This is a genomic window from Neobacillus vireti, from assembly GCF_036962465.1.
Classification (GTDB): Bacteria; Bacillota; Bacilli; order Bacillales; family Cytobacillaceae; genus Neobacillus; species Neobacillus vireti_B.
Window position 1 is genome coordinate 1 of sequence record NZ_JBALNF010000062.1, and the last position, 57,016, is coordinate 57,016.

The window sequence follows — 57,016 nt, forward strand, 5'->3', positions numbered from 1 at the left end:
TAACCTTTAACACAGCCATTTCTATAAAAATAGCCGTGATGTTTATAAATAAGTCAACAATGGATATATATATTGAAGTAAGCGAAATTGTGAGGTGGATCGTCATGGAGAAGTTTAGAATTGAAAAGGACACGCTCGGAGAAATCCGAGTCCCTGAAGAAAAGTATTGGGGAGCGCAAACCCAGCGAAGCAAGGAAAATTTTAAAATTAGTGAAGAAAAAATGCCGCTTGAAGTGGTCTATGGTTTGGTCTTAATTAAAAAAGCAGCTGCAGTTGTGAATTGTCAATTAGGGAAGCTGAGCGAAGTCAAAATGAACGCTATCGTAAAGGTATGTAATGACATAAATAACGGTGGTTATGAACAACATTTCCCATTACTAGTCTGGCAAACAGGAAGTGGAACGCAATCCAATATGAATGTTAATGAAGTGATTGCAAATCGGGCAAACCATTGGCTCGCCGAAAAGGGGAGTAAGGAAACGGTTCACCCAAATGATGATGTCAATATGTCTCAAAGCTCAAACGATACGTTCCCAACTGCTATGCATATTTCCGCCTATATCAAAATTACGGAATCACTATTACCAGCGATTGAAGAACTGAAAAAAACATTTCAGGAAAAAGAGAGAGCTTTTGCTGACATTGTAAAGATCGGCCGAACCCATTTGCAGGATGCAACACCGCTTACACTCGGCCAAGAAATTAGCGGCTGGAGGGCAATGCTGGATAAAAATGAACAAATGATTAAAGAATCAAGCCAGCATTTATTGAATTTAGCGATAGGGGGAACCGCGGTAGGGACAGGAATTAACGCCCACCCACAATTCGGACAGATGGCGGCAGAGGAACTCAGAAAGATAACGGGTTATTCCTTCAAATCGTCAGATAATAAATTTCATGCCCTGACAAGTCATGACGAAATTGTTTTTGTGCACGGAGCTTTAAAAGCATTAGCCGCCGATTTAATGAAAATTGCCAATGATGTCCGTTGGCTCGCGAGCGGTCCGCGCAGTGGTATAGGTGAGATTAATATTCCCGCAAATGAACCAGGAAGTTCGATAATGCCAGGGAAGGTAAATCCCACACAAAGTGAGGCCTTGACGATGGCTGCCTGTCAGATTTTTGGAAATGATGCTGCTATAAGTTTTGCAGCCAGCCAAGGCAATTTCGAGTTGAATGTCTTTAAACCAGTCATCATTCATAACCTCATTCAATCGATACGACTTCTTGGTGATGGGATTCGTTCCTTTAATAAAAACTGTGCAACAGGAATAGAAGTAAATTTAGAAAGAATTAAAAACAACCTGGAAAGGTCGTTAATGTTAGTTACAGCACTTAATCCACATATCGGTTATGAAAAAGCGGCAGAAATCGCTAAGCTTGCATTTAAGGAAAATAGCACATTAAAAGAAGCAGCCCTTAAAAGTGGGTATGTAACGGAAGAACAATTTGCTGACTGGATTCAGCCTGAAAAGATGGTGTAATTGAAAAGTGAAAGCCCCCTCCGTAAAAGGAGGGGGCTAAGCCATATTATTAATTTGTCCAATAAAGTTTGTTAAAGATTAGCGTTGGAATCCGCCGCCAAGTTGAGATTCTGCCATAGCTACAAGACGCTTTGTAATTTCTCCTCCGACAGAACCGTTTGCACGTGAAGTAGTGTCTGCACCAAGATTTACACCGAATTCTTGAGCGATTTCATACTTCATTTGGTTAAGAGCTTGTTCTACGCCTGGTACTAAAAGGTTGTTAGAGTTGTTGTTACTTGCCATAGTTGAATAACACTCCTCTTATTAATTTTGGGGTCAGTATGGAATTGAACCATAATATTGCCACCTGGCCTAACCCATATTATCAAATGTTTTGATAAAGAATATTAGTAATTGGAGATGGTTGGATGATCCGGAGTTGCACCGGATATACCCTAGTTGGCTTCATCCATCGCTGTAATTGTTGCTTTGTAATCTTTATTATGATTAATTTTTAAAGTTCTATTCAAAAAAATGATTAGAAATTTATTCCATTACATACGAAGTTTAAGTTAACACAAACTAACAATATCTTATAAATAAAAGGGTGAAATATATTGGCGATATGCCCAGTTTGTAATGGTTTAAGAGAAGTTTATTTAATGTGTACGAATTGCGGGGAACCAATGTTAGAGAGCGGGCGTCTCATTGATTTTTTTGATGATTACAGTCCCTATATGGAAATTGATTTAATGAAACTCGAGGATGGTTTTCCTGATACGAATTCAGGCCAAAAGTGTCCACATTTATACAGATGCCCTGGCTGCCATAGTGATGAAGTGATTTTTATAAAAGAGTGACCCCGTTACCTAGATAACGGGGCCGGTTCTCTATATCATTTATCTTTCATTTACTGTTCTAATACGTGATTCAGATTCAGTATCAAAGAAATGCGCCTTATTTAAGTCAAAAGCAAGTTCAATCGAATCTCCTGGCTGAACTTCTGCACGTGAATCTAAACGGGCAACGAAATCCTGTCCGCCAATACTAGAATAAACCATCATTTCTGCACCCGTTAACTCAGCAACATCAACATTCGCTTTAATTTTTGTTCCAGCTGATGCTTCGATAAAGACAGGTTCATCATGGATATCTTCTGGACGTACACCAAGGATGATTTCTTTGCCAACATAACCTTGTTCACGAAGAAACTTCATTTTTCCTTCTGGAACTGCAATTGAAGTATTGCCAATCACGAATTTTCCATCTTGTAGTTTACCATTAAAGAAGTTCATAGCAGGTGAACCGATAAAGCCGCCAACAAAGACATTTTCCGGCTTTTCATAAACTTCTTTAGGTGAACCGACCTGCTGAATGACGCCGTCCTTCATAACAACTAACCGTGTTGCCATTGTCATCGCTTCTGTTTGGTCGTGGGTAACGTAAATAGTAGTAGTATCAAGACGGCGGTGCAGTTTGGCAATCTCAGCACGCATCGCAACACGAAGCTTAGCATCTAAGTTTGATAATGGCTCGTCCATTAAGAAAACTTTTGCATCACGAACAATCGCACGGCCGAGGGCAACACGCTGACGCTGACCGCCTGATAGTGCTTTTGGTTTACGAGTTAAGTAAGCTTCTAAACCAAGGATTTTTGCTGCTTCATTAACGCGGCGGTCGATTTCATCTTTTGGGAATTTACGTAATTTTAATCCGAAAGCCATGTTATCATACACAGTCATGTGTGGGTAAAGAGCGTAGTTTTGGAAAACCATCGCGATATCACGATCTTTAGGAGCAACATCGTTTACTCTTTTTCCATCAATGTAAAAGTCACCTTTTGAAATATCTTCAAGACCTGCAATCATTCGAAGTGTTGTAGATTTACCGCAGCCTGATGGACCTACGAACACGATAAATTCCTTATCTTCGATATGCAAGTTGAAGTCCTGTACAGCAGTAACTTTATTATCGTAAATTTTATAAATATGATCTAATTTTAATTCAGCCATTTATATTACCTCCCTGAATAAGTTGTACCTTTAGTTTACAGGGAATGAAAACATTTACATATAGACAGGTTGCACAAAAAGTGAAAACGCTTTTTTGGGCATATTGTCATTTCTGCTGTTCATAAAGCAGGCAAGCTAGGAAGACAGTAAACGCTCCATAAAAATCCTTAAGACCGATCCCGGATTTTTCGATAAATTTATCAATTCGATACTGTAATGTATTTCGATGGATATATAATTTTTTTGCTGTCATACTGGCATTCAAATTGTTTTCAAGAAAGACTTTGATCGTGGAAAACACCTCATGATCTTCTTTGAATAGCTCAACGATTTCTTGGCTAACCTTACTTTTTAATTCGAGCGGCAAGTGAAAAGCTAAATAAGCAGGAAAAACCCGTTCAAAAGTAAAAATATTCGACTGACCCATCCTTGAAACGGCAAAAGAAAAATACTCCTTCTCTTGAAGAAACTTACTTGGTAACTGCACGGTTAAACTACTTGGTTTACCGATGTAAAAAGAAATTTTTACATAAAAGTCGCTTTCCAGTGTTTCAGACATGGAAAGAATCTCTTCCTCAGTGAGGGTCATGGTATTCTTCTCTTCAATTACAATCCCTCTGCTTCCGCTTTCCCAAATAATCATTATATCTTCAGTGAAAAAACCTTTTAAAGCGGATTCTACTTCAGGTTGGTTGGTTTCAGCTCCATTTATATTGAACTGGATAATTCTAAGAGTATTTCCTGCTACGTGGTTTGGTAGCGGACCATTTGAATATAGAAAATCATGCCATACTTTTACAGTCGGATGGAGGATCGAGTTCTGGAATTCCTCTAAAGAATAAAGTGTTTTAAGGAGGCTTACCTCTCGATCATTGAGCTCAGTTTTAGGAATCCCAATCCATTCCTTTTCTGCTTCACTGCAGAAATATAGATATCGATCTGATGGGTTTTCGGGCTTGCTGGGAAAAAGGATGGAATTTTGGTAGAGTGACATTATTTTTTTTATCATATATGATTTCCCCGTTTTTAGAGATTTTCAGGCTTTAGGCAATATTATACCAATAGTATCGCAAAGCATAAAAGATAAATGGCTGTACCTAACTTGATAATTAGATACAGCCACTTTGGATTTATTCAATTTCAGCTGGTGGTTCTTCTTTAGGAAGATCATGTGCCTCCTCAATATTCGCCGCATCTTGGCGGGCATGGACTGAACCGCCGGACAATCCTTCATTGATCATACGGTCTACATCTACGAAAGCCTTATCTCTGCCTTCAAAGGCAGATGCCTTAGTAGAGAGATTATCTTTATTCATGTGAGTCACCCTTTCCTCTGATACAAATGAACCAGCTGACTTTTCTATTCTGGCCGCGGACTTAATCTCTTCATAAGTAGAGCTGATGAACTTATTGTGCGGAAAAAAGTAAGGTTTCATGCATTTTTACGCTATTCATAAACATGATAAAGCATTAACTCATGAATCTGGCTCGTTACTATTTCAAGGTCCTCCTGTTCAGGTGCCTCGCCCATCCATTCTATTGCTCCTGTTTGGTGATAGGTTCCCGTATATCTTTTTTTCTTATAATAAAAGGAAATGCTCCAGCCCGGAATATTTTGATTAGAAAAAAGTGGTTTATATTGAAAGTGTATAAGCATGAGACATCTTCTCCTCCAAAAGAATACTATACGTATAGCTTACCTTGTCAGTAGGAATATGGAAATCTTTTCTTTCGGCTTAAGAGGATTCTTCAATGAGTTGAAGAAATAAGCGGCATAGGTTTTCAATTTTCTCTTTCTCAATCTCTTCTTCATCAAAGCTCATGGGTTTTGAATTTACTTCGTAAATATAATATCTTCCTGTTTTACTTAATCCTGCGTCAATGCTAAACTCACCGAAGTATCCAAAATATTCGGATAGCAGTTGACCGACACTAGGAATTATCGTCTGAAAAAATTCATCATGCTCTTTTGATTTCAACAGCTGATAGGGAACGAGCCTTCCCCCTGATGGGATATGAGTTGTGATTTCTTGTTCCTGAGAAAGGCGAATCCCTACTCCTGAAAGTGTGTAATCATCGTGATTTGCATGCGCTAAAATTCGAAAATCAAAACGTTTGCCTTCATACTCTGCGGATCGAATTTCTTCCTGAGCTATATATCGTTTTTTTAGTAGTTCTTCGTTCCATTCCTCCCAAAAGTGAGTAAAAGATGAGTAGGTTTCATGTTTAAGAATACCATCCAGTTGTATTCCTGAAGGGCCGTCCATTCGAATACGCACAATACCTTTTCCCTTTGAAGATTGAGTGGGTTTTAAATAAATGCCTCCGAATCCCATGAGAAAGTCTAATAATTCGTTATGCCCCTGTACAAGGATGGTGTTTGGCAAATAATCCTGGAGGATGTGATCACCTTTTAATAGTTGATACAGTTCATATTTGTCAATAAAACAAGGATTAAAAAAAGGTATTTTCTTTTCCTTTAAACGCGAAAATAACCATTGGCTTTTTTCTTCCTGTTCTGAAGTACGAAATGGGATACGGTTATAGACTAAATCCGGGAAGGGGAAGGACTTTTTTTTCCAACGGTTTTCCTCAGTTGAATAAAAATAACCGTATATATAATCATCTTTCACATCTTCGGGTGTAAATACAAAGCTTTGACTTTTAAGTGAAATAAGCTTTTTTTGGATGTTAATAAATAGAGGACCATTTCCAGCAATGGTCCCTTCTGATTTCCTTGCTGTCAAGATACCAATCAATGGTGTGCCATCGGTTTTCATTTAAACATTTCCTCTGGGTGTAATAAGGATTGCTCAGTTAGAAAAACGGCAAACGCAATGGATAATTTCCGGGTTAATAAATCAAATTCCTTTAATTCCGGATGACTAAAGATTGACCTTCCTGGTTTCGAATTAGCTTCAAACAGCCAAACATCACCGTTTCGGTCAATTCCTAAATCAAAACCAATCTCACCAATAATACCCTCAATAGTATGATCGAGTGCTTTACTTAGTAGAAGAGCGGCCTTACTTAGTTTTTCACTGAAATTTTTAGCTTCTTCGTTAGGAAAAATTTCACCAACTGTTTTTATTTCCCCACCGCTTCGTGCATGGGTGGTGACGCTGCCTTGCCCAGCAATTTTTCCAGCGATGGCTGTTATCTGCCATTCACCATGTTCGTCTTTATTTGTATGGACGCGGAAATCAACTGGGCGTTGCTCAATCCTAAGCAGATGAATCCCTTGCTGGACTATCATTCTATCGAGTGATTGAGTTGCAAACACCGATTGGAATAATCGTTCCAAGCTGGAGTATTTTCGTAAACGATTAGTCCCTGTTTCGTCTTGATACCGGCAATAATAATCGTTCGTGTGTTTGTCGAAGATAATTTGATGAACACCATGACCTAGACTGCCATTCTTGGGCTTGATAACAACATGACCAAACTTGGAAAGCATGTTTTCAATTGAGGAAAAGGATGTAAACGGATAGGTCTCAGGTAAATAGGCGGTAACAGATGAGTCTTGCAGCAGTCTTTCATAAATATCAAGTTTATTAAAGAATCCAGGGTTGTACCATGGAATCAGATATTCTTTTTGGAGGCGGTTCCTCACTTTAATTAATTTTGGATTTTCCTCACTTTTTCGATTCGGCAGGCGGTCATAGACCACATTGGGGAAAGGGACTTCAACTGTTTGCCAAGCATTATCATGAAAGAAATATCCTTCGATCGTTCCCTGCTCCCAATTAATATGCTGCTCCCCAAAAACAAAGGCGTGCGCACCGACAGATCGATTGACAGAAAGCAGTTTCGCAAAAAATAAAGTCCGTTCACCAATTGGCTGTTCTGGGTAAGAAGTAAAACCAGCAGTAAAGATTCCAACTAATGGACCTATATAAAGAACCTCATCCTCTAGAAAAGCATGTAAAGGAACTCTAGAATAAGGATACTGGATCGTCTCTTGGATTTTCCTGCTGATGACAATTCGGTCATCTTTGTCCGGATGGGGATAAAATTCAACTTCCATTGATTTTGAGCCAAAAGCGATTCTTTTAATTTTTTTACCCTGAAGCAGCTTTGGAGGACAAAAGACAATTAACTGATCATTTTGTGCTACTTCAATGAGATAATGTTTTCTCATAATAGACCTTCCTTTCCGTTTGATCATTCTCTGTAAGGTATTTTCCGTAAAGGAGCGGTTTGGTGTAAAGGGATTCTTGTAATTCTGGGTTTGTCGATAAAAGTACTTTTCTACCTGGTTTAGAGTTAATATCAAGGATCCAAATTGATCCGTCTTTGGCAATGCCGATATCAATCCCAATTTCAAATAGAGGCATAAACGCATGTTCCAGAGGAGAAGGGAGACTGGTAAGAATATAATTTAGCTCCTGCTGTATATATTCAGCTTTAGCAGGCGGAAGGGAAATAAGCCAGTCTTTAAAATTGATTACATTCCCTCCGGCAGCTAAGTTTGATAGAATTCCGCCTGTCGTTCCTATCCGAATTCCCCGCCCTTGTTCTCCCCATACTCCCTGTTCATTTTTTTGCAAGAGAATCCGGATATCAAATGGCTTGTGGTCTTTATTTGAAAGTTCTAAATACGGCTGCAATAAATAATCTCGCTGTTTTAATAGAAGCTTAAGCCATTGACTAAGCTTTGCTTCATTTGGAAAGATTCGGGAAATGATTCTTTTTTGTTTTTCTGTCTTAACATGTATTGTTTTATCATTTTTCTTTAAATAGTAAATACCGTATCCTTGGGAACCATTAATCGGTTTTAAAATAATTTTTTTCTTTAGGGCAAGTTCCGTTAAGATACTTTCAACATCTGGAACAGCTTGTGTTGAAGGTAAATAGGATGCTAGCTTAGTGGTTTTTAAAGTTTGATATAGTTCCCATTTATTCGGTAATCCATAGCCTAAAAAGGTAATATCCTTGCGGCTTTTTAGCCATGTGACAATGGACAGGCATTGTTTAGAATGTTCATCTTCTCCGTAAAAACAGCGGTCATAGATAATAGTGGGGATTGGGATAGTGCATTCCAACCAAGAAGCTGTATCTGAATCAAACTTCACCCCTTTAACTTGGAGGTCATGGGGATTAATATCGGACGGAATAAACCTGAAAACCTCCATCTCCAATGACTCCGCACGGTTAGCCAATTCATTTATATATGCATTTTCACTTTCCCTATTTAGTGTCATAATGCCAAATGTTAACATTTTATATTTCCTCCTTTATAACGGCTGTATCAAATGCAAGAATGGTACAGAACTGGATAATTGCCTTGGCAGAGGGTCTGATTTTTGTTAAACCATCCTCAAAGTTTTTGGATGGCTTAGAATTCACTTCGATTAACCATGGTTTTCCATCTTGATCAACCCCAATGTCGATCCCAAGTTCTCCAATTATGCCTTGTGAATTGCGGTTTAAAATCGAGGCAGTCTCTAGTGCCAATTCTTTCATTTGGGCTAGTACTTCTAAAGATTTGTTATCGCTTATGCACGTTCTTAATGCATTTAGAGGTCGTGTAAGTGTGCCGCCTCTTGCTAAATTTGAGACAAACTCTTGATTAGCGGCAATCCTGGCTACAGTTGAAGTTACCCTCCAATCGTTATCCGAATTTTGATGGCAAAGAACTCTGAAATCCATCAAAGATGACTGATAAGACAACAATGGAATACCTTGTTGAATAATATAAATCCGCTCGTGGATAAATGGCTTGATTCGTTGATATAGTTCATCTAAAGAAAAAGGTCCCCCTTGGTTAGCTGCCAAGGTTTTTAACGAGGTTTCAAACGTGTAAAGAGAATCTGGGGCACGGGTTACTTTAAAGATATTTCGGCCTTGGCTTCCATGGATAGGTTTTAGAAATAGGGTGTGATGTTTTTGTGCCAGGTCGTAAAAATGATCTTTCGAAAATAGTTTTGTTTCAGGTAGAAAAGAGTCTAGATTCTTTTCGCTTTTTAGGTGTTCGTAAACTTCCCACTTTGAAAGAAAGCGGTCATTAAAAAAGGGTATCAATAATTTCGTAACTTTTTCTCGAAAATGTTTAAAGTCCTTTTTATACTCCCGTGCTCTAGAATGAATCCGGTTATAAATAACATCCGGGACAGGCAGCTGTGCAGCTGTCCATGTTCCAGCATGGCAATAATATCCTTGACTTAAGAACTGTTTATAGGAAAAAACGTAGAAGAATCCACCATTCTCACTAAATCCTTGTTGAAGTTCCTCACAAAACAAATGAATGGAGCGAAATTTTGTTCCCGTGTTTTTATTTTCAATTGAATCTGTCAATAAAGCTGCCACAGGCCCGAGCTTTAAGGTTTGATACTCAGGGAGAACCATTGCTTGAAATTTAATGGGGTGAATGGGGAGATAAAAGGATTCCATAAAACCTTCGGAAAAATATATCATATAATCTGGTAAGTCTTCGATTTGAATAATGGCAGGAATGGTTTTTCTGCCGATCGAGATGTTTAGCTCACTATGCTGATTTAGTTGTAGCTGCTTGCACAATTGCGCAGACATTTGGATAACATTCTTATCTTTGTCTGTTAATTTTTTCGGTACAATTAGGATCGAGGTTAATGAAAATGACATACTCACTCCTCATTTTCTTGGATATTGGGCATAAGTTGATATAAGTAACTTATGTAAAGGCTTGAGAAATGGTGATTTGAACATTCTCGCAATAAATAGAATAGTTTGTTATAGTTGTGAAGATGTTTATACAAAAAGGAGTGGCTTAAAATGGCAGTTAATTTATATGATTCAGCCTACGCATTAGAAACAGCAATTCGTCAAAGTAATGAGTATATACAATTACAGCAGGCTTATAGCGAAGTAAATTCAGACCCTCAAGCAAAACAAATGTTTGATCAGTTTAGACAAATGCAGATGAATTTGCAGCAAAAACAAATGATGGGCCAAAATATTTCTGAGAAGGAAATCCAGCAGGCTCAATCAACGGTTGGTCTTGTTCAACAGAATCCAAAAATAGCCCGTCTAATGGAAGCAGAACAGCGAATGAGCATGGTAATTGGCGAATTAAACAAAGTTATTATGAAGCCATTGGAAGATTTATACGGAAACCTTTAAATGAATTAAAAGCCTTCGGTCGCAAAACCGAAGGCTTTCTCTTTTTGTTCTATATACCCCCAAAAAATCATAAAAGTGTTATAAAGGTAATTTCACCAAGAACAGGGGGCAACATAATGATTTATCGCTTGCTTGCGCTAAATATTGATGGCACGCTACTCCAATCGAATGGAAAAATTCATAAATCAACAAGGGAAGCAATTGAATATGTTCAGCAAAAAGGGATCAATGTAACATTGGTTACATCAAGAAGCTTCCCCTCAGCTAAGAAAGTGGCGAAGGCGTTAAAAATAACAGCACCCCTTGTTACCCACCAAGGGGCATTTATTGCCAGTTCAGTGGAGAAACCTGTATATGTTAAAAGAATTGATGAAGACATCACGTATGATGCGATTCGTTTTTTAGAAGCATTGCCCTGTCAAATCAGGCTAGTCCATGAGCAATTTTCATTAGCTAATAAATTAAAGCTGAATAATCAGTTACTGGCTAAAACTGTGTTTACTTCAGGAGATCCCGTTTTCTATTCCCAGCAATTTGTATCTTCTTTAAGCGAGTATTTACATGACCAGCCAGTAACATCTCCTAAAATAGAGGTGTACTTTGAAGATGAGCGAGACCTTACCGATGCCGTTCAGGCATTAAGAAAAATGTTTACAGAGATTGATGTGATACAACTGGATTCATTGAGGTTAGATATTGTTCCTGCCGGTGTTTCTAAGCTAACTGGATTATCATACCTAGGCAGCCAACTGGGGATTAAGCGAAGTGAAATGGTTTATATTGGTGATGGACTTGATGATATCCCATTAATTGCAGCAGCAGGGCTAGGGGTTGCGATGTGGAATGCCGATTTTGAGGTAAAAAAGGCTTCCGATTGGGTAACTAGATCGAAAAATGAGCATGGTGTCGCCTACATGGTAAAAGAACACTTCCGCAAGCAGCAGCCAATTGAATTTTTAAGAAAAATGAAGATCATTAAAAATTAAAATATCAGAGATATCATAGCAATTGCTTGATATCTCTGTTTTTTGTAAGAGCTTTTGAAAATTGTCCCGCTCTTGCGCATAGGAGTTCAAGGCGCTTCCGCTTTTCCATTTGACCTTGTTTTCTTGATTTTGTACACTTAAGAGAGTTTAGAAATGTCGAGCATGAGCAGCAGAAGAAGGATTCTTGTGCTTTTTATATGAAAGGTGATTAACTTTGCGAATTTCGATTATTGGGATAGAGGATGAAAGATTTAATAGGCAAATGCAGCTTATTGCTAATTTGTTTTTTGAGGAATCCGAGATTTTTATGGGGATTCAAAGCGATGCAGATGTTGAAATAAAGTTTACACTAAAGGTCCAAGATCTTGTAACTGTAGAAGCTGAATTAAAGGATCAAAATGGAAAAGTGCTGGTCACTAATTATCAGAAAGAAATTATTTTATTAGATACCGAAAAGGAACAGTTTAAACAAATTAAGAATGCAGTAGCCCATGTTTATTTAACATTACTTCAGGACTGGACAGGCATAACGCAAAAGTGGGGGATTTTAACAGGGGTTAGACCTACAAAATTACTGCATCGGAAAGTGCAGAAAGGCATACCGCAAAAAGAGGCTCATCAGCAATTAAAAGAGGATTACTTAATTAGTGATGAGAAGATTGAGTTGATGCAGCAAATTGTTGATCGCCAGCTTGCTGTTGTTCCTGACCTATATTCGCTGCAAAAGGAAGTCAGCATTTATATTGGTATCCCGTTTTGTCCAACCAAATGCGCTTATTGCACATTTCCTGCTTATGCTATTAATGGCAGGCAAGGTTCTGTCAACTCTTTCTTGGGAGGCCTTCATTATGAAATGCAAAAAGTTGGTGCTTGGCTAAAGGAAAAAGACGTTCGAATCACAACAGTTTACTATGGTGGAGGCACTCCCACTAGTATTACAGCGGAAGAGATGGATATGCTTTACGAAGAAATGTACACTTCATTTCCTGATGTTGAAAACATTCGTGAAATTACGGTAGAGGCGGGGCGCCCTGATACGATTACACCTGAAAAATTAGACATCTTAAAAAAGTGGAATATTGACCGGATTAGCATAAATCCACAATCGTATACTCAAGAGACCTTAAAGGCGATCGGAAGACATCACACTGTTACTGAAACAATTGAAAAATACCATTTGGCCCGTCAAATGGGCATGAATAATATTAATATGGATTTAATTATTGGTCTACCGGGTGAGGGGTTGGATGAGTTTACCCATTCCTTAGCAGAAACAGAAAAATTAATGCCGGAGTCGCTAACCGTTCATACGCTTTCATTTAAGAGAGCTTCAGAAATGACGAAAAATAAAGACAAGTATAAGGTTGCTCCGCGTCAAGAAGTAGAAAAAATGATGGAGCTTGCTGAGAATTGGACTAAAGCTCATAGCTATGTACCTTATTACTTATACCGTCAAAAGAATATCCTAGGAAATCTGGAGAATGTCGGGTATTCATTCCCTAATCAAGAAAGTATCTATAATATTATGATTATGGAGGAGCAGCAAACCATTATAGGACTTGGCTGTGGTGCTGCAAGTAAATTTATTAATCCAGTAACAGGGAAGATCACTCATTTTGCCAATCCGAAGGACCCTAAATCGTATAATGACAACTTTGAAAAATACACGCAAGATAAACTTACAATTCTAGAAGAATTATTCTCAGAAGAAGGTTCCCCTGCTTAAATCTAAGCGGGGATTTTTTACATTAGGAATATAAAGTTTGACTAAGAGTACTGCCCGCACCTGGCCATCCTTAAGAAAATTCAATATATTTTGAATGCTTGTTTTTATTGTTCACAATACCATATATAATGGAATTGAATGAATAAAATGGGAGGAGATTTGGAATGTCTATTAATTTTGTAACGGATAAGGTAAATTTACGAGTGAATGGCCGTGTTGCCACGATTGAATTAAATCGGCCGGAGGCATTAAATGCGATGGACATTGACGTTATAAAGGGTCTGGTATGCAAGCTGAAGGAGATTAGTGAGTCGGATGAAATCGATATTTTGGTCCTAACAGGAAAAGGAAAAGCCTTTTCAGCCGGCGGCGATATTAAAACGATGCTGTCCAATATGAATGAGGCGGATTTTTTTCCAGTGATGGATTACATTAGCGAATTAATTATTACTTTATACAGCCTGCCAAAACTAACGATTAGTGCTGTTTCCGGTGCAGCCGCAGGTTTAGGATTTAGTTTGGCGCTAGCGACAGATTATATTATTGCAGATGAAACTAGTAAGCTAGCGATGAATTTTATAGGCATTGGCTTAATACCTGATGGCGGAGCACACTTCTTTTTAGAAAAAAGATTAGGAGAAACCATGGCTAAGCAGGTCATTTGGGACGGGAAAATGTTAAGTGCCGACGAAGCATATAAAATGGGATTAATCCAAGAAGTAGCAGAAGGCAGCCTTCAGGAAACGTTGGAGGAAAGGGTACAAGATTGGTTGAGCCGCCCGGTTCAGGCCATGATTAAAACCAAAAAAATAATGGCTGAAAAGAATCGTCCCCAATTACTTAAAGTACTGGAGTTAGAGAAATACGGCCAGCAAAAAATGCGTGAAACACTTGACCACCGTGAAGGGATCCGGGCTTTTCTCGAAAAAAGGAAACCGAAATTTATGGGGAAATAAAGCAAACAAAGAAGCCCGCGGGCTTCTTTGTTTGCTTATGAATGAAATAATAAAAGCTTGCCGCTAGGTGATGTTAATCGATGTGTCTTTTCTAGTAATTGTTTTTCTTGTAATAGTTGTTCACCTTGTTTCTTTGCAGCCTCATCATTTTCAGCTTGAAGACTTTCTTCTAATAATTTTTCCCCATTTGCCTCGAAAGCTGTTAATATATATGTTTTCATCGACAATCCTCCTTATCCATGTTATTAGGAGCCGGCGATTACAATTGGAGCCGTTTCCATTTTAATTTTATTTTCACACAATTCTTTAAATTTTTCAAAAAATTATTTGAAACCAAATTATGGTATATTCGTATTAGGGAGTGAAAGGGGTGTGTACTATGGTGCTCAAACTTGATCATATTACCAAAAGGTTTGGTCAATTTACGGCTGTAAATGATTTGTCGTTGACCATCCCGGAAAAGGAGATGTTTGGTTTCTTAGGGGCAAATGGGGCAGGCAAAACGACAACATTCCGAATGATATTGGGCCTGTTGGATAGTTCGTCCGGCAGTATTACTTGGGACAATCAACCAATTAATTATTCTACCAGCCACCTGGTTGGGTACTTGCCTGAGGAAAGAGGCTTATATCCAAAGTTAAAAGTGCGAGATCAAATTGTCTATTTAGCTAGATTAAGAGGAATGCAAAAGACGGAGGCATTAGCGGAATTAAAATCGTGGTTAAAACGTTTTAAAATTCCAGACTATGAAAATAAGAAGGTTGAAGAGCTATCAAAAGGAAATCAGCAGAAAATCCAATTTATAGCAGCAGTTGTCCATAAGCCTAAATTATTAATCTTAGATGAGCCGTTCAGCGGACTTGACCCAGTTAATGTGGAGATGCTAAAGGAAGCAGTTTTATCCTTAAAAGAAAATGGAGCAACGATCGTGTTCTCAAGTCATCGGATGGAGCATGTAGAGGAGATGTGTGAACACCTATGTATCTTACAAAAGGGCAGTCCGGTCGTAAGTGGTTCTTTAAAAGATATCAAACGTGAATTTGGCAAAAAGAATCTAGTGATCCATGCAGATTTTTCGTTAGACTTCTTGAAGAGTTTCCCTGGGGTGGTGAAAGCCAAAGTCACAATGGAAGGCATTTCTCTGCAAATTGTTGGGGAGGAAGTTGCAGAAAAAATCCTTAAATACATTGTCGATAAAGGGTTTATTCGCAAATTTGCGCTAGAAGAGCCTTCATTAAATGATATTTTTATTGAGAAAGTAGGTAATTCTTATGAATAGTTTCTGGATTATCTTATTTCATACATACCTAAACAAGCTCAAAACAAAATCGTTTATTGTCACTACGTTATTAACCGTTGTAATTGTATTAGCGATAACGAACATTAATAATATCATCGATTTATTTGATAAAAATGGCGGAAAGGAAAAGGTTGCTGTCATCGACCAATCCAGCCAGCTTTTTAAGCCATATAAACAGCAAATAAAAAGTGCTAATAAAAATATTCAACTGACTTTATATAAGGGCAGTGAAGAGCAGGCGGAAAGATTAGTTGAAAAAGGTGATTTTGCAGGGGTTATTCAACTTCATCTAAACGAGCAAAAGCTGCCTGAAGCTACCTTTAAAGCCATGAGTATCGCTGATTCGACTTTATATACTGATCTTCAAACAGGATTGCAGCAACTTAAAACAATGATTGCAGCCTCTCAGATTAATTTAGCACCCGATCAGCTGCAAAAACTTTATGAACCCGTCTCGTTTAAAAAATTGGCACTTGAGAAAAATGCAAAAACGGAGGAGGAGTTAAATCAGGCAAGAGGATTAGTTTATGTCTTGTTATTCGTTATCTATTTTGCGGTGATCATGTATGCCAACATGATTGCGATGGAAGTTGCAACCGAGAAGTCTTCACGTGTGATGGAGATTTTAATTTCAAGTGTTTCCCCGATTAAACAAATGTTTGCTAAAATAGTGGGAATTGGATTATTAAGCCTAACCCAATTAGCTATTTTTTTAGTGGTTGGTTATTATTCATTTATGAGAAATATGGAATCAGTAAAGGATGGTTTTTTCGGGGTATACGGATTTGGAGAAATACCAACTGGGACCATTGTGTATGCAGTTATTTTCTTTATTCTTGGTTATTTTCTATATGCCACACTGGCAGCCTTTTTGGGGTCGCTTGTCAGCCGGATTGAAGATGTACAGCAGATGATTACTCCGATGACCTTAATGGTTGTTGCTGGATTTATGATTGCCATGTTTGGACTTGGTAAGCCTGACGCCCCATTTATTACTGTTACATCCTATATTCCTTTCTTTACCCCGATGATCATGTTTTTACGTGTCGGTATGCTTACAATCCCGGTCTGGGAGGCGGTCATAGGAATCATAATCCTTATTGCGACCATATCGATACTTGCGGTTTTTGGTGCACGCGTGTACCGAGGTGGTGTGTTAATGTATGGAAAGTCTAACTCCTATAAAGATATTAAAAAGGCATTACAACTAACAAAAAACGAATAAGGTTACAAGAGCTTTACCAATTGGTAAGGCTTTTTTTTCAATCAAATGAAAAGAACTTACCCTTTTGTTATTTAGAACATGCATTCGCATTTTGAGGTTAAAGGTGCTACAATGGAGAAAAGATGGTGAAAGGAATATTTTATGAAAAAGATATCGTTTATCCATGCAGCCGACCTGCATTTAGACAGTCCAATGATTGGTTTAAAGCATTTGCCGGAAAATATCTTTAATCGAGTAAAAGAGAGTACATTTACGGCACTGAAAAAACTAACCATAACTGCGATTGAGCAGCATGTTGATTTTGTCATAATTGCAGGTGATATATTTGATGGTGAGGATCGCAGTTTACGTGCACAGGCTCGTTTTCGTAAGGAAATGCTTAAACTTAACGATGAAAAAATCCCGGTCTATATCGTTCATGGTAATCATGACCATTTAAACGGCTCTTGGGTTCACCTTGACATGCCAGAAAATGTTCATGTTTTTGGAAGCAAGGTTGAGAAAATGGAGTTATTGACAAAAAGCGGTGCCATTGTCCATCTATACGGATTTAGTTATGCAACAAGACATATTTTTGAACGAAAAATTGATGAGTACAACAAAATCGAGAGTGCAGATTACCATATTGGGATTCTTCATGGAAACGAGAGTTCCGGGACAGACCACGATAATTACGCGCCATTTACAGTAAAGGATCTTGTTCAGAAAAATTTTGATTATTGGGCACTTGGACACATTCATAAACGTTCTGAATTGTCTTTGAATCCTCCTATTATTTATCCTGGTAATATTCAAGGAAGAAATAAAAAGGAATCAGGAAGTAAAGGTTTCTATCATGTTACTTTTACAGATGGGGATGCAGCACTGGACTATATTGAAGCTTCCGATATTATTTGGGAGGAATTAACCGTAAATGCCGAGACAGCCGTTAGTTTTGACGATCTCTTTTATTTATGCCAAATAGCGATAAATGAAATAAGGAGAGAGCGTAACGGAACACTACTAACCCTTAGGTTGAAAAATACACAGCTTGCAGATATGCGTGAACAGAAAAGTATCGATAATGAATTGCTTGAACTTCTCTTAGAAGATGAAAGTGAAGAAGAGTCCTTTGTTTGGGTAGCCGATTTGAAATTCGATGAAAAATTGCCTTTCGATAAAGAACAGATGAGAACGGAAGCCAATTTTTATGGTGAATTATTTGAGGTCATTGACCATTTTGATCAAACCGAGCAAGCATTAGCATTACTTTATGAACATCCATTAGCAAGAAAATACTTATCGCATTTAGAAACGGCAGAGAAAGATGAATTACTTAGAAAAACAGAAAAATTAGTAATTGAATTACTTTATAAGGATTAATTAAGGAGACGCGGCATGAAAATTCTAGAAATATACATTTATGGATATGGCCAATTAGAAAACGTAATCATTAAGTCTCTTTCAGATTATCAAGTTTTTTATGGTGAGAATGAAGCAGGGAAGTCCACCTTGATGGCTTTTATTCATGGCATTTTATTCGGTTTCCCTGCCAAGCAGTCGTCCGAGCTGCGCTATGAACCAAAACATAGTCCTAAGTACGGTGGAAAGCTTAGAATTTATCATGAAGAGCAAGGATTTGCTGTGATCGAACGTGTAAAGGGGAAAGCCGCAGGGGATGTAAAGGTAATGATGGATAATGGAACTGCCGGCGGTGAGGAGCTCCTGAAACAATTGTTGGGTAACTTTGATAAAAGCTTGTTCCAGGCCGTTTTCTCCTTTAATTTACAGGGGCTTCAGAACATTCACCAAATGAAGGGAGAAGAAATTGGTAAGTTTTTGTTTTCAGCGGGGACATTGGGCACTGAGCAGTTGGCCAAAGCAGAAAACTTATTGCAAAAAGAACTAGACGTACGTTTTAAGCCATCAGGTAAGAAACCAATTTTAAATGAAAAATTACAGGAACTTCATGAATTAAAAGGTCAATTAAAAAAGGCTGCATCGAGGAATAACGAATATGAGGAACTTCAACGAAAAAAAGAGGCATTGCATCAAGAGATCGATTTAAGAAATGCTGCGATTGAAGAAACTGGCGAAAAAATTATTAAACTTAAAGAATGGAAGAGAATTGAATCCGTTGTAAAGGAAGAAATTTGGATTGAAAATGAGCTAAAGGAATTAGGAACTATCGACTTCCCAGCTCGCGGGATTGAAAGACTGGAAAAAATAAATCAGCTGATTCATCCCGTTAAAGCTGAAATTACCAGTATCACGACTAGAGTAGAAGGTTTACAGGAAGAGTTAACTAGTATCGGCCCTGATCTTGAATTTTTAGAAAACGAGCCCTCCATTTTAAGTTTACTTGACCAGGTTCCTATTATTGAACAATTAACGATAGAGAAAAAGCAATCTGAACAGAAACTCTCAGATTTTGAAGAAAAGCTTTCGATAACAAGAGAAAAACTTCATTTGCCCCTATCTGAGGATGAAATCCTCATGATTAATACAAATATTTACATGAAAAACCAAGTAGAAATGGTTACTCGTAAAAAACAAAAGTTAGAAGAAGTAAAGGAAGAGTTAGATCGTCAATATCAAGAGGAAAAAAAGGCGCTTGATCAAATAGAAAAAGAGGTTCGTTTCGCTGAGAGTAAGATATTGCCCCAAAAAGAGAGAGTTCAAATTGAGGAGCAGATAAGTCAGAGGAATGATAAACAGAGCTTAGAATGGGAATTAAAATCAATACAAGAAAAAATAGAATACTACCAACATGAAAATGAGCGAAGTCAAGCAGCAAAAAAAAAGCTGCAAAGTGACCGGAAACTTCAGATGCTTCTTTTTGCATCAATTTTATTGGGAGTATTTTTATATGGGCTAGTTACAATGCAATGGTTCCTATTGGCTATTGGTTTATTAGGGTGTATCGGTCTTGTTCTTTTTTTGATAAAAGGGGCAAAACAGACGAATGAAGACAGCATACGACAAAAGATTGCTGAATTAAAAGAAAAGGAAAAAGCCTTGCAACAAAAGCTTCAAGCATCCGAATTTCTCAATGCTAAATCACTCGAAAGCCAATTACTAGTTGATAATCAAAAGCGACAGGAACTGCAATTGCTAAAAATAAAGCTAAAGCAGCAACAATCCCTATTTGAAAAGGTCATCTCTAAATTCGAGGAGTGGGAATTAGCAACAGAACAAAATAAAGAAAAACTCCTTTTTATTAGTAAAGAGTTAAATATTCCTGAATATATTGCCGTCAGTTTTTTAGCAGAAGCATTTGCTTATATTGAACAGTATAAAACGATTTGCAGAGATAAAAATCAGTTTGCACTAAGGATAAACGAAATTAATCATCAACAATCTTTAGTAGAGGAAGGCTTAAGGTCGATAGAGGAGCGCTTTTTACGAGAAAAGGGTCATGATTTACACACTTCAGCTTTTCTATTACGAAACAAACTCAAGGAAGAACATGAAAAGCAAATCATGAGCATAGAGAGAGCAAAGAAGCTCGCAGAACTTAAAGCGGATTTAACTCAAAAAGTTCAAGAACTAGAGCTTTTACAAATAGAACATCATAAATTCTTACTTGCTGCAAAGGTAGATTCAGAACAGCAATTTTACTTATTGGGGGAAAAGGCAAAAAAACACGAGCAACTGCTTGAGAGACGACGCTCTCTCCACAACCAACTCCAATATTCTCTCCTCTCAGAAGTGGAGAAGAAAGGCTTTTTGTCCATATATGACTGTGAGGGATTAATAAAGCAATGGGAGGTCGACATACAGCAATTACAAGAAAAGCTGAAAAAGGATCGAGAGGAAATGGCTGCCATAAACTATGAAATTCAAGTTCTCGAAGAGGGTGGGGTATACACTGACATTCTCCATCAATTTAAACAAAAGAACTATGAATTGGAAGAGGCAGCTAAAGAATGGTCTGTCTATCGATTGGCGCAAGCGGTACTGGCGGAAACTATTGATAAATATAAAAACGTGCATTTGCCAAGAATGCTTGTAAAGGCAGAGGAGTACATGTCTTTTTTAACAGATGGAAGCTACAATAGAATCCATTTGCAAAAGTCAGGAACAGGTTTTCTTGTTGAACGGGATGACCACACTGTCTTTGAAGCAAATGAGTTAAGTCAAGCGACAACTGAACAGTTATATGTTTCGATTCGATTGGCTTTGGCTACAACACTTTATGATAAATATCAGTTTCCTATTATCATCGATGATAGTTTCGTTAATTTTGATGCCAAAAGAACACAAAAGGTGATTGAACTTCTTCGTGGATTGAAACAAAATCAGGTGCTATTTTTTACTTGTCATGAGCATTTATTATCTCATTTCCAAAAGGAAAATGTTCTTCGTTTGGAAAAAGGTGCTGTTCAGACTACTTAATAGAGTACTAGCTGGATATGGTATACTCTAATTATCGGAAGGGAGAGTGAAGAGGTTGAGCAAGGGTATATTACAGTATGATGTAGGGGAACAAGTTGAATTATACCTCCTAATAAAGAGTTCGACAAAGGGAATTGCCAGTAATGGTAAACCATTTTTGACATTAATTCTGCAAGACCAAAGCGGGGAAATCGAGGCGAAGCTTTGGGATGCTGGGGCAGATGATGAAAAGAATTATGCAGCACAGACAATTGTAAAAATACTTGGAGAACTTCAAAACTACCGTGGGAAAAGTCAGTTAAAAATCCGTCAAATTCGAAAAACCGGCCCTTCTGATGGTGTAAGGCTGGATGATTTTCTTCTAACTGCACCTGTTAGTCAGGAAGAAATGATGAGTAAGTTGACCCAATATATATTTGAAATGAAAAATCCGAATATCCAAAGGGTCACCCGACATTTAATAAAAAAGCATCAAAAGGCCTTCTTGGAATATCCTGCAGCAACGAAAAATCATCATGAATTTGTTTCTGGTCTTGCCTATCACGTCGTCAGTATGCTGGACTTGGCCAAAGCAATAGCATCTTTATATCCGAGCCTTGATAAGGATTTACTCTATGCAGGAGTTATTTTGCATGATATGGGTAAGGTTATGGAATTATCAGGACCGATTTCAACCACCTATACAATTGAAGGGAATTTACTCGGACATATTACCATTATGATCACCGAAATTGGTAAAGCAGCTGAGGAGCTAGGCATTACTGGAGAAGAAATATTAATCCTCCAGCACCTGGTTTTAAGCCATCATGGCAAAGCAGAGTGGGGAAGTCCAAAACCTCCTTTGATAAAGGAAGCGGAAATCCTTCATTATATTGATAATCTTGATGCAAAAATGAATATGCTCGACAGGGCTCTAGAAAGAGTCAAGCCAGGGGAGTATACGGAGCGAATATTTGCCTTAGATAACCGCGCTTTTTATAAGCCGGTGTTCCATAAGTAAACCTAAAAAATAACCCAATTTGGGTTATTTTTTTTGGAAAAATGAATATTTTAGGTTTAGGCGAAATATGTTGTAGTAAAAGAAACCTAAAGTGGACAAACATTAGTGAAGGGAGCAGGAGACTTTGACAATACCTATTTGGATCTATGCAGTAGTGGCAGGAATAGTAATTAGCGCCCTAATGGCGATTAAAACGGGGCGGGACGAGCGGCAAGTAGAAATGGAAAGTATCGAGCGTGAAGGAGAAATTTATATTAAACGACTCGAGCGTGAAAAGGAAAAACGTGAGGAATTGAGAGCACCCGGTGAATAAATGACTGGAAGAAAGACTGGATATAAACGAAAGACAATATAAAAAGCGGAAACCCTGATATGGGCTTCCGCTTTCTTATGTTAGTAACTCACCGTATCTTCGCTTTTTTATTGCGCAGGAGTAGCTGTTGTTGGATTTAGAGCATCTTTTAAGTCTTTGTCATTTACTTTTACATCAGCTGCTTTTAACTCGCTCTGCATTGCTTTGTTAATATCATCACTTGTTAGTTTAGATGATTTGACCTGATATTCAATATCTTTCTTCATTTCATCATAAGACTTCTTCTCTTTTTTCTCAGTAACTTGAATGATATGATAACCAAATTGCGTTTTAACTGGTGCACTAATTTCATTTACCTTAAGTGCGTATGCACCTTTAATGAAATCAGCATCGTATTGGTCTTTATTCGTATTATTGATCGTACCTAGATCACCGCCGTTTTGAGCAGAAGCAGTATCAGTTGAATATTTTTTTGCAAGATCCTCAAACTTTGCACCGCCATCAAGCTGTTTCTTAACGTCAAGTGCAGTTTTCTCATCTTTAACAAGAATATGGCGAACCTTAATGTCAGGCTGGTAAGAAGCATAATAATCCTTTAATTCTTTGTCTGTTACCTTAACATTTTTCATTGCAGCCTTTTCTTGTAGCATACCAAGCTTCATGGTTTTCTTTAGGTCAGCTTCGTTTTTATAACCGTACTGGGCAAGAGTCGCATCAAAATTGGTACCTAGCTGTTCCTTTAAGTCGCTCACCTTTGCATTTAACTCTTTATCCGTAACTTTGTACTTTTTAGATAGCACCTTTTCATATACCAGTTGTTGAAGGGCTTGCTGACCGTATTTGTCCTTCATTGTATTGTATAATTCTTCTTGAGTAACATTCCCAGCTTTACTTTCTGCCACTTTTTCTGAACTAGTTTGATTACATGCACCTAATGCAAGTACACTTCCAGCCATTGTAAGGGCTAATATCCATTTTTTCATGCTGAAATCTCTCCTAAATAGTTAAATTAGTTAAATTCTGTGAAAAGGTTTGTCCACAATGTTTACTATAACATAAATGGGTACGGCTGCAAAAATAAAAGTGTAAGTGTTTATCGAAATTTCAAACAAAATAAGCTTCTTGGACTTTTCCATAAAAAATGAGCTAAGTGCCTAAACGAAATGAAACCTTCATGAATAGTATATCTTAGTAAATGAAAAAGGAGGTTTTATGATGAGTGGAGGATATGGCGGAGGATTTGCTCTAATTGTAGTCCTTTTCATCCTATTGATTATTGTTGGGGCTTCTTGGGTTTATTAATTTAAGCAAATGACAATGAGGGGAGGCTAAATTATGTCTGGTGGAGCAGGTTACGGTGGAGGCTTTGCATTAGTTGTAGTTCTTTTCATCCTATTGATTATCATTGGAGCTTCTTGGATTTACTAATTAAGAAGTAACAAAAAATAAAAAGCGATGAGAATTACCTCATCGCTTCGCTTTTTTATTCTAACCTTTATGATTACATATCCAAATTGCTTTGATGGATTATGTATAGAGGATTTCTAAATATGAAGAAATCAATAAAATGGTAATGAGCACATTAATGGTACGGAATACCTTATGCTGATTCTCTTCCGGTATCTCTTTTTGGATACAAAGGGAATTAGTCATTTTATTTACATAAAATAAAATAAAAATGGCGAAGACAATAAAAATGGAGATCATCATTGATTCCCTCCCAGATGGTTTACTTATGTTTTTTCAGCGATAGATGTTTTCCAAAATATCCCTGGTGAAGCGTTAATTGTTCGCTTCCACTTTTTTATACAATATCAAAAAATATAAAAAAAAGATAGTAAAAAAGAATGGAAGTTTTCTAGAACATGATGGAGTCGAAATATTTGCAATTATTTTTTTGATTATAGGACAAAAAGGTTTACCCATCCCTTTAAAAGGTGAATAATGAACATAGGTAAGAAAGGTAATGATAAGAGGTGTTAAAGTATGAATGAACAGGATCTTCTATTGCACAGGATTAATCTTCTTGAATTTCATCAAAGGTTGTTAATTAAATTACTAAGCCATCCCAATAAAGGCTTTTATCGGTTAATCATTGAAAACGGGCTTTCGGAACGGGAAGTTAACAATTTCTACCGGTTGTGTGAGGAATTAACCGTGAAACTGGCAGAACAAAAAGCGGAAGGCTTCGTTCATTTCCATCCGCTTCTTAATCAATTATCAGCTGCGCTCCCTGCTCATTTAAAAATGGAAGAGGTCGTGAAGGCCTGCTTGCAGCAAAGATTGTTCGAGCCTCTTTTTATGGAGTTACGAAACTATCTATAAGATAGGGCATATTAAACCAAGTTCTGTTCCGTATTTTTTATTTTTTTCAATGTGCCGTTTTCTTCAACAAACTCACTTTCAATATTATGGAAAGAACGTTCAAAGATTTCCATAAAATCTTCGCCATAAATATTACGGACAATGGCCATCATTTCAATTATATCTGGGAATTTTCCATATAAATCTCGAAGTGGCAACGCCCCTGAATAAACTGCATTCCCTTTTGGCTGATAGGTTTCCATTGATTGAAGCAGGATCTCTTCGCCTTTGTCTGTTAGTTGAATATAGGTATTTCGCTTGTCATTTTCCTTTTTTGAAAATTTCAGCAATCCTCGTTCTTCTAACTTTTTTGAAAAATTAAAAGCTGTTGAGACATGCATGACCCCGAATTTTGCCACGTCTGAGATGGAAGCTCCATTCAAATGATAAGCGATCCAGAGAATATGGTGTTCATTAATATTTAAATCATAGGGTTTTATCCATTGCTGCCAATCCTTTTCAATTGATTTCCATAGCGCTTTACTTAATTGAGTAATACGCTGACTAAAAATCATTGCTTCCTTTAACGAATATTGTTTCTCAGTCATCCCCATTTTCACCTACTTTTAATTTCTCTTTTTATCATTATGCCAATAAAATAAAAATTAATAAAGTATAAATTCACAAAATTTTTAGAAATTGTACAATTTTTATCTTGATTTTATGTTTTTTTACTAATATCTATCTTAAATGAAATTTGAAAAGGTAGTTTAGACTATTTATTATTATCAGAAATTTCATCTTCTAATTCTTGAATGGTATCCTTCATTTCACTTATTTCTTTTTGAATCCGCTCCTGTTGAGGGCTTACTTCATCTTCCCATTGTGCAATGGCCATTTTAACTTCGGCTAAAAAAGTGGAAATTTGTGCGCGTCCTTCTTTTGATGCGTGTACGGCAGAGTTCTTTAGCTCCAATAAGTTTTTCTTTATGGCTTGTAATTGATTTAGGACGGTCTGCGTATTCTTCTTCATATTCCCCCGGGTTACTTTGCCTGAATTTGGCGCAGTTAGTAATATACTAACTCCGGCAGCAAGACCTCCTGTCATAAATCCGTATAGAAATGTTTTAACTTTCATTTTACGTATTTCCTCCAAATTGGCTATTTTAAAAAAATTATTCTTTAAGAGTAATTCCCTCTACCTTTTCCCCCTAAACAAGTCCTTCATAGGAATGGACGATAACTCATATAAATAGTTACAACTATTGTTCGAAGGAGATTCTAGAAGGAGGAACAAAGGGATGAAGACTGCAGCAGTAATTCTTTTTATTCTAAGTGCGATCCTGCTCTTAGGCACATTTAAATATTTAGTTGAATTAAAAAGACCGGGTGTATATCCACCAAAACAAGTCTTAAAAAAAAGAGCAGCCGGGCTGGCCGGATTTGCCTGTATTTGTTTGTTAATTGCGTTGTCTCTGTCATATTTTCTCTAGAAGTAATTTAAGAAAAGAACCCGAGAGGGTTCTTTTCTTAACAATCCCGTAGATTACTTCTGAATCACGGAAGCTGATGTTAATTTAGTTCTCTTAACAATCGATTGAGCTACTGGATACAAAATAACCATAACGACCGTGTTTAGAACAGTTGCAGGTAATACAGCGGCTACGAATAAGGCTGTAAATGGGGCAGGTAGGCTTGCGATAAAGAAGGCTGCACCTAAAAATACGCTTCCTGATACCAATGTACCGATTGCCGTTAAGGCCCCCACACAAATAATCGAATTCCGGTATTTGTTTAAGGCTAAAAATAAACCGAAAAAGACTAATGCAGTAACCGGCTTCTCAATGATATTGGGAATTGTACCGCCAGGAAAACTTGTTGTAATACCAGACAATACACCCGTTACAATCGCGAGCAGCATGACACTTTTTATCTCCGGAATAAGAATAATTCCTAAAAACATCATAGCAAGCATCATATCCGGCTTAATACTAAGGAATGCTGGCATTACTGTATGCAATACGACCCCTATTCCCGCTAAAAGTGCTAAAACGACAAGATTCTTTGTATTCATTTCTCATCTCTCCTCTGCTATCCTAAGCTATTTGTTTCTCCTGCAGTGCACTCATTGCCTGCAGCGAGAAACTTACAACCATTATACCATATTACGATAATATTTTTAAAGAAATAATTTTCAGAAAACTTACGTTTAACCCTTGTTAAATGAACTATAGTTGTTTTTGAATTTTTGAAGCCATGTCCTGTAACATTTGCGGGGTATAATCACTTTGATTGTTTTTCCATACTGCGCCGAAGCCATCACCTTTTCCATAGCGGGGGATCAAATGCAAATGGAAGTGAAAGACAGATTGTCCTGCATGTTCACCGTTATTATTAATGGAGTTTAACCCGATAGGTTCAAATTCTTTTTTTAACGCATTGGCAATAGATGGTACTACTTCAAATAGGTTTCTGGCGATTTCAGGTGTCAGTTCATATAAGTTCTCTTTATGTACTTTTGGAATGACGAGAGTATGTCCTTTTGTCACTTGACTGATATCTAAAAATGCTAATACATGTTCATTTTCAAAAACTTTTGCAGCTGGAATTTCTCCATTGACAATTTTACAAAAAATACAATCACTCATACATACAGCCCCTTTTTAAAATGTTTGTATTATTTTACCATGAAAAATAGGAAAAAGACAGGATCCGCGTGGAATCCTGCCTTCCCGAAGGGGAATGCTTCAAATCTGCGTTCAATTAGGAATGTTCTTTGATAAACACCTCATTTTTCATAGAGTGTTTTTTTATAAAGAGACATCATTGTTCAAGCTGACCATCCCCTATATGTTTTTATTGGTTTACCTAACCTTTAAAAACGGGTCGTGATCTGCGGTAAACACCTCATTTGCCGTTTATTTTTGAAGATAAACAGTTGAGTGTTACTTGAACTCTAAATGGTTAGCATGCACATTGTACAAAACAACCATCCCCTTATCTGAAACGAATAGAAGCTCACTTGTTTGAAAGGAAATTGTCTTTAGCAGACACCTCATCTCAAATTTTGATGAATCACTTCATCGGAATAAGTTATTTCCCCTTCGAATATTATGATGTCCGTCTGTTAAAGTTTTATACAAAAAAGATAAGAAAAATTGAATTTCTATTTTTTACGATTGTTATTTGTTAAAATTAAATTAAACGGATTCACGACTTTTGAATTTATGAATACATAGATGAATTCTTTCTGATTACGATAAACTGAAATGGAAGGACGTTTGGGAATGGCCTTATTAAAAATTGAACATTTAGTCGGTGGCTATACAAGAAATCCTGTCTTAAAAGATGTTTCCTTTGACGTAAAGGAAAGGGAGATTGTGGGCCTTATTGGGCTAAATGGGGCAGGGAAAAGTACAACCATTAAACATATTATCGGGCTTATGGAGCCTCATAAAGGTACGATTCAAATTAATGGTCAGTCCTTCATGGAAAATAAGGAAGCTTATCGCCGTTTATTTACGTTTGTTCCAGAGACACCGGTTTTATATGAGGAACTTACCTTAGATGAGCACTTGAGGTTAACCGCGATGGCCTATGGTTTAGATGAACCTACATTTAAAGCAAGGATTTCTCCGTTGCTTTCCGAATTTCGGATGGAAAAACGCTTAAAATGGTTTCCAGCTCATTTCTCAAAGGGGATGAAACAAAAGGTCATGATTATGTGTGCTTTCTTGGTTCAGCCCTCCCTTTACATTGTGGATGAGCCTTTTGTTGGGCTTGATCCACTCGGAATTCAATCACTTCTTGATCTAATGAAAAAGATGAAAGATAACGGTGCAGGAATATTAATGTCAACCCATATTCTTGCAACAGCTGAGAAGTACTGTGATCGCTTTGTCATTCTCCATGAAGGGAAAATTCGGGCCAAAGGCACACTGTCTGAATTAAGGGAACAATTTTCTATGCCCACAGCATCTTTGGATGATTTGTATATTCAATTAACAAAGGAAGAAAATTATGTTTGATGAAAATAAGCTTTGGAGGGACCGTGCCAGCGGTCGAATGAAGGACTTAGGAAGGTATTTACGTTATATTTTCAATGGTCATATCGTGATTGTCTTATTATTTTTAATTGGAACCGCCGCATATTATTATCAAGAATGGATAAAGGCTCTTTCGCCAAATTTTCCCGCTGAATTGGTCATAGCAGTCATAGTTGGAATATTTGTTACCTATAGTCCGGTTTATAATTTTTTGCTTGAAGCGGACAAGGTGTTTCTACTTCCTTTAGAGGAGAGATTAAAAGGGTATTTTCTCCGTTCAGGGATTGCAAGCTTCGTGTTTCAAGGATATATCTTATTATTAGTTTTTGCTGTCTTAATGCCCATCTATGCGCATGTCAGCGGAAATGGGTTTGGTTCGTTTATTCCATTTTTGCTCCTTTTCCTTGTTCTCAAGGCTTGGAATTTAGCTGCCGCATGGAAAATTCAATTTTATGTGGAAATATCTGTGCACCGCTGGGATTACCTTATTCGTTATTTAATAAATGCAGTATTTGCCTATCTCTTGTTAAAACAAGCAAATCTTCTTATTCTCCTTGTAATCGGAGTGATTATGGCCTTTTATTATTACTCCTTTCACGTAAAGACAACGAAAATAGGGTTAAAATGGGATCAATTAATTGATGCAGAAGAAAAGAGGATGGCCTCTTTTTATCGGCTCGCTAATTTATTTACAGATGTCCCCAAATTAAAAGATACGGTTAAAAGAAGGAAATATCTTGATTTGTTCATTAGCAGGATTCCTTTTTCACAGGAAAAAACCTACCTTTTTTTGTTCGCAAGGACGTTTTTGCGGTCATCTGACTATCTGGGATTGTTTGTCAGACTGACGGTCATTGGTGTCCTGGCCGTTTATTTTATCTCCTTTGGAATTGGACAGCTTTTACTGACCATTTTATTTATATACTTAACGGGATTTCAATTACTGCCGTTATGGAATCATCATCAAAATAAGCTTTGGGTGGATTTATATCCGGTCTCAGCAAGTGATAAGACAACTGCATTCCATTTTCTGTTGATGATACTATTAGTGGTCCAATCGCTTATCTTTGCGGTATTAATTTTGCTTAAGGGAGAATGGTACTATTCACTGCTTGTTTTAGGAACAGGGCTCGTGTTTAGCTATTTCTTTGTTTATTTTTATAGTAAAAGCCGATTAAAAAAATAACCTGAGTGATCTGCCCCCATTTATGGGGGATTTTTTTTTGGAACTATTGGTCTGTTTTGCTCGTATAGATTACTAAAATGATAATGAGAGGAGTTGGTCCTATTGAATGAATATGAAGTTAAAGTTTATGAAGAAGTGGAAGAATGGAAACGGAGAATAATTAAACGTTCAGGGATGATGAATCGGATATCAAAGAAAGCCCAAGTGAAAATAAATGAATGGATTCCAGAAAAGGTACATGAAATGATGACGGAGAGCATTAAAGCTATGGTAAAGGCAACGTTATTTGGCTCTCAGCTCACTACCAATAGAGATCAAGCAAATGGTTTAACTCTAGCTGAAAGAGATGAATTAATTCGAAAGAAGATTTCCTTTTACCAAAAAACAGCCATTGTTGAAGGAGCAGGTACAGGCGCAGGAGGAATATTACTGGGGCTTGCCGACTTTCCTTTACTCCTGACTATAAAAATGAAATTTCTGTTTGATTCAGCATCAATTTATGGATTTGATGCAAAAAAATATGAGGAAAGATTATTTATTCTACATGTATTTCAATTAGCTTTTTCAAGTGATGAAATCCGGAGAAATACCTTATCAGAAATTGAACAATGGGACCAGAGAAAAATCGAACTCACCGAAATGGATTGGCGCAAGTTTCAGCAGGAATACAGAGATTATATTGATCTCGCCAAGCTTTTTCAGCTTGTGCCGGGAATTGGAGCTTTCGTGGGGGCATATGCTAATCACAATCTTCTAAAAACTTTAGGTGACACCGCGATGAATTGTTATCGCTTAAGGCTGCTGCAAAAAGCCCCTGAACTCTAAGTTAGGGGCTATCCATTCTTATTCGGTATGGACACTCAGTGCGGCTGAACCTAGCGTTTTAGCAGCAATTAACATCGCTTTCTCATCAATATCAAATCTTGGGTGATGATGTGGATATCCATCTTCTTCTCGTCCTGGTTTTGCACCGGTGAAAAAGAAGGTACCTGGAACCTTTTCTAAATAATAGGCAAAATCTTCCCCACCCATTTCCGGTTCTGTTTCCTCAATGTTCGTAACCTCAGGAACCAATCGAGCACAACGGATGAGGAGCTCAGTTTCCTTTTCATGGTTAACAACTGGCGGATAACCTCTATAGTAATCAAACTGATAGGAACTGCTTGTTGTATAACATGTTCCATGTATGATTCTTTCCATTTCCTCTTCAATAAATTGTCTGAGGTCTTCATTAAATGTCCGAACGGTCCCCGTCAGCTTGGCTTTATCAGCAATCACATTAAAAGCATTTTCTGCAATAAAGGAAGCTACTGTAACTACTGCCGCATGCACAGGGCTAACCTTACGGCTGACAATTTGCTGTAGATTGACGACAAGCTGTGAAGCAGTCACTATCGCATCTCGGGTTTTATGTGGCTGTGCTCCATGCCCGCCTTTTCCTTGTATTTCTATCTCAAACCGGTCAGCTGCTGCCATCATCGGTCCCGTACGATATTGGATTATGCCCGTCGGTTCACTTGCCCAAAGATGAGTTCCGAAAATGACATCGACTCCTTCTAAACAGCCCGCCTCAATCATAGCAGCAGCGCCGCCTGGTGCATATTCTTCGGCATGTTGATGAATAAAAACATAGTTTCCTTCTAATTCATCCCTAAGCTCGTGTAGTGTCTTTGCAAGAACAAGAAGGGTGGCGGTATGTCCGTCATGTCCACATGCGTGCATGACGCCGGGGACTAATGATTTGTAGGGTACATCCTTTTCATCTTGAATTGGTAATGCGTCAAAATCTGCCCGTAATGCCACCGTCCTGCCTGGTTTTTTACCATAGACCTTTGCCACTACACCATTGCCGCCGACTTGTCCCTTTACTTCTATATTCAGTTTCTCATAATAGTTCTGAATAAACTTTGCGGTGTTATATTCCTGAAAAGATAATTCCGGATGCTGATGCAGATGGCGGCGGATGGAGACCATTTCATCGTAGTAACCTTCTAATTTAGTGAATAGGTTGTTTAACATATGTAATCCCCCTTATAGTTGATGTTAAAAAATGTATTTTCAAACAATTTTAACACTTTTACCACTATTTTATAGATTTTTACAGTGATTTTTTTTATACTTTTAAAAGTATTTAAACAAAGAGCATCAAGGGGATGGGGGAGGATTTTGAGAAATAAATCTTTTGTTTTTCTAATAATCGCTGTTTTAATTGCTTTATATATCTCGATTAAAGTAGCTATACACAGCACTTTTTGGATGGACGATTATGCCACAGGCTTGTTTGCACACGTGCCTCATACGGCTATTCCATTTTTTATTCAAGTGTCGGAGTTGGGGGATAAACTAGGAATAGGCATTGTTGCCTTGTTAATGTTAGCGTGGTTACTGTTGAAAAAGCGGGACTTTGCCGGGGGAGCCATGCTCGCTTTATCGATTGCTTTGGCTAATGAAGTTTATAAGATATTAAAAGATTGGTTTGTCCGTCCTAGGCCTGATTTAGAACATCTGGTACAGGTTGAAAGCTATAGTTATCCAAGCGGGCATGCACTGGTGGGTATGGTGCTTTACTTTACGGCCGCTTATTTATTAATCAAGGGCATGAAGTCAAAAATAGCCAAATGGTTCATTGCCTCGTTAGCAGTAGTAATACTACTCTTAATCGGTGCTAGTCGAATTTTCTTACAGGTTCATTATCTTTCTGATGTATTGGGCGGGTATGCATTAGGATTTATCTGGGCTGTTATTTGGATATTTTTCTATCATTCTTTTAAACAGCGATATAAGAAGAGGCCGAGTTAATCACGGCCTTTTCTTTATGAGATAGGAAGGTGGAATAAGTCTTCGAGAATTGTCCAGCTCCAGCGCCTAGCCCCTCGAGGTCATAAGCCAATCCGTCCAAAAGGTTAAAAAACAACCTTTCGGCCGGCTCGTCTTATGCTTGTCGGGGCTGAACAAGGCGCTTGCGCTTTTCTTTATATTAAAAACATTGCAACTATCGTTGTGACGACTAGCCCTATAAAGACAGGGATCAAATTTCTTCTAGCCAATTCAAACGGGTCGATATTACAAATAGCAGCTGCAGGAATTAAAGCCCATGGTACAAGGGTTCCGCCACCCACCCATATCGCTGCAATTTGGCCAAGCGCAGTAAGGGTAGCTGCCCCTTTCCCGATAGCTGCAGCGAATAAACTGGCAATGGACCCGGCAAGTGAGATTCCTGAGAAGCCTGAACCGTCTAAACCAGTAATAGCACCAACAGCTGTGAGTGTGACTGCACCAACTTCTTTACTTAGTGGGACAATGCTGGCAAGGGCTACACCGAGATCATTAACAATCCCATTCGAGGTTTTTGGTAAGTACTCCCCGATGATTTTTGTAAACCCGCTGTCGCCAAGGTAGAAAAATGCAGCTATTGGAATAACTGGACCAAACACCTTAAAGCCAAATTGGAAGCCCTCAATTAAATATTGAGTCGTTTTTTCAAGGCCTTTATTCTTATGACTCGTGACGGTAATAAGAAGAAGAATTAGAATAGAGGTTCCACCGATTAAGGCTGTTGCATCTCCGCCTGCTAAATCGAGAGTGGACATAGCGATAACGTCCGCAACAAATAACAAGGGAACTAAAATCGCGAAAAATCGTCTTTGAGCGAGTGTTAAGAGGTCTTGTTTGTTATTTTCATCCAGAGAGGAATCAGGCAATATAGCAGAAGTGGTTTGAAGGGTCCCGCGCTTCATATCTCTCCTTAAAAAATAGAAGGCGGTAATCGTGGTGACTAGCCCCATAATAAAAACAAGTGGTATGCTGGCATTAATGACATCCTGAATGGGAAGTCCAGCGGCATCTGCCGTAAGTTTAGGGGCTGCTTGGATGACGAAGTCACCTGATAAAGCAATTCCGTGCCCAAACAAATTCATCGCCATGGCAACTCCAAGTGCAGGCAGCCCGGCTCTAATCGCTACCGGAAGCAGAACGGCACCAAGCAGGGCAACGGCAGGGGATGGCCAAAAGAACCAAGAAATGACCATCATTAAAATCCCAATCGTCCAATAAGCAAGCCCTGGATTTCGGATGAGTTTTCGAAAAGGTGATATCATCACATCATTAATTCCCGTAGACGTTAGCGTATGGCTCATCGCCACAATAATTGAAATGACAAGAATAGTTGATAATAATTCGGTAATAGCATAGCTAAAACTGTTAAAGATACTGCTGACGGAATGACTTAAACTGCCAGTGGCGGTCAGAGCTATTAAGAAAATCCCGACAATACACACAATGGTCGTGTCCCTTCTCATGACCATAAATCCAATAATGAGAATAATAAAGGCTACATATATCCAATGAAGGGCTGTAAGTTGAATAAACATAGCAACTCCTCCTTTCTACCAAAAGGGCTATAGCCCTGTTTTGGCTGTAATACAGAATATGTAATCTGTATCAAGTGGTGAAGTGGAGGAATAAAAAAAAATGGAGGGTATCTCCATTAGAAAATTAAGATTAATTATCGCCTGCAATTGTATATTTGCTCACATAGGGTGTACTAGTGAATAGCTTTTGCTGTCCGTCAAAGCTGGCTTTTAGTTGATCCAGCGGGGAATTTGCCCCCTGCCACTTTAAATAGAAGGATTGGTGGTCCCAAACCGTCATAATGATATACGGATTTGAAGATACGGGACGGAGTAATCGCAGTGCGGCCAAACCCTTGGAGTTTACAATCGTATCTGCTTGTTGTTTAAACTGATGTTCAAATAGGGGACGTCCCTCGTCCGTAACGGAGATGTTATGCATGACAACAAATCCTTTTTGTTGTAACTGTCCATGAGATTCTAAAACCTCATACCTTCGTGGTTCGTTAAAAACAGATGGACCATTGGTTTCATGCAGCAGCAGGGCCCCGTTTTCATTCAGCAGTGCCACCATAAGTTCCTGATTATATTTATTTTCAATCTTCTTTAAAAAGTCGAGTGTCCCGGCTGTTATATAAACATTCATCCTTTTTCCTCCTAATTTAATAATCTTCCTTATTCTATACATATTCATCATCCGTATTCTCTGATAGATGAAACAAATTTAGTAACGTAAAAACGACTTTTTTTTGACAGATATTATCGTTAGCTATACACAAATAGGATTAATAGGTATAGTGAAGACAGCTTTGTACACAAACGTTTTTAATTTTATCGCCAATATATTAAAATGGAAAACAGACAGTCTTTGAAAGGTGGACAATTCTTCATGACCAGAATAATTAATGAAACATTTTTAAAAGCCGCAAGGGGAGAAAAGACCGATTATGTACCTGTGTGGTACATGCGCCAGGCAGGCCGCTCGCAGCCAGAGTATAGAGAGATTAAAGAAAAATATTCTTTATTTGAAATTACCCATCAGCCTGAGCTGTGTGCCTATGTCACGCGCTTACCTGTTGAGCAATATAACGTCGATGCCGCAATTCTATATAAAGATATTATGACACCGCTCCCAGCCATTGGCATGGAAGTGGAAATAAAGGGTGGAATTGGACCAGTGATTGATCAACCAATTCGCTCCTTGGCAGATGTAGAAAAATTAGGTGAAATACACCCTGAAGAAGATGTTCCATATGTATTGGAAACGATTAAATTATTAACACAAGAACAGTTAAATGTACCATTAATCGGTTTTTCAGGTGCTCCGTTTACGCTTGCTAGTTATATGATTGAAGGCGGTCCATCGAAAAACTATAATAAGACTAAAGCATTCATGTATACAGAACCAAAGGCATGGTTTGCTTTAATGGACAAACTTGGCGATATGATTATTACTTATGTAAAATCGCAAGTTAAAGCTGGGGCAAAAGCCATTCAAATCTTTGATTCATGGGTGGGTGCCTTAAATGTAGAAGATTACCGTTACTTCATTAAACCAATCATGACACGAATTTTTACATCCTTAAAAGAGGAAAATGTTCCACTTATTATGTTCGGCGTAGGAGCTAGCCATCTTGCCCTAGAATGGAACGACCTGCCCCTAGATGTGGTTGGACTTGATTGGCGTCTGCCGATTCAACAGGCTAGGGAAATGGGAATTCAAAAAACGGTACAAGGCAACCTTGATCCGGCGATTCTTTTAGCTCCTTGGGAAGTTATTGAAGAGAGAGCTAAAGCAATATTAGACCAAGGAATGGCTCAGGACGGTTATATCTTTAATTTGGGTCATGGTGTATTCCCATCGGTTAACCCTGACACATTGAAACGGTTAACTTCTTTTATTCATGATTATTCAGCAACTAAACTAAGCCGTTAATTTTTAGAAGTAAGTCATTAAATTGGTAAGCTGTCTAATTTTTTGGCACAATATAATAAGTTGTTTCAAAAAGGCATTAAAAGGTTGAAAGACTATAATGCCTTTTTACATAAAATCAGATAAAGTAGGATTTTTAAATGAGGTGCAATTAAATGACAAAGAAACGGATGGGCCTGCTAGTTATGGCATATGGTACCCCCTATTCATTAGATGATTTAATACCATACTATACCCATATTCGCCATGGCCGTAAACCAACACCTGAAATGATAGAGGATCTCAGGAATCGTTACGAGGCAATTGGAGGGATTTCTCCATTAGCCAGAATTACACTAGACCAGGCAGAAAAGCTGGAACAACATCTTAATCAAATACAAGATGAAATTGAATTTAAAATGTATTTAGGTTTAAAACATATCGAACCATTTATTGAAGATGCGGTAAAAAAGATGCATGATGATGGGATTGAAGAAGCTGTTAGTCTTGTGCTGGCCCCGCATTTTTCTACCTTTAGTGTAAAATCTTACAATGAAAGAGCCGTTGAAGAAGCAGAAAAATTAGGCGGACTTACAATCAAAACGATTGAAAGCTGGTATAAGGAACCCAAATTTATAAGCTATTGGGTTGATAAAATAAAAACAATTTTTGACCAAATGACGCCAGCGGAAAAGGAGAAGGCTGTATTAATTGTTTCTGCCCATAGTTTGCCGGAGAAGATTCTTCAATTTGGCGATCCATATCCAAGTCAACTTCAAGAAACGGCTGATTTAATCGCCAATCAAGCAGGAATTGAAAATTACGAAATTGGCTGGCAAAGTGCCGGCAATACTCCAGAGCCGTGGATTGGTCCGGATGTGCAGGACTTAACAAGAGACCTGTTTGATAGGAAACAGTATACTTCTTTTGTTTACGCACCGGTAGGTTTCGTATGTGAACATCTTGAGGTACTTTACGATAATGATATAGAATGTAAAACCGTAACAGATCAATTAGGGGCAAAGTATTACCGTCCGGAAATGCCTAATGCGAAAGATGAATTTATCGAATGTTTATCAACCGTAATCATAAAGAGTTTATCTTAAATAGAGTCGGTTTATAAAAGCCGGGGTTTTAAATAATATTCCAATCAGAAGCTGTTCAGTGAAGTCAGCTTCTTTTTTCTATATCATGAATAGATGCTGTTATTTGAGAATATTAAAGTTAGACTACGATTTGGAGGGTTACATATGAAATTGACAGTTATCGGATATTGGGGAGGTTACCCAAAAAAGAATGAGGCAAGTTCAGGCTATTTAGTAGAACATGAAGGTTTTCATTTATTAATCGACTGTGGAAGCGGTGTGTTATCAAAACTTCAAAATGTCTTACAGCCTGAGGAATTGGATGCAGTTATTCTCTCCCATTATCACCCGGATCATAATGCTGATATTGGGGTATTGCAGCATGCCAGGTTAATACAAGGATTCCTGGGAAATGACCTGCCTAATCTGCCTGTTTACGGGCATTCTTTTGATGAACAGGAGTTTAGCAAACTAACCTATAAAACCATAACAAAGGGTATAGCCTATAATCCTGAAGCAGTTCTATCTGCAGGCCCATTTACGATATCATTTTTGAAAACGAATCATCCCGTTCCCTGTTATGCCATGAGAATAGAGGCAGGCGGAAAGGTTCTTGTTTATACAGGTGATAGTTCATTTAAAGAGGAATTTGTTGAATTGAGTCAGGGTGCAGATGTTCTTTTATGTGAATGTAACTTTTATGGAAATCAAAGTGGTAAGTCGGCTGGGCATATGAATAGCATTGAGGCAGGTCAGCTAGCCCAGAGAGCTGATGTAGGGCAGCTAATTCTTACACACCTGCCGCATTATGGAAACCTGAATGATCTGATTACAGAAGCATCCAGGGAATTTAGCGGTATAATAAAACGTGCAAATGAATTTCTATCTATATCACTATAAAAAGGAGAAATGATGATGTTATTTATCGATAACAAAGGGATTACAGATCCTCATATAAATCTGGCAATTGAAGAATATGCCTTGAAAAATCTTGATATAAACGAAACCTATTTATTGTTTTACATAAATGAACCGTCGATTATTATTGGGAAAAATCAAAATACGATTGAAGAAATCAATACAGATTATGTAGAAACGAATGGAATACATGTCGTCCGCAGATTATCAGGAGGTGGTGCAGTTTACCATGATCTTGGAAATCTAAACTTTAGTTTTATTACTAAGGATGATGGCGAAAGCTTCCATAATTTTCGGAAATTCACCGAGCCTGTCGTTGAAGCGTTGCAAAAATTAGGGGTAAACGCCATGTTAAGCGGTAGAAATGACTTAGAAGTTGAGGGCAGGAAAATTTCTGGGAATGCTCAATTCTCTACAAAGGGCAGAATGTTTAGTCATGGAACGTTAATGCTTAATTCGGAAATTGAAAACGTGGTTTCTGCTTTAAAGGTTAAAAAAGATAAGATTGAGTCAAAAGGAATTAAATCTGTCCGCAGCCGAGTTGCAAACATATCAGAATTCTTAACAGAAAAGGTAAGTATTGAAGAATTTCGTTCCTTATTGTTAAAGAATATTTTCGGTGAACAAGATGATATACCGGAATATATTTTAACAGAAGAGGATTGGGAAAAGATTCACCAGCTTTCCAAAGAACGTTACCAAAATTGGGAATGGAATTATGGCAAATCTCCGAAGTTTAATCTTCAGCATTCACACCGTTTTCCAGTCGGTTCGATTGATGTACGCTTAGAGGTGAATAAAGGATTAATCGAGAATTGTAAAATATATGGTGATTTTTTTGGTGTGGGTGAGGTAAGCGAGATTGAGAAAAAATTAATAGGTATTCGTTATGAAAGAAGGGAAATTGAACAAGTTCTTTCGGACATAGATACAAAGCATTATTTTGGGAATATCTCAAAAGAGGAATTTATTAATTTAATCTACTAACTAAGCGGCGATGTCATAAAGACATCGCTGTTTTTTTATCCTTTTTTACGTATTATACTTGAATACTTAAAATTCAGGAAATATAATATATTTAGAAAATTAATGTGAATGATTATTCATTCAGAGGAGGGAAATAATGAATATTTCAGCGCAACTTCAAGTAACCGCCAAGAAATTTGCCGACAAACCCGCTTACTTTTTTATGGGGCAACAGGGTACCTATGCCGAATTAGATGAAGCTATACAGAAGTTTGCATCAGGATTAGAAAAATTGGGAATCAAGCAAGGAGACCACATTGCTCTATTATTGGGGAATTCACCACAATTTGTCATCAGTTTATATGGGGCATTGCGGCTTGGAGTAACCGTTATTCCGGTAAATCCTATCTATACCGCAGATGAAATAGGCTTTATCTTGAATAACGGAGACGTTAAAGCGGTTATTGCACTTGATTTAGGCTTACCCCTAGCAGAAAAAATGCATCCCTTACTGCCAAAGGTAGAGCACTATATCTTCTGTGAAACACAGTCCAATAGTCTTGTCTTATCAGAAATAGAAAGTCTTACTATTTATCCCAAAATGAAATCGTTTACAGAAATAATCTCCTCTGGTGAACAATCATTTCAAGGCCCAATATTGAGGGACGAAGATGTGGCGATTATCCTTTATACTTCTGGAACAACCGGAAAACCAAAGGGTGCTATGTTAACTCATAAAAATATATATAGCAACGCTAAGGATGTTGGCGACTACTTAAAAATGAATCAAGAGGACAGAGTTGTCACCGTTCTCCCGATGTTTCACGTATTTTGTCTAACCGTGGTTTTAAATGCTCCATTACTAAGCGGAGCTACCCTATTAATTGCACCTAAATTTAGTCCAAAAGAAGTTTTCTCGTTAATAAAGGAACATAAGGCGACTGTCTTTGCGGGTGTACCGACCATGTATAATTTCCTCTATCAATATCCAGATGGAAATCCGAATGACCTTGAATCCTTACGTTTATGTATTTCCGGTGGAGCATCCTTGCCCGTAGCATTATTAAAGAATTTTGAGAAAAAATTTAATGTGGTCATTTCAGAGGGCTATGGATTATCGGAAGCATCACCAGTAACATCCTTTAATCCGCTTGATCGTCCACGCAAACCTGGATCAATTGGCACCTCCATTCTCCGAGTAGAAAATAAAATTGTTGACGGACTTGGACAAGAAGTTCCAATTGGCGCTGTCGGAGAATTAATTGTTCGTGGACCAAATGTGATGAAAGGGTATTATAAAATGCCGGAAGAAACACAAGCTGCCATTCGAGATGGATGGCTTCATACCGGAGATATGGCAAGAATGGATGAAGAAGGCTACTTTTATATTGTTGATCGAAAAAAGGATTTGATTATTGTGGGCGGTTACAATGTTTACCCGCGTGAAGTGGAGGAAGTAATTTATAATCATCCTGATGTGGTGGAGGTCGCCGTAGTTGGAGTGCCAGATCCTAATCAAGGTGAGGCAGTCAACGCCTATGTCGTCAGTAAAAATCCTTCACTAACTTGCGAACAGCTTCAGGAATATTGCAGAGAGCATCTTGCCAAGTATAAAGTACCGGCAACAATTGAATTCATAGATGAACTTCCCAAGAATACGACTGGGAAAATACTTAGACGAGCTCTTAAAAATATAATTTCGCAAAAGGTAAACAATTAAAAAATTTTTTGTAAGGCAGGCATTTTGCCTGCCTTTTTAGAATTCTCTAATAAGGGAGGGGAGAAAAAATGGAGCGAGTATTACTTGAGATTCAAAATCATGTGGCAGTCGTCACGATTAATCGTGCAGAAGCATTGAATGCTTTTAATTACGACACTCTACTAGAAATCAAACAAAAAATAGAACTTATTCGAATAACTCAAGATGTACGGGCGGTTATTTTCACTGGTGCCGGGGAGAAGGCTTTTAGCGTAGGCGCAGATTTAAAAGAGCGAAAACATTTAACCGAGGAGCAAGTGAAGAGAAATTTATTTAAAATCAATGAGGTTTTTAACGATATTGACCTGCTTCCTCAGCCGACGATTGCGGCTATAAATGGTTTTGCCTTCGGCGGGGGGATGGAACTGGCTTTAGCCTGTGATTTTCGAATTGCAGCCCAGAGTGCTGTGATGGGATTAACAGAAACAAGTTTGGCCATTATTCCGGGTGCGGGCGGAACTCAGCGTCTTCCTAGATTGGTTGGGCAGGCAAAAGCACTGGAACTCATCCTGACGGCAAAACGGCTTACCGCAAACGAAGCAGATCATTATGGGCTGCTAACAAAAGTAGTCGATCAAAGTAATTTGCTAAGTGAATGTTTTTCTTTTTGCTCTGAGCTGTTAGCAAATGGGCCAGTTGCCCTGCAGCAGGCTAAGTTTGCAATTAAGAATGGAATGAATGCCGACTTACATACAGGTCTGCAAATCGAACGGAAGGCATATGAGGTCACCCTCAAAACGGAGGACCGCATCGAAGCATTACAAGCCTTTTCCGAAAAGAGAAAACCAAACTTTAAAGGAAAATAACATGGTGCCTGTCACCATGTTATTTTTTTTGAGAAAAATAAGCAAACAAGTTTCAGACCTTCTTTTCGTTTTCCTAGTTCTAATTCCGCCTTTTTAAACTAAACTAGGTATAGAGAGGTTGTACAAAAAGGGGGACAGAATCATGGTACGAAAAATGGGGGTCTATGCGGTTTTGGCCTTTTGTTTATATGGTTTGTTTATTTATTGGTACTTATTCCATTTTGCTAATACCTCATTACCATTTGAATATCAAGGCTCCAAAGCAGATCCATCCACTTTCCTTAATGGAAGGGAGTTAGATTTAAGCGAAGAGTATTCAAAGATTAGAAATTTATTGTTTTTTTTATCTACTCCCTTTGAATGGCTTTTTTATTTTCTTATTCTTTTATTTGGGTTTTCAAAGGCCTTTAAGCGCTGGGCGGATCAATCAGCAAAGGTAAAGGCACTGCGGATGCCAATTTATTTAATCTGGCTATCCTTGTTTGCCTTTGCAGCTACTTTTCCGTTGAACTATATCAGCTATTCATTATCTAAGACCTATCATATTTCAACCCAGACATTTGCTTCCTGGATGAAAGATGAATTAATTGATTTCTGGATTAACTATGGCACATGGCTGATTATTGTCCCAGTTCTTTACTGGTTAATGAAAAAAAGCCAAAAGCGCTGGTGGCTTTATGGCTGGCTGTTATCCGTGCCTTTTACATTATTTATGATGTTCCTGCAGCCGGTTGTAATTGACCCGTTATACAATGATTTCTATCCACTTAAAAATAAGGAATTGGAAACCAAAATTTTAGCATTGGCAGAGAAAGCACATATTCCAGCACAGCATGTTTTTGAGGTCAACATGGCGGATAAAACAAACGCCTTAAACGCTTATGTTAGCGGGATTGGCTCGAATGCCAGGATTGTTCTTTGGGATACAACATTAAACAGGTTAAATGATAACCAAATTTTATTTATAATGGCTCATGAAATTTGCCATTATGTTGAAAAACATATTTATTTTGGAATAGCGGGTTATTTGCTTTTATCCCTGCTGGGACTATATTTAACATACAAAATAATGAACTGGGCCGTAAGAAAATGGGGCAAGGAACTGAAAATAGATGATGTAAGAGATATTCGTTCCCTGCCGTTATTTTTTATGATTTTATCCATGCTATTATTTTCTGCGAGCCCACTAACTAATCTCGCATCACGTTATGAGGAAAAGCGTGCTGATAAATATGCCATCGAAATGACCAAAAACCCGGAGGCCGCTATTAGTTCTTTCCAAGAATTAACCCGGTCTGGATTAAGTGAGGTAAACCCGCCACTACTGGTGAAAATATTCAGGTATACCCATCCATCCATGCTGGATCGAATTTCTATGTTAGAAGAATATGAAATTACCCATCGAAACCAATAATATTGATTCCTTTGTGGCCTAAGATTTATCTTGGGCTTTTTCTTTTACAATAAAAAAAACCGCCAATTTCTCAGCGGTCGAGCATATTAGGTTCCGAATCGCTTGTTAATCTTAATTAGCTCATTAGAAAGAAGCTGAAAGGTCTTTTTGTCCCGAGTATCAATGGCCTTGTCGATTTTACGCAGCAACTTTTCCTTTTCAACATTCAACTGGATTTCCGAAAGCAGCATCTCGATGTATAAATCCTGGACGAAGTTCTCTTTCATACGGGTTCGTTTCATGGCACCAATTTTCATTAGTTCTTGGTAGGACTTATCATTCATGAAAATCACCTCTGAGCTTTTTTAAAGTATATGGTTTTTTCATCATAATATCAATAATATTTAAAATTTTCTGTTAATATTATTCTTGACAAATAATTGTGAATACTTTCGGAACAATTCAACGAAATTAAGGGAGTAAAAAGTAAAAGGTGGTAAGATATGGTGGATAAAATGTAACAAAAGGGGTTGAGATTTTGCCGCAAAAACAAACGGGAGACTATATAGTAAATTCTTGTACCATGTATATAAAACCAGAAGAGTATGGAAATAGGCTATTCTCAGTAATTGGTGAAGTGGATGATGAAATTCTTTCTCCGCTAAAACCATTTACTATCATTCAAAAAAGTTGCGCTTATTATGGTGTAGATTATGAAGGCAGAAGGAAAGGGACACGGTTATTAATTGACTATTCACGTAAGCTTCCAATTGTCATTGAACCCATTAACAACATCTATACATTCTGCACCGCTTCCCCAGAGAGCCCAAAATGTATCTGGTTCTTCGCTGAACATATCAAAGATTATCGGCGTGTTTCCGCACGGGAAACATTGGTTATCTTCCGCCATAATCAAACTCACATTTTCCCTGTTTCCTATAATACGTTTAATACCCAAATGCTGCGGACATCTTATTTACAAATGAAGCTAATGCAAAGAGTGGACTTTAGTAAGAAAAAATTAGCTTTTTTACTCCATGAGACAAAGCCTTCAAAGGCATCAGAAAGCAATGAACTTTATTTGAATGAAAGAAAATAAGTAACTATCTGGAAATGTCTCTTTTGGATAAGTATGTTTCTAATAACTCCTGAACTTTGTTTCGAATTCTTGGATTAAAATAATTATGGTTTTCTTCGTAGCCTTTGTAGATAAACATATACATTGTAAAAGCTTCATCCCGGTTTGTCTCAATTACCTGTAGTTTGTTCTTCTTCATATACTGTTTAACCTCAGCTAACTCGCGTTGAATTTTCTTCATGGTTTCTTCTATTAAATTTAAATAAGGTTTTTTTAATTTAAAAGGGCTGTTTGTTACAACGTTTAAATCACGATTAAGGATAATAAGGACCATTGGTAAATAAATGGCCTTTTCCATGATGTCACGCTCATCCTCCGGAATTCTGGTCATTACTCATCTTCTCCCTTTAATGAAAATAGAACAGGTGTTCTTGATTAATTTTATCAAAAACAGACTGAAAAATGCAATAGGTGATTAGTTTAAGAAAGCTTGTCAGATGACAAGCTTTCTTTGTTGCAAAAATAAAGAAAGATATGAGAAAGTTTTTATTAATAGAAGGAGTTTGGATAGGGGAAAATGAATTAAAATGAGGATACAAAAAAAGAATAACACCGTCATATAAACTGAAGGGATAACGTGGACGAATGGATAATAAACAAATGAGAGCTGATAGACATAAAAAAAAGAAAAAGAAAAGGTGGCCGTCCATTTTACTTGTGTGCCTGCTGTTGCTAGGTGGAGTAACTGGATATGCTTATTATCAATATAAACAAGGGGTTAATCAATCATTAAAAAAACTCAACAATGATAAAAAAGATACAAACGTGGTTTATGATTTTTCAGGGCAAAAAGATCAGTATGGGGATACAAATGTCCTGCTGCTTGGCAGTGATGCACGAGGAAATGAAAAGTCCCGCTCCGACACCATAATGATTCTCCATTATAACGAAAATAAAGGGACCTTCAAACTAACATCGATTATGCGGGACAGCTATGTTTCCATTCCTGGTCATGCTAAACATAAAATTAACTCTGCTTTCGCACGCGGCGGTCCTGAATTAATGAGGCAAACGATTAAGCAAAATTTTGATATTGATTTGCAATACTATGCTATTGTTGATTTTCAAGGGTTTGCCCAGCTTATCGATGAATTATTTCCAAACGGTGTAGAAATGAATGTGGAAAAGAAAATGTCAGCGAATGTTAATCCTCCATTAGAGCCTGGTCAGCAAAAACTAAATGGTCCCCAGATGCTGAGTTACGTCCGCTTTCGTCATGATGCGATAGGTGACTTTGGACGTGTTGAACGACAACAGAAAGCAATAAAGGCCATAAAGGATCAATTAAGTGGACTTAAAACGGTTGCCAAACTTCCCAAACTTATTGGGGTGGTTACACCGTATATAAATACAAATATGCCAACCACTGATGGAGTATTTATGGCTAAAGAATTCCTTACAGGTGACCAAAATATTGAAACCCTTCGAATTCCCATTGATAATAGCTTTACAGAGCCGCGGATAAGTGGAGAAGGAGCGGTGCTTGAGATTGATGTTGAGAAAAATAAACAGGCGCTCCATCAATTTATAACACAGTAGGATTTATTTAATAAAGGAGAAAAAGCGGTATGGACTTCGAAACACTTAAAGCTTGGTTTACACTTGAACATATCATGAGCCTTATACAGGAGTATCGGGCTCTTGGTCCGATACCAGGCATCTTGTTGATTATTGTGGAAGCATTTTTGCCGTTTCTCCCTTTATTTGTATTTGTAATGGCAAATGCCAATGCCTTTGGTCTGTGGCTGGGTTTTTTGTATTCTTGGCTTGGGGCTTGCTTAGGTGCAATTATTGTTTTTCTTCTTATTAGAAAATTTGGGCAAAAACGGCTGTTATCTTTTCTGCCCAAACATCCAAAAGTCCGCAAACTTATGGATTGGGTGGAACGTCACGGGTTTGGCCCTCTTTTTCTACTAGTATGTTTTCCATTTACCCCATCAGCACTAGTAAACATTGTTGCTGGTCTTTCGAAAATCAGCTTGGCTCAGTACATGCTGGCCGTGTGTATTGGGAAAATGGTGATGATATTTACAATAAGTTTTATCGGTTATGATCTCCATTCACTGATAACCAAACCTCTTCGTACGGTCATAGTTTTTATTGTGATCTTTATTCTTTGGTTTGTAGGGAAAAGAATTGAAGTTAAAATGAATAAGCGTTTAGAATTTGACCATAATGGAGAAATAGATAGAAAGAAAGAAAAGGAGAAACGGAGGAGTGTCAATGAAGATTGAATGGAAAAAAGAAGGGTTAGAATGGATTAAGGCTTTTGCGATTGGAATTGTTATTTTTGCGTTTATTCGAACTTTCTTTTTTTCTAATTATATAGTAGAAGGCGAATCGATGATGCCGACTCTCCAGAACGGAAACAAACTAGTTGTCAATAAGCTAGGGTATCAGGTAGGTGAGTTAAACCGATTTGATGTGATAGTCTTTCATGCGAATGAAAAAGAGGACTTTGTTAAGCGGATTATCGGTCTGCCAGGTGATCGGATTGAGTATCGGGATGATACGTTATATATAAATGGCCATAAATATGAAGAACCCTTCTTAGATATTTATAAAAAGAAATCCCCTGGATTGAAGTTAACAGGAGATTTTAGTTTAAAGGAAATTACCGGTGAAAATATTGTGCCTGCAGGGAAATTATTCGTTCTTGGTGATAATCGCTTAGGGAGTTGGGATAGTCGGCAATTTGGCTTTATCAATGCCAGTCAAGTTGTCGGTAAAGTTGATTTGCGGTATTGGCCGTTAAATGAAATAAATGTTCACTTCTAATAAAAAGGACGGAGACACGATTAGATAAAATCGTGTTTTTTTTCGAAGTTTTTACCATTATTGGTTAAAACCCATCCAACTGAAAATACAAACATTTGTGCTCTTTTGTGATAGAATGAGAGATACAGAGTTTTAGGGAAAGGGGAGGTTTTCTAATGTCATTAAGAATGATTACCGGCCGGTCCGGGAGCGGAAAAACGGCATTGTTCCTCAATGAAATCCGTGACCGTCTTTTAGAAAATCCGGAAGGAAATCCGATTATTTATATCGTACCGGAACAAATGACATTTTTAACAGAGTATCGTTTGGCGACAGACTCGCTCGTTGGCGGTATGATACGTGCTCAGGTGTTCAGCTTTTCCCGTTTGGCATGGCGAATTCTGCAAGAAACAGGCGGAATAACCCGTTACCATTTAAGTAGTGTAGGCATGAACATGTTAATTCGTAAAATAATTGATGAACAAAAGGAAAATTTAAATATCTTTCAGCGTGCGGCTGATAAAAATGGATTTGTTCAGCAGCTTGAACAAATGATTACTGAATTTAAACGGTATTGTATCAGCCCGGAGGATTTGATCCAAAAATCCACTTACCTTGGAACCGATGGTCAAGCATTGCATGATAAGTTAACAGACTTAGAGAAGGTTTATTCAAAATTTGAGGATGAAGTTTTTGGAAAGTATATTGATTCAGAAGATTATTTCCGTCTTTTAGCCGAGAAGATCTCTGCCTCGGCCTATTTAAAAGAAGCGGAAATTTATATTGATGGGTTTTACAGTTTTACGCCGCAGGAATTTCAAATCATTGCTGAATTAATGAAACAATGTAAACAAGTTTCTATTTCGATGACAACAGATCGTGTATCCATTGATTCAGCACCAGATGAACTCGATTTATTCCGGGCTTCGGCAAATGCTTGTTACAGCCTTTTTGATATGGCTAAAACATGGGGGATTGAAATAGACCCGCCAATCATACTCACAGACCAAAAAAAGTGGGCATCTCCCTCCATCCGTCATTTAGAGAAACATTTTGATACCCGTCCTGCTTTACCTTTTCATGGAGCCGCTGAAATTAAAATTAGTCAGGCAGTTAATCGAAGAGCAGAGATTGAAGGGATTGCCAGGGAAATCCGTCATGTAGTTCAAAATAGCGGTTACCGTTATCGTGATATTGCATTATTAATTAGAAACGGCGGCGACTATCATGAAGTGATCGAACCTGTTTTTGACGATTATCAACTACCATATTTTATTGATCAGAAAAGAACCATGCTCAATCATCCCTTAATTGAATTAATTCGTTCAACGCTAGAAATCATTAACTCTTTTTGGCGCTATGAACCGGTATTTAGAGCGATTAAAACAGAATTACTCTATCCGCTTCAGGAGAATGCTGCTAAAATGCGCGAAAAGATGGACAGGCTTGAAAATTATTGCCTAGCCTATGGAATTAATGGCAGCAAATGGACCAAAAAGGACCGCTGGGGTTATCGGCGAATTAGAGGGCTTGAATTGACAGGGAGCGGGCAGACCGATGCTGAAAAGGAGATAGAGAATGAATTAAATGAATTAAAGCTCCTGATTACAGCGCCAATTTTACGTTTGTCCAGACGCTTGAAAAAAGCTGATACCGGACGAAAGCTTTGTGAGGCAATTTATTTATATTTAGAAGAATTGGATATACCCGATAAACTAGAAAATTGGAAGGTGGCTGCTGAGGAAAATGGAAATCTTGTAAGAATGCGGGAGCATGAACAAGTATGGAATGCTGTGGTTGACCTGCTTGATCAATATGTAGAAATATTAGGGGAAGAGCAAGTTAGCTTAAAAGCCTTTGCTGCCATTTTAGAAGCAGGTTTTGACTCCTTACATTTTTCGCTTATTCCACCTGCACTTGACCAAATTCTCATTGGTGACCTGGAAAAATCGCGGCTAAATGATAGTAAGATAGTATTTGTTGTTGGTGTAAATGAAGGGGTATTACCGGCAAAAATCTCCGATGAGGGCATTCTCGCTGAGGAGGACCGAGAGCTTTTATTAGCTGCAGGAATGAATCTGGCACCAAGCAGCCGAACCCGTCTGCTCGATGAAAACTTTCTTGCCTATAAAGCTTTCATCGCACCGTCGGAGTTTCTTTATGTGAGCTATCCTCTTGCCAATGATGAAGGGAAAGCCTTAATTCCTTCCTCTTACATTAAGCGTCTTAAAGATTTGTTCCCGGACGTACAGGAGACTTACTATGTTGCAGATCCTTCAGAGCTTGACGAGAAGGGCCAGTTAGGTTTTGTATCTAATTTTACGACCACCTTGTCCTACCTAAACGCACAGCTGCAATGGAGAAAGAGAAACTATCCCATCGCTGATTTGTGGTGGGATGTGTATAATTACTACCTCCAAAGTTCCTGGAAAGATAAGGCCGCCAAAGTATTGTCGAGTCTTTTTTATACAAATGGGACTGTTCAATTGTCCCCTGAGGTGGCAGATGCATTATATGGTGATATTATTCAAGCTAGCGTGTCAAGAATGGAATTATACAATGGCTGTGCCTTTTCTCATTTTGCGCAGCATGGGTTAAAGCTTCGTGAACGGCAAATCTTTCGTTTAGAAGCACCAGATATTGGGGAATTATTTCATGCTGCTTTAAAACAAATTGCTGAGACCGTAAATGGGCAGAATCTGTCATGGGCTAAGTTAACTCGCCAGCAGTGTGAACAGCTAGCCAAAGACGCAGTCAAAACATTGGCGCCAAAACTGCAAAATGAAATTCTGCTAAGCTCGGAAAGACACCATTATATTCAACGGAAGTTAGAACAAATTATTACCCGTGCCTCGATTGTTTTGAGCGATCATGCCAAGGTAAGTGGTTTCTCGCCGATTGGTTTAGAATTAGCTTTCGGACCTAATGGGGAACTGCCGCCGCTAAGCTTCTCTTTAAAAAATGGAAAGAGAATGGAACTGGCTGGACGAATTGATAGGGTTGATCAAGCAAAAGCCGAGGATGATAGTGTCTTTTTAAGGGTAATCGATTATAAATCAAGTGAAAAAGATGTTAATTTAACAGAAGTATACTATGGTTTAGCCTTACAAATGCTGACCTACCTTGATATCGTCATGACACACTCTACTGAATTGGTGGAAATGAAAGCGAGCCCTGCAGGCGTCCTTTACTTTCATGTTCATAATCCTTTTATTAATACAAAGAAAATGCTGACCATTGATGAAATTGAAAATGAAATCATGAAAAAGTTTAAAATGAATGGATTAATGCTTAGCGACCAAAAGGTAATCCAGCTGATGGACCAATCGCTAGAGTCTGGCGACTCACACATCGTCGCAGCAGGCATCAAGAAAGATGGAAATTTATCCAAGAAATCAAAAGTTGCCAGCTTAGAAGAATTTAATCAGCTAAGAAATCATGTACGTACCATCTATCAAAATACAGGAAATGCCATTATTAACGGTCAAATTGATATATCACCATTTAAACTAAAGGACAAAACAGCTTGTACTTTCTGTTCTTATAAATCTGTTTGTCAGTTTGATGAATCAATTGATCATAATCATTTTCGGATTCTAACACCGCATTCAAAGGATGAGGTATTAGGATTGATCAAAGGGGAGGTTTCTGAAAATGAATAGTCTTGTGATTCCTCCAAAGCCTGAAGGGGTAACCTGGACGAACGACCAGTGGAAGGCCATTGCAGCTAGGGATAAGGATATCCTGGTTGCGGCTGCCGCTGGTTCGGGGAAAACGGCAGTACTGGTCGAAAGAATCATCCAAAAAATACTCTCTAAAGAAGATCCAATTGATGTAGACCAGTTACTAGTGGTTACGTTTACGAGTGCTTCCGCGGCTGAGATGAGACACCGAATTGGGGAAGCATTAGAAAAGGCAATAGACAAAAATCCGGAATCAAGACATTTACGAAAACAGCTTAGCTTATTAAATAAGGCAACCATCTCGACGCTGCATTCTTTTTGTATGGAAGTTATCCGTAAATATTATTATTTAATTGATATTGACCCTGGTTTCCGCATCGCTGATGTAACAGAGGGCCAATTAATTAGAGATGAAGTAATGGAAGAATTATTTGAAGAGGAATATGGAAAGAAAGATAATGAAGCATTTTTTAATTTGGTAGATTCGTTTACAAGTGACCGAAGTGATGCCGCCTTAATGGACATTGTTCGTTCCATTTACGACTTTGCTCAGTCCAATCCTCTTCCTGACAGTTATTTGGAGAAAATTATTTCTATGTACCAAGTGGAGGAAATTACGTCTATCGAGGAACTTCCTTTTATTGAAGCACTTCTTTTTGATAGTAAACTGCAATTAGAAGCAGCTAAAGAAATGATTGAGCAAGCGCTCGAACTTACAAAACTGCCCAATGGACCGGCACCTCGTGCAGAAAACTTTTTAGATGATTTACAGGTTATTGACACCTTAATTACAGCTGAGCAGGATTCATGGAACACACTTTACCAGGCCATGCAAACTTGGTCTTTCACAAGGGCTAAACAGGTAAAGGGTGATCACTTTGATAAGGAGTTAACAGAAAAGGCCCAGAAACTGCGGGACAAAGCCAAGAAAAAAATACAAGATATAAAAGATGAACTTTTTTCGCGACGTCCTGAAAGCTTTTTACGGGATATGATAGAAATGCGTCCATTAATTGAAACACTAGTCTACCTTGTAAAAGAGTTTTCCAAACGGTTTGCAAAGGCAAAACAGGAAAAGGGGCTGGTCGACTATAACGACCTTGAACATTTTTGTCTTGCTATTTTAACAGAAGGAGTTTCGGAGGAAGGTGAATTCTTTCCATCAGAGGCAGCTCGCGGATATCGGCTCCATTTTAATGAGGTATACTGCGATGAGTACCAAGATACGAATATGGTACAAGAGACCATTTTGAAGCTGGTGGCAAGAGATGAGGAAGAAAACGGTAATCTTTTTATGGTTGGGGACGTAAAGCAGTCCATTTACCGTTTTCGCTTAGCAGAACCACAGCTTTTTCTTTCCAAATATAATCGTTTCACAGTGGATGGGTCTGCATCCGGGCTCCGAATTGATTTGGCTCAAAACTTCCGAAGCAGGAAAGAGGTCCTTGATGCTACAAACTATCTCTTTAAACAGATTATGGGGGTCAAAGTAGGAGAAATCAGGTACGATGAGGCTGCTGAACTTCGAAACGGTGCACCATATCCTGAAGACAGTGAATATCCAGTAGAGGTATTGATCATTGACCAAAATACGGTAGGTCATAAGCCTAAAGAAGTGGAAACAGACGACGAAACAGATATAGTAGAATTTGACATAGCTGATCTGGAACAATCACAGCTAGAAGCTAGGGTGATTGCAACTAAAATTAAAGAACTGATTAGCGCTGGGGCGCCTGTATATAACGCCAAAACAAAAACAGAAAGACCTTTAATGTATCGGGATGTGGTGATCCTTCTCCGCTCAATGACATGGGCCCCCCAGTTTATGGAGGAGTTCAAACAACAAGGAATTCCTATCTATGCCAATTTATCAACCGGTTATTTTGAAGCGACAGAAGTATCCATTATGTTGTCACTTCTTAGGGTTATTGATAATCCGTACCAAGATATTCCCCTTGCATCTGTCTTGCGTTCCCCAATTGTTGGGTTAAACGAGGAGGAACTATCAAAAATTCGGATAGGCAGGAAGAGCGGTTCGTTTTGGGAGGCTGTTACAGCCTTTTGTTTAAGTAAAACAGCTGAAGTAAATGAACACTTTTATGATAAGGTTCGTGCTTTTTTTGACTTGTTAAAAGAATGGCGGACGATAGCCAGACAAGGTTCGCTCTCAGAACTGATCTGGCAGGTATATCGTGACACTCAGTTTTATGACTTTGTTGGCGGGCTCCCTGGCGGAAAGCAGCGGCAGGCGAATTTACGCGCTTTATATGACAGAGCCCGTCAATATGAGCAGACATCTTTCCGCGGATTGTTTCGATTTTTGCGATTTATTGAGCGCATGATGGATAGAGGAGACGATCTTGGCGCGGCCAGAGCACTTGGTGAGCAAGAGGATGTTGTTCGAATCATGACCATCCATAGCAGTAAGGGATTGGAATTTCCTGCTGTATTTATGGCGGGAATGGCACGGAATTTTAATATGACTGACATTCGTAAATCATTTATGCTTGATAAAGAGCTTGGATTTGCAGCGAAATATGTGAATGCCGAAAAACGGATTTCTTATGCATCACTGCCACAAATCGCCTTTAAACAGAAGAAAAGGATGGAAATGCTCGCTGAAGAAATGCGTGTGTTATATGTGGCAATGACAAGGGCAAAAGAAAAGCTGTATGTGACCGCAACTTTAAAAGATGCCAGCAAACAAATCGACAAGTGGAAAGACGTTTCCTCCCATAATGAATGGCTATTGAAGGACTATGAAAGGGCTTCTGCCACGAGTTATATGGACTGGATTGGACCTGCACTCATCCGGCATCATGATTTTAGCGGGCTTTTTGAAGCAGGTGAGGGAAATTGGCAGGTACCGCCGGAGATTTCAAACCATCCATCTTCCTGGAAAATCACGTTACAACATGCTGATGAAATAAAACAACAGGCTATTTCCATTGAAAATGAAGAGGACCAACTGCTTAAAAAAGTCGAAAATTTAGAGCAGGTGCCATCTGAATCAAAACTAGCAGATGAAATACATGCGCGGCTTACATGGGAATATCCTTTCCTTGGTGCTGCCAGCCATCGTTCAAAGCAATCTGTTTCTGAAATAAAACGTACCCGGGAACTAACAGATGAATACAGCAGTACAGAACTTCTTGGGCGATTTCAAAAGTCCATCTTGAAACGGCCTAAGTTCATGCAGGAGAAACAGTTAAGCCCCGCTGAACGCGGGACAGCCATGCACATGGTCATGCAGCATGTGGATTTGAAAAAAGAAGTGAATGAAAAAGCAATTGGTGAACAGTTAAACTGGATGGTAAACAATGAATTATTAACTCCTGAACAAGGTGAAGTAATTGATGCAAAATTAATTTCTCAATTTTTTACTTCACCGCTCGGACAGAGGTTTTTTAAAGCTAAAACGGTTCATCGGGAAGTTCCTTTTACGGTTTCCTTACCTGCACATGATGTTTATCCTGATTGGCATGAGGGGGATGAATCAGTGTTCGTACAAGGGATTATAGACTGCATCCTAGAGGATGAAAATGGCCTTGTGCTAATTGATTATAAATCTGATGGAATAACAGACAGGTATAAAGGGGGCTTTCCACAGGCCAAGGAAATCCTTGAAAAACGATATAAATTACAAATTAACTTATACACAAAAGCGATAGAACAGATTTGGAAAAGAAATGTGACGGAAAGATATTTATTTTTCTTTGACGGCGCCCACATCTTGAAACTGGAAAAATGAAAAAATGACATAGACCATTATGGTTTATGTCATTTTTAATTATTGCCTGCAATAGGCTGATCAATTAGATTTGTGTCAAGTACATTGGTACCGCTTAAGCCATTATTCGTCACAATGATTCCTCCGGTATTAAATCCTCCGGAACCGGAATATGTTTTAGAACTACTTTTCGGAGAAATATAAACGGTATCACCAAATTGTACAATTCCTCCGGCTACATTAACAATTTGCACTGGACCAAGAATTGCTGGCATGAAAAACATCCTTTACAATTTGAACTTACAGCTAAAAACCTTACTTGATGATAACTTATGCTGTTATTTCGTGTCTTGTTCATCACCACGAGGGAGAAGTTGACGGATATGCTTAATCCTTACTTCCATCGAAACATGTTTAGTATTGCCGACATGTAAGATAGAGGAGTTCGAGACCGCGGTAACATGAATTTTATTAACTCTTATAAGAGGTGTAGCATTGTATCGCGATATTGAAATGGCTTCATTAATTGGCGGGAGTGGAAGTGGCATTCTAAAAATCGCATAAGAAGGAAAATTGCCTTCGTTTCCATTAAAAAATTCTACTTCCCTTTGGACGGCAAGTGCCCGTGAAAATCCATTTAGGTAACATGAATCTCCAAGTTGAATGATGGAAGAGAAGGCAACTTGGTTAACAAACAAGTGGTCAACACTAGAGGTTCGGGCTAGCATAGCCTGGCGTCACATCCTGTTCCAAAGGAACAAACGGTCCAATGATCAGCGATTCCGCCGGCGTATCAAAAACGGAAGATAATTGGATTGTTTCAACATCTCCGACCATAAATAATGAAGAACTTGCAACACCGATGATTTTAATATTTTCAACATGAAGGATGTGGTTGTGAACTTCAAAGTTCATTACGGCTTCATTCCTTTCATATTTTCTGGTAAATTACTCAAAAAGGTCCATACACCATTTTGGATTTCCTGTTTGATGGAATTAATAACAATCTCATCAACCGAATCATTTTTTTCTTCCGAACGAACTCTTGCGGCGTTTGCCTTTAGGTGAAAGTCTATTCTGTTAGGAAGCTGTCGAATAATATCTTCCTTAATAAAAGCTACATAAGAATCATTTGGCTGAATCGATAACTGATTCTGGGCATCGACAATAATTTGAGGTAAGTCCGTTTCTAAATATTCATAAATAGCTTTCTCGACTTCCATTGATCGCTGCATTTGTTCCTTAGAGGATAAAGGAGTATTTAATGACTGGTTTTGTACAGCAAAGTCTTCAATTCCAGATAAATCATTAGGATTTAAGCCAATATTTAGCGTGCCTTCGAGGGTCTCTACTTTCAATTGATCAAATTTATATTCAATTCTATCGACATGGACCACGGGCTTTTCCTGAATTTGCTTTAATTCTTTCTGTAATTTATTTACGGTTTGTTCTAATGAAGAAATCCTCTGCTCTTGAGCTTGAATATACATTTGCATCCATTGAAGGTACTGATTAAGATCCTGATACATAAGAATCACCCCCGCCAGCCATTTTCCCTTGTGTTCTAACTATATGCAGGGGGACCAAATGATTTGCTAATTTTATAGTCCATCAAAAGAAAGGACCTTTTTTATGTCTTTCTAATAGCAGCTTGTAACGGGACAGCGGGTGCTAAAATTTGCTCTCCTTGGGGGACCATTAGTCCTCCAGGTTTTATTCCTGTCGGTGCCGGTTTGGTGAAGCCTCCTGTATTATATAAATTGGCCTGGGGTTTTATTATACCAGCACTGCCAATTTGCAGGACAGAGGAATTGGTGATCCCGCCAACTTTAATAAAATTAATATGAATGGATTGCTGGATATAAAAATTCATTATGAAATCCCCCAATCATTACATATTAAGGAAATTATTTTGATCAATGACATCTGGATCACTTGTATTTGTTGAACTTAATTGGTTATGAACGTTTAATTGTTCGCCGGTATTAAAGGAACCAGCACCAGAAAATGTTTTAGCGGTAGCGAACGGCATGATTTTATAGACATCACCAATATGGAAAACGGAACTGCTCCCCAGTGTTATAACCTGTGCAACTCCAACAATCGCTGGCATAAACAACACCCTTTTTTGAATTTCAATTTTTAATCGTTAGTAACATTTGGTGGTAGGTCATATTTTTGTATATAGAATTACTTTATTATCTTATGTCTGGGCTGTTATAATGTGAATCATATGCCCAAAATTTAATTGTTTGCTAGTGTTTATTTACGATAAATGCCTTACTTATTTTCGTATTTTTACCTCTCCTATGGTATGATAATTGCGAGCAGGACATACATAAGGAGGAATTATCGTGATTCATGCACATATTACAGCATGGCTTTTAGCTCTTATTCTATTCTTTGTGGCCATTTCATTAAATAAAAGTGGCAAAACAAAGGGAGTTAAAATTATTCAAATGATCTTAAGGGTTCTATACTTGCTGATCATTGCGACAGGGGTAGGACTTCTATTCTCAGTG

61 protein-coding genes (1 of these 61 cut by a window edge) are annotated in these 57,016 nt (G+C 38.1%); 34 read left to right on the plus strand and 27 right to left on the minus strand.

Going from position 1 to position 57,016, the window contains the following annotated elements:
* Window positions 1-104: 104 nt before the first annotated feature.
* Window positions 105-1,484 carry a class II fumarate hydratase gene (gene fumC, locus V7077_RS22270; protein WP_335506204.1) on the plus strand — a complete coding sequence of 460 codons (1,380 nt, stop codon included), beginning with the start codon at window positions 105-107 and terminating at the stop codon, window positions 1,482-1,484.
* Window positions 1,485-1,562: 78 nt separating this feature from the next.
* Here fumC and V7077_RS22275 read toward each other — a convergent pair whose 3' ends face one another.
* Entirely contained in the window at window positions 1,563-1,769 is a 207-nt protein-coding gene (locus tag V7077_RS22275) for an alpha/beta-type small acid-soluble spore protein (protein ID WP_215040071.1), read from the minus strand.
* A 314-nt stretch (window positions 1,770-2,083) separates the two neighbouring features.
* Between V7077_RS22275 and V7077_RS22280 the strand changes: the two genes are divergently transcribed.
* On the plus strand, window positions 2,084-2,326 hold the full coding sequence (locus tag V7077_RS22280; protein ID WP_335506019.1) for a hypothetical protein: 243 nt from the start codon (window positions 2,084-2,086) through the stop codon (window positions 2,324-2,326).
* A 39-nt stretch (window positions 2,327-2,365) separates the two neighbouring features.
* Here V7077_RS22280 and V7077_RS22285 read toward each other — a convergent pair whose 3' ends face one another.
* The 8 genes from V7077_RS22285 to V7077_RS22320 form a co-directional block, all read right to left on the minus strand.
* Window positions 2,366-3,478 carry an ABC transporter ATP-binding protein gene (locus tag V7077_RS22285; RefSeq protein ID WP_335506021.1) on the minus strand — a complete coding sequence of 371 codons (1,113 nt, stop codon included), beginning with the start codon at window positions 3,476-3,478 and terminating at the stop codon, window positions 2,366-2,368.
* A gap of 106 nt (window positions 3,479-3,584) precedes the next feature.
* Window positions 3,585-4,487: a PucR family transcriptional regulator gene (locus V7077_RS22290; RefSeq protein ID WP_335506023.1), complete on the minus strand. Its 903-nt coding sequence runs from the start codon at window positions 4,485-4,487 to the stop codon at window positions 3,585-3,587.
* 121 nt (window positions 4,488-4,608) lie between these two features.
* On the minus strand, window positions 4,609-4,794 hold the full coding sequence (locus V7077_RS22295) for a hypothetical protein (RefSeq protein ID WP_335506026.1): 186 nt from the start codon (window positions 4,792-4,794) through the stop codon (window positions 4,609-4,611).
* A 131-nt stretch (window positions 4,795-4,925) separates the two neighbouring features.
* Window positions 4,926-5,135, minus strand: a complete 210-nt coding sequence (locus V7077_RS22300; RefSeq protein WP_335506027.1) for a YheE family protein — start codon at window positions 5,133-5,135, stop codon at window positions 4,926-4,928.
* 79 nt (window positions 5,136-5,214) lie between these two features.
* Window positions 5,215-6,258, minus strand: a complete 1,044-nt coding sequence (locus V7077_RS22305; protein WP_335506029.1) for a YheC/YheD family endospore coat-associated protein — start codon at window positions 6,256-6,258, stop codon at window positions 5,215-5,217.
* Window positions 6,255-7,619, minus strand: a complete 1,365-nt coding sequence (locus V7077_RS22310) for a YheC/YheD family endospore coat-associated protein (RefSeq protein WP_335506031.1) — start codon at window positions 7,617-7,619, stop codon at window positions 6,255-6,257. The genes V7077_RS22305 and V7077_RS22310 overlap by 4 nt, the downstream gene beginning before the upstream one ends.
* Entirely contained in the window at window positions 7,597-8,700 is a 1,104-nt protein-coding gene (locus V7077_RS22315) for a YheC/YheD family endospore coat-associated protein (RefSeq protein ID WP_335506034.1), read from the minus strand. Before V7077_RS22315 ends, V7077_RS22310 begins: the two co-directional genes overlap by 23 nt.
* A gap of 1 nt (window position 8,701) precedes the next feature.
* Entirely contained in the window at window positions 8,702-10,081 is a 1,380-nt protein-coding gene (locus tag V7077_RS22320) for a YheC/YheD family endospore coat-associated protein (protein WP_335506036.1), read from the minus strand.
* Window positions 10,082-10,231: 150 nt separating this feature from the next.
* On the opposite strand from V7077_RS22320, the gene V7077_RS22325 reads away from it, so the two are divergent.
* From V7077_RS22325 to V7077_RS22340, 4 genes are all read left to right on the plus strand, one after another.
* A complete protein-coding gene (locus V7077_RS22325) occupies window positions 10,232-10,579 on the plus strand; it encodes a YlbF family regulator (protein WP_335506038.1) in 348 nt (115 codons plus the stop codon).
* Between the two features lie 116 nt (window positions 10,580-10,695).
* Complete coding sequence (locus tag V7077_RS22330) at window positions 10,696-11,565, plus strand: Cof-type HAD-IIB family hydrolase (RefSeq protein WP_335506040.1); 870 nt, start codon at window positions 10,696-10,698, stop codon at window positions 11,563-11,565.
* 214 nt (window positions 11,566-11,779) lie between these two features.
* A complete protein-coding gene (locus V7077_RS22335; protein ID WP_335506042.1) occupies window positions 11,780-13,291 on the plus strand; it encodes a coproporphyrinogen III oxidase in 1,512 nt (503 codons plus the stop codon).
* Window positions 13,292-13,455: 164 nt separating this feature from the next.
* Window positions 13,456-14,247 carry an enoyl-CoA hydratase gene (locus V7077_RS22340; RefSeq protein WP_335506043.1) on the plus strand — a complete coding sequence of 264 codons (792 nt, stop codon included), beginning with the start codon at window positions 13,456-13,458 and terminating at the stop codon, window positions 14,245-14,247.
* Between the two features lie 35 nt (window positions 14,248-14,282).
* Here V7077_RS22340 and V7077_RS22345 read toward each other — a convergent pair whose 3' ends face one another.
* Entirely contained in the window at window positions 14,283-14,468 is a 186-nt protein-coding gene (locus tag V7077_RS22345; RefSeq protein WP_335506045.1) for a YhzD family protein, read from the minus strand.
* Between the two features lie 158 nt (window positions 14,469-14,626).
* Between V7077_RS22345 and V7077_RS22350 the strand changes: the two genes are divergently transcribed.
* From V7077_RS22350 to V7077_RS22375, 6 genes are all read left to right on the plus strand, one after another.
* A complete protein-coding gene (locus V7077_RS22350) occupies window positions 14,627-15,526 on the plus strand; it encodes an ABC transporter ATP-binding protein (protein WP_335506047.1) in 900 nt (299 codons plus the stop codon).
* Complete coding sequence (locus V7077_RS22355; RefSeq protein ID WP_335506048.1) at window positions 15,519-16,772, plus strand: ABC transporter permease; 1,254 nt, start codon at window positions 15,519-15,521, stop codon at window positions 16,770-16,772. Before V7077_RS22350 ends, V7077_RS22355 begins: the two co-directional genes overlap by 8 nt.
* Window positions 16,773-16,913: 141 nt before the next feature.
* A complete protein-coding gene (locus V7077_RS22360; RefSeq protein ID WP_335506050.1) occupies window positions 16,914-18,134 on the plus strand; it encodes a metallophosphoesterase family protein in 1,221 nt (406 codons plus the stop codon).
* Window positions 18,135-18,149: 15 nt separating this feature from the next.
* Window positions 18,150-21,149, plus strand: coding sequence for an ATP-binding protein (locus tag V7077_RS22365; protein WP_335506052.1), 3,000 nt, complete (start codon window positions 18,150-18,152; stop codon window positions 21,147-21,149).
* Between the two features lie 55 nt (window positions 21,150-21,204).
* The gene (gene yhaM / locus V7077_RS22370) at window positions 21,205-22,149 is read left to right on the plus strand and encodes a 3'-5' exoribonuclease YhaM (protein ID WP_335506054.1); all 945 of its coding nucleotides are present in this window, start codon (window positions 21,205-21,207) and stop codon (window positions 22,147-22,149) included.
* A 124-nt stretch (window positions 22,150-22,273) separates the two neighbouring features.
* Window positions 22,274-22,462, plus strand: a complete 189-nt coding sequence (locus tag V7077_RS22375; RefSeq protein WP_335506056.1) for a sporulation YhaL family protein — start codon at window positions 22,274-22,276, stop codon at window positions 22,460-22,462.
* A gap of 107 nt (window positions 22,463-22,569) precedes the next feature.
* Here V7077_RS22375 and V7077_RS22380 read toward each other — a convergent pair whose 3' ends face one another.
* Window positions 22,570-23,445 (minus strand): peptidylprolyl isomerase, encoded by an 876-nt coding sequence (locus tag V7077_RS22380; protein ID WP_335506058.1) that lies wholly within the window; start codon window positions 23,443-23,445, stop codon window positions 22,570-22,572.
* Window positions 23,446-23,677: 232 nt separating this feature from the next.
* On the opposite strand from V7077_RS22380, the gene V7077_RS22385 reads away from it, so the two are divergent.
* On the plus strand, window positions 23,678-23,764 hold the full coding sequence (locus tag V7077_RS22385; RefSeq protein WP_160724698.1) for a YjcZ family sporulation protein: 87 nt from the start codon (window positions 23,678-23,680) through the stop codon (window positions 23,762-23,764).
* 33 nt (window positions 23,765-23,797) lie between these two features.
* The gene (locus V7077_RS22390) at window positions 23,798-23,890 is read left to right on the plus strand and encodes a YjcZ family sporulation protein (RefSeq protein WP_040204450.1); all 93 of its coding nucleotides are present in this window, start codon (window positions 23,798-23,800) and stop codon (window positions 23,888-23,890) included.
* Window positions 23,891-23,989: 99 nt separating this feature from the next.
* On the opposite strand, the gene V7077_RS22395 is transcribed toward V7077_RS22390, so the two are convergent.
* Window positions 23,990-24,169 carry a hypothetical protein gene (locus V7077_RS22395; RefSeq protein ID WP_098529757.1) on the minus strand — a complete coding sequence of 60 codons (180 nt, stop codon included), beginning with the start codon at window positions 24,167-24,169 and terminating at the stop codon, window positions 23,990-23,992.
* 279 nt (window positions 24,170-24,448) lie between these two features.
* On the opposite strand from V7077_RS22395, the gene V7077_RS22400 reads away from it, so the two are divergent.
* Window positions 24,449-24,787: a DUF1878 family protein gene (locus V7077_RS22400; protein WP_335506062.1), complete on the plus strand. Its 339-nt coding sequence runs from the start codon at window positions 24,449-24,451 to the stop codon at window positions 24,785-24,787.
* A gap of 11 nt (window positions 24,788-24,798) precedes the next feature.
* Here V7077_RS22400 and V7077_RS22405 read toward each other — a convergent pair whose 3' ends face one another.
* The gene (locus tag V7077_RS22405; RefSeq protein ID WP_335506064.1) at window positions 24,799-25,374 is read right to left on the minus strand and encodes an HTH-type transcriptional regulator Hpr; all 576 of its coding nucleotides are present in this window, start codon (window positions 25,372-25,374) and stop codon (window positions 24,799-24,801) included.
* Between the two features lie 167 nt (window positions 25,375-25,541).
* Window positions 25,542-25,904: a YtxH domain-containing protein gene (locus tag V7077_RS22410; RefSeq protein ID WP_335506066.1), complete on the minus strand. Its 363-nt coding sequence runs from the start codon at window positions 25,902-25,904 to the stop codon at window positions 25,542-25,544.
* A gap of 163 nt (window positions 25,905-26,067) precedes the next feature.
* Here V7077_RS22410 and V7077_RS22415 point away from each other — a divergent pair, with 163 nt between their 5' ends.
* Complete coding sequence (locus V7077_RS22415; protein WP_335506068.1) at window positions 26,068-26,259, plus strand: hypothetical protein; 192 nt, start codon at window positions 26,068-26,070, stop codon at window positions 26,257-26,259.
* A gap of 53 nt (window positions 26,260-26,312) precedes the next feature.
* On the opposite strand, the gene V7077_RS22420 is transcribed toward V7077_RS22415, so the two are convergent.
* Both V7077_RS22420 and V7077_RS22425 read right to left on the minus strand, forming a co-directional pair.
* A complete protein-coding gene (locus V7077_RS22420) occupies window positions 26,313-26,840 on the minus strand; it encodes a tryptophan transporter (RefSeq protein ID WP_335506070.1) in 528 nt (175 codons plus the stop codon).
* Window positions 26,841-26,994: 154 nt separating this feature from the next.
* Window positions 26,995-27,414: an HIT family protein gene (locus tag V7077_RS22425; protein ID WP_335506072.1), complete on the minus strand. Its 420-nt coding sequence runs from the start codon at window positions 27,412-27,414 to the stop codon at window positions 26,995-26,997.
* A gap of 639 nt (window positions 27,415-28,053) precedes the next feature.
* Here V7077_RS22425 and V7077_RS22430 point away from each other — a divergent pair.
* The 3 genes from V7077_RS22430 (at window position 28,054) to V7077_RS22440 (ending at window position 30,823) form a co-directional block, all read left to right on the plus strand.
* Window positions 28,054-28,794, plus strand: a complete 741-nt coding sequence (locus V7077_RS22430; RefSeq protein WP_335506074.1) for an ABC transporter ATP-binding protein — start codon at window positions 28,054-28,056, stop codon at window positions 28,792-28,794.
* The gene (locus tag V7077_RS22435; protein ID WP_335506076.1) at window positions 28,787-29,998 is read left to right on the plus strand and encodes an ABC transporter permease; all 1,212 of its coding nucleotides are present in this window, start codon (window positions 28,787-28,789) and stop codon (window positions 29,996-29,998) included. The genes V7077_RS22430 and V7077_RS22435 overlap by 8 nt, the downstream gene beginning before the upstream one ends.
* Before the next feature lie 102 nt (window positions 29,999-30,100).
* On the plus strand, window positions 30,101-30,823 hold the full coding sequence (locus tag V7077_RS22440) for an EcsC family protein (RefSeq protein ID WP_335506078.1): 723 nt from the start codon (window positions 30,101-30,103) through the stop codon (window positions 30,821-30,823).
* Between the two features lie 18 nt (window positions 30,824-30,841).
* On the opposite strand, the gene V7077_RS22445 is transcribed toward V7077_RS22440, so the two are convergent.
* Entirely contained in the window at window positions 30,842-32,017 is a 1,176-nt protein-coding gene (locus tag V7077_RS22445; RefSeq protein WP_335506080.1) for a M20 family metallopeptidase, read from the minus strand.
* A 147-nt stretch (window positions 32,018-32,164) separates the two neighbouring features.
* Between V7077_RS22445 and V7077_RS22450 the strand changes: the two genes are divergently transcribed.
* Window positions 32,165-32,797 carry a phosphatase PAP2 family protein gene (locus V7077_RS22450; RefSeq protein WP_335506082.1) on the plus strand — a complete coding sequence of 211 codons (633 nt, stop codon included), beginning with the start codon at window positions 32,165-32,167 and terminating at the stop codon, window positions 32,795-32,797.
* A 173-nt stretch (window positions 32,798-32,970) separates the two neighbouring features.
* Here the strand turns inward: V7077_RS22450 and V7077_RS22455 are convergent, their stop codons facing one another.
* Together V7077_RS22455 and V7077_RS22460 are read right to left on the minus strand one after the other, a co-directional pair.
* Window positions 32,971-34,368 carry a hypothetical protein gene (locus tag V7077_RS22455; protein WP_335506084.1) on the minus strand — a complete coding sequence of 466 codons (1,398 nt, stop codon included), beginning with the start codon at window positions 34,366-34,368 and terminating at the stop codon, window positions 32,971-32,973.
* A gap of 130 nt (window positions 34,369-34,498) precedes the next feature.
* On the minus strand, window positions 34,499-34,993 hold the full coding sequence (locus V7077_RS22460; RefSeq protein WP_335506086.1) for an antibiotic biosynthesis monooxygenase family protein: 495 nt from the start codon (window positions 34,991-34,993) through the stop codon (window positions 34,499-34,501).
* Between the two features lie 243 nt (window positions 34,994-35,236).
* On the opposite strand from V7077_RS22460, the gene hemE reads away from it, so the two are divergent.
* From hemE to V7077_RS22495, 7 genes are all read left to right on the plus strand, one after another.
* Window positions 35,237-36,283 carry a uroporphyrinogen decarboxylase gene (gene hemE / locus V7077_RS22465; protein ID WP_335506088.1) on the plus strand — a complete coding sequence of 349 codons (1,047 nt, stop codon included), beginning with the start codon at window positions 35,237-35,239 and terminating at the stop codon, window positions 36,281-36,283.
* 152 nt (window positions 36,284-36,435) lie between these two features.
* On the plus strand, window positions 36,436-37,365 hold the full coding sequence (hemH, locus tag V7077_RS22470; protein WP_335506090.1) for a ferrochelatase: 930 nt from the start codon (window positions 36,436-36,438) through the stop codon (window positions 37,363-37,365).
* Window positions 37,366-37,509: 144 nt separating this feature from the next.
* On the plus strand, window positions 37,510-38,244 hold the full coding sequence (locus V7077_RS22475) for an MBL fold metallo-hydrolase (RefSeq protein WP_335506092.1): 735 nt from the start codon (window positions 37,510-37,512) through the stop codon (window positions 38,242-38,244).
* A 15-nt stretch (window positions 38,245-38,259) separates the two neighbouring features.
* Complete coding sequence (locus V7077_RS22480) at window positions 38,260-39,249, plus strand: lipoate--protein ligase (protein WP_335506094.1); 990 nt, start codon at window positions 38,260-38,262, stop codon at window positions 39,247-39,249.
* A gap of 136 nt (window positions 39,250-39,385) precedes the next feature.
* A complete protein-coding gene (locus V7077_RS22485; RefSeq protein WP_335506096.1) occupies window positions 39,386-40,948 on the plus strand; it encodes a fatty acid--CoA ligase family protein in 1,563 nt (520 codons plus the stop codon).
* A 68-nt stretch (window positions 40,949-41,016) separates the two neighbouring features.
* A complete protein-coding gene (locus V7077_RS22490; RefSeq protein WP_335506098.1) occupies window positions 41,017-41,793 on the plus strand; it encodes an enoyl-CoA hydratase-related protein in 777 nt (258 codons plus the stop codon).
* Window positions 41,794-41,935: 142 nt separating this feature from the next.
* Window positions 41,936-43,207 carry a M48 family metallopeptidase gene (locus tag V7077_RS22495; RefSeq protein ID WP_335506100.1) on the plus strand — a complete coding sequence of 424 codons (1,272 nt, stop codon included), beginning with the start codon at window positions 41,936-41,938 and terminating at the stop codon, window positions 43,205-43,207.
* A gap of 86 nt (window positions 43,208-43,293) precedes the next feature.
* Here the strand turns inward: V7077_RS22495 and V7077_RS22500 are convergent, their stop codons facing one another.
* Window positions 43,294-43,530, minus strand: coding sequence for an IDEAL domain-containing protein (locus tag V7077_RS22500; RefSeq protein ID WP_335506102.1), 237 nt, complete (start codon window positions 43,528-43,530; stop codon window positions 43,294-43,296).
* 194 nt (window positions 43,531-43,724) lie between these two features.
* Between V7077_RS22500 and V7077_RS22505 the strand changes: the two genes are divergently transcribed.
* Window positions 43,725-44,285: a competence protein ComK gene (locus V7077_RS22505; protein ID WP_335506105.1), complete on the plus strand. Its 561-nt coding sequence runs from the start codon at window positions 43,725-43,727 to the stop codon at window positions 44,283-44,285.
* Between the two features lie 4 nt (window positions 44,286-44,289).
* On the opposite strand, the gene V7077_RS22510 is transcribed toward V7077_RS22505, so the two are convergent.
* On the minus strand, window positions 44,290-44,655 hold the full coding sequence (locus tag V7077_RS22510) for a hypothetical protein (protein ID WP_335506106.1): 366 nt from the start codon (window positions 44,653-44,655) through the stop codon (window positions 44,290-44,292).
* A 254-nt stretch (window positions 44,656-44,909) separates the two neighbouring features.
* Here V7077_RS22510 and V7077_RS22515 point away from each other — a divergent pair, with 254 nt between their 5' ends.
* From V7077_RS22515 to addA, 5 genes are all read left to right on the plus strand, one after another.
* Window positions 44,910-45,863, plus strand: a complete 954-nt coding sequence (locus V7077_RS22515) for an LCP family protein (RefSeq protein WP_335506108.1) — start codon at window positions 44,910-44,912, stop codon at window positions 45,861-45,863.
* 29 nt (window positions 45,864-45,892) lie between these two features.
* Window positions 45,893-46,558 carry a TVP38/TMEM64 family protein gene (locus V7077_RS22520; RefSeq protein WP_335506110.1) on the plus strand — a complete coding sequence of 222 codons (666 nt, stop codon included), beginning with the start codon at window positions 45,893-45,895 and terminating at the stop codon, window positions 46,556-46,558.
* Window positions 46,548-47,102 (plus strand): signal peptidase I, encoded by a 555-nt coding sequence (gene lepB / locus V7077_RS22525; RefSeq protein ID WP_335506112.1) that lies wholly within the window; start codon window positions 46,548-46,550, stop codon window positions 47,100-47,102. The genes V7077_RS22520 and lepB overlap by 11 nt, the downstream gene beginning before the upstream one ends.
* Window positions 47,103-47,257: 155 nt before the next feature.
* A complete protein-coding gene (gene addB / locus V7077_RS22530) occupies window positions 47,258-50,743 on the plus strand; it encodes a helicase-exonuclease AddAB subunit AddB (RefSeq protein WP_335506114.1) in 3,486 nt (1,161 codons plus the stop codon).
* Window positions 50,736-54,515 (plus strand): helicase-exonuclease AddAB subunit AddA, encoded by a 3,780-nt coding sequence (addA, locus tag V7077_RS22535; protein ID WP_335506118.1) that lies wholly within the window; start codon window positions 50,736-50,738, stop codon window positions 54,513-54,515. The genes addB and addA overlap by 8 nt, the downstream gene beginning before the upstream one ends.
* Before the next feature lie 35 nt (window positions 54,516-54,550).
* Here the strand turns inward: addA and V7077_RS22540 are convergent, their stop codons facing one another.
* From V7077_RS22540 to V7077_RS22565, 6 genes are all read right to left on the minus strand, one after another.
* Window positions 54,551-54,769, minus strand: coding sequence for a spore germination protein (locus tag V7077_RS22540; RefSeq protein ID WP_335506120.1), 219 nt, complete (start codon window positions 54,767-54,769; stop codon window positions 54,551-54,553).
* A 63-nt stretch (window positions 54,770-54,832) separates the two neighbouring features.
* On the minus strand, window positions 54,833-55,222 hold the full coding sequence (locus V7077_RS22545) for a spore germination protein GerPE (protein WP_335506122.1): 390 nt from the start codon (window positions 55,220-55,222) through the stop codon (window positions 54,833-54,835).
* Window positions 55,203-55,409 carry a spore gernimation protein GerPD gene (locus tag V7077_RS22550; RefSeq protein WP_335506124.1) on the minus strand — a complete coding sequence of 69 codons (207 nt, stop codon included), beginning with the start codon at window positions 55,407-55,409 and terminating at the stop codon, window positions 55,203-55,205. Before V7077_RS22550 ends, V7077_RS22545 begins: the two co-directional genes overlap by 20 nt.
* Window positions 55,409-56,023, minus strand: a complete 615-nt coding sequence (gene gerPC, locus V7077_RS22555; RefSeq protein ID WP_335506125.1) for a spore germination protein GerPC — start codon at window positions 56,021-56,023, stop codon at window positions 55,409-55,411. Before gerPC ends, V7077_RS22550 begins: the two co-directional genes overlap by 1 nt.
* A 101-nt stretch (window positions 56,024-56,124) precedes the next feature.
* Entirely contained in the window at window positions 56,125-56,367 is a 243-nt protein-coding gene (locus tag V7077_RS22560; RefSeq protein ID WP_335506127.1) for a spore germination protein GerPB, read from the minus strand.
* Between the two features lie 18 nt (window positions 56,368-56,385).
* Window positions 56,386-56,607 (minus strand): spore germination protein, encoded by a 222-nt coding sequence (locus tag V7077_RS22565; RefSeq protein ID WP_098529793.1) that lies wholly within the window; start codon window positions 56,605-56,607, stop codon window positions 56,386-56,388.
* Window positions 56,608-56,848: 241 nt separating this feature from the next.
* Between V7077_RS22565 and V7077_RS22570 the strand changes: the two genes are divergently transcribed.
* Window positions 56,849-57,016, plus strand: the 5' end (the start) of a protein-coding gene (locus V7077_RS22570) for a YisL family protein (RefSeq protein ID WP_335506129.1). It continues 192 nt past the right edge of the window; 168 of the gene's 360 nt are visible here — the first part of the coding sequence; the start codon lies at window positions 56,849-56,851; its stop codon lies beyond the right edge, outside the window.

Coding starts and splice junctions, on each gene's coding strand:
- fumC (WP_335506204.1), top strand. CDS start 105: ATGGAGAAGTTTAGAATTGAAAAGGACACGCTCGGAGAAATCCGAGTC.
- V7077_RS22275 (WP_215040071.1), bottom strand. CDS start 1,769: ATGGCAAGTAACAACAACTCTAACAACCTTTTAGTACCAGGCGTAGAA.
- V7077_RS22285 (WP_335506021.1), bottom strand. CDS start 3,478: ATGGCTGAATTAAAATTAGATCATATTTATAAAATTTACGATAATAAA.
- V7077_RS22290 (WP_335506023.1), bottom strand. CDS start 4,487: ATGATAAAAAAAATAATGTCACTCTACCAAAATTCCATCCTTTTTCCC.
- V7077_RS22295 (WP_335506026.1), bottom strand. CDS start 4,794: ATGAATAAAGATAATCTCTCTACTAAGGCATCTGCCTTTGAAGGCAGA.
- V7077_RS22300 (WP_335506027.1), bottom strand. CDS start 5,135: ATGCTTATACACTTTCAATATAAACCACTTTTTTCTAATCAAAATATT.
- V7077_RS22305 (WP_335506029.1), bottom strand. CDS start 6,258: ATGAAAACCGATGGCACACCATTGATTGGTATCTTGACAGCAAGGAAA.
- V7077_RS22310 (WP_335506031.1), bottom strand. CDS start 7,619: ATGAGAAAACATTATCTCATTGAAGTAGCACAAAATGATCAGTTAATT.
- V7077_RS22315 (WP_335506034.1), bottom strand. CDS start 8,700: ATGTTAACATTTGGCATTATGACACTAAATAGGGAAAGTGAAAATGCA.
- V7077_RS22320 (WP_335506036.1), bottom strand. CDS start 10,081: ATGTCATTTTCATTAACCTCGATCCTAATTGTACCGAAAAAATTAACA.
- V7077_RS22325 (WP_335506038.1), top strand. CDS start 10,232: ATGGCAGTTAATTTATATGATTCAGCCTACGCATTAGAAACAGCAATT.
- V7077_RS22330 (WP_335506040.1), top strand. CDS start 10,696: ATGATTTATCGCTTGCTTGCGCTAAATATTGATGGCACGCTACTCCAA.
- V7077_RS22340 (WP_335506043.1), top strand. CDS start 13,456: ATGTCTATTAATTTTGTAACGGATAAGGTAAATTTACGAGTGAATGGC.
- V7077_RS22345 (WP_335506045.1), bottom strand. CDS start 14,468: ATGAAAACATATATATTAACAGCTTTCGAGGCAAATGGGGAAAAATTA.
- V7077_RS22350 (WP_335506047.1), top strand. CDS start 14,627: ATGGTGCTCAAACTTGATCATATTACCAAAAGGTTTGGTCAATTTACG.
- V7077_RS22355 (WP_335506048.1), top strand. CDS start 15,519: ATGAATAGTTTCTGGATTATCTTATTTCATACATACCTAAACAAGCTC.
- V7077_RS22360 (WP_335506050.1), top strand. CDS start 16,914: ATGAAAAAGATATCGTTTATCCATGCAGCCGACCTGCATTTAGACAGT.
- V7077_RS22365 (WP_335506052.1), top strand. CDS start 18,150: ATGAAAATTCTAGAAATATACATTTATGGATATGGCCAATTAGAAAAC.
- V7077_RS22380 (WP_335506058.1), bottom strand. CDS start 23,445: ATGAAAAAATGGATATTAGCCCTTACAATGGCTGGAAGTGTACTTGCA.
- V7077_RS22385 (WP_160724698.1), top strand. CDS start 23,678: ATGAGTGGAGGATATGGCGGAGGATTTGCTCTAATTGTAGTCCTTTTC.
- V7077_RS22390 (WP_040204450.1), top strand. CDS start 23,798: ATGTCTGGTGGAGCAGGTTACGGTGGAGGCTTTGCATTAGTTGTAGTT.
- V7077_RS22395 (WP_098529757.1), bottom strand. CDS start 24,169: ATGATCTCCATTTTTATTGTCTTCGCCATTTTTATTTTATTTTATGTA.
- V7077_RS22400 (WP_335506062.1), top strand. CDS start 24,449: ATGAATGAACAGGATCTTCTATTGCACAGGATTAATCTTCTTGAATTT.
- V7077_RS22405 (WP_335506064.1), bottom strand. CDS start 25,374: ATGACTGAGAAACAATATTCGTTAAAGGAAGCAATGATTTTTAGTCAG.
- V7077_RS22410 (WP_335506066.1), bottom strand. CDS start 25,904: ATGAAAGTTAAAACATTTCTATACGGATTTATGACAGGAGGTCTTGCT.
- V7077_RS22415 (WP_335506068.1), top strand. CDS start 26,068: ATGAAGACTGCAGCAGTAATTCTTTTTATTCTAAGTGCGATCCTGCTC.
- V7077_RS22420 (WP_335506070.1), bottom strand. CDS start 26,840: ATGAATACAAAGAATCTTGTCGTTTTAGCACTTTTAGCGGGAATAGGG.
- V7077_RS22425 (WP_335506072.1), bottom strand. CDS start 27,414: ATGAGTGATTGTATTTTTTGTAAAATTGTCAATGGAGAAATTCCAGCT.
- V7077_RS22430 (WP_335506074.1), top strand. CDS start 28,054: ATGGCCTTATTAAAAATTGAACATTTAGTCGGTGGCTATACAAGAAAT.
- V7077_RS22435 (WP_335506076.1), top strand. CDS start 28,787: ATGTTTGATGAAAATAAGCTTTGGAGGGACCGTGCCAGCGGTCGAATG.
- V7077_RS22445 (WP_335506080.1), bottom strand. CDS start 32,017: ATGTTAAACAACCTATTCACTAAATTAGAAGGTTACTACGATGAAATG.
- V7077_RS22455 (WP_335506084.1), bottom strand. CDS start 34,368: ATGTTTATTCAACTTACAGCCCTTCATTGGATATATGTAGCCTTTATT.
- V7077_RS22460 (WP_335506086.1), bottom strand. CDS start 34,993: ATGAATGTTTATATAACAGCCGGGACACTCGACTTTTTAAAGAAGATT.
- hemE (WP_335506088.1), top strand. CDS start 35,237: ATGACCAGAATAATTAATGAAACATTTTTAAAAGCCGCAAGGGGAGAA.
- hemH (WP_335506090.1), top strand. CDS start 36,436: ATGACAAAGAAACGGATGGGCCTGCTAGTTATGGCATATGGTACCCCC.
- V7077_RS22475 (WP_335506092.1), top strand. CDS start 37,510: ATGAAATTGACAGTTATCGGATATTGGGGAGGTTACCCAAAAAAGAAT.
- V7077_RS22480 (WP_335506094.1), top strand. CDS start 38,260: ATGTTATTTATCGATAACAAAGGGATTACAGATCCTCATATAAATCTG.
- V7077_RS22485 (WP_335506096.1), top strand. CDS start 39,386: ATGAATATTTCAGCGCAACTTCAAGTAACCGCCAAGAAATTTGCCGAC.
- V7077_RS22490 (WP_335506098.1), top strand. CDS start 41,017: ATGGAGCGAGTATTACTTGAGATTCAAAATCATGTGGCAGTCGTCACG.
- V7077_RS22495 (WP_335506100.1), top strand. CDS start 41,936: ATGGTACGAAAAATGGGGGTCTATGCGGTTTTGGCCTTTTGTTTATAT.
- V7077_RS22500 (WP_335506102.1), bottom strand. CDS start 43,530: ATGAATGATAAGTCCTACCAAGAACTAATGAAAATTGGTGCCATGAAA.
- V7077_RS22510 (WP_335506106.1), bottom strand. CDS start 44,655: ATGACCAGAATTCCGGAGGATGAGCGTGACATCATGGAAAAGGCCATT.
- V7077_RS22515 (WP_335506108.1), top strand. CDS start 44,910: ATGGATAATAAACAAATGAGAGCTGATAGACATAAAAAAAAGAAAAAG.
- V7077_RS22520 (WP_335506110.1), top strand. CDS start 45,893: ATGGACTTCGAAACACTTAAAGCTTGGTTTACACTTGAACATATCATG.
- lepB (WP_335506112.1), top strand. CDS start 46,548: ATGAAGATTGAATGGAAAAAAGAAGGGTTAGAATGGATTAAGGCTTTT.
- addB (WP_335506114.1), top strand. CDS start 47,258: ATGTCATTAAGAATGATTACCGGCCGGTCCGGGAGCGGAAAAACGGCA.
- addA (WP_335506118.1), top strand. CDS start 50,736: ATGAATAGTCTTGTGATTCCTCCAAAGCCTGAAGGGGTAACCTGGACG.
- V7077_RS22540 (WP_335506120.1), bottom strand. CDS start 54,769: ATGCCAGCAATTCTTGGTCCAGTGCAAATTGTTAATGTAGCCGGAGGA.
- V7077_RS22545 (WP_335506122.1), bottom strand. CDS start 55,222: ATGCTAGCCCGAACCTCTAGTGTTGACCACTTGTTTGTTAACCAAGTT.
- V7077_RS22550 (WP_335506124.1), bottom strand. CDS start 55,409: ATGAACTTTGAAGTTCACAACCACATCCTTCATGTTGAAAATATTAAA.
- gerPC (WP_335506125.1), bottom strand. CDS start 56,023: ATGTATCAGGATCTTAATCAGTACCTTCAATGGATGCAAATGTATATT.
- V7077_RS22560 (WP_335506127.1), bottom strand. CDS start 56,367: ATGAATTTTTATATCCAGCAATCCATTCATATTAATTTTATTAAAGTT.
- V7077_RS22565 (WP_098529793.1), bottom strand. CDS start 56,607: ATGCCAGCGATTGTTGGAGTTGCACAGGTTATAACACTGGGGAGCAGT.